The organism is Moraxella canis (assembly GCF_034424565.1).
Classification (GTDB): Bacteria; Pseudomonadota; Gammaproteobacteria; order Pseudomonadales; family Moraxellaceae; genus Moraxella; species Moraxella canis.
This window is the reverse complement of record NZ_CP139961.1, coordinates 1,889,154-1,946,824: the sequence shown is the minus strand read 5'-3', so window position 1 is coordinate 1,946,824 and position 57,671 is coordinate 1,889,154. Positions and strand designations below refer to the sequence as shown.

The window sequence follows — 57,671 nt, the reverse complement described above, 5'->3', positions numbered from 1 at the left end:
AAAAGTGGTCACACAACAATAAAGATAAGCAGCCACACAAACCCTTGATTTTAAACAACAAAAAAGCCCAAATCTTTCGATTTGAGCTTTCTAAAATTTGGAGCGGGAAACGAGATTCGAACTCGCGACCCCAACCTTGGCAAGGTTGTGCTCTACCAACTGAGCTATTCCCGCTTTGTGTGGCATATTATATCGCAATTTTATTGGGTGTCAAGCATTTTCAGCATTTTTTATGCATTTAATTTGAGCACTTTGACATTATTATACCCTTGAGATAGCAGCTGCCCTGCCTGCAACCGACTCATCACGCCTTGTTGGCAATACAAAAGATAAGTTTTGGTGTCATCAAGTTTGGCAAACTGCAAGCCCAGCTTATAAAATGGCAAACAAATCACTGGCGCATCGACAGTGAGCGGTGCATCGCAAGCCTCATCAGGCGCGCGGATATCTAGCACCACCTCGCCTGACCGAACATGATCAACCACTTTGGGCATGATTGGCGCATCACTCATATCCAAGCGGCGAATGTCAAGAACCTGCGCACTTTGGATGGCATGATTTAAAATTTCAAAATCAAACCGTGATTCTTGCTCCAAAATTTTAAATTCAGAAGCTTTAGCAGTCGGTGACTTTGAGATGACACCACAGTATTCAGGCATGGATTTGGCGATATCAAATGTGCCAATTTTTTCTGCGGTTTTTACAATAGCTTCTTTATCTTCGGTAATTAATGGACGCAAAATCAGCGCAGATGACGCTTGATCAATCAAGCGCAGATTGGTCAGTGTTTGGCTCGCCACCTGACCCAATGCCTCGCCTGTGACCAGTGCTTGGATTTTCATTTGCTTGGCAATTTGACTGGCGGCTCTGACCATCATACGCTTTAAAATGACGCCCATCTGACCATCATCAACTGTCTTTAAGATCTCAGCAACAACGGGCTCAAAATTCACCGTCACAAAATTCACCTTGTGCGACAGCGAATATCGAGACCACAGATGATACGCCATTTGTTTGACGCCCAGTTCATGCCCTTGCCCGCCCAAATTAAAAAAACAATAATGGACGCGGCTACCACGGCGCATGAACATATAGCTTGAGACACCCGAATCAAAGCCACCTGAAATCAGCGACAAGACATCTTCTTGGGTGCCCATCGGAAATCCGCCAAGACCTTCAAAACGCCCTTTGACCAAAAACACTTTGTCATTTTCAATCTCAATGGCGACGGTAACCTCAGGATTTTTAAGCTTGACATAAGCACTATCTATACGCTGATTTAAGCCGCCGCCGATATAGCTCGCCGCCTCCATCGAGTCAAATTCGGTCTTGCCGCGCCGCTTCACGCGCACACAAAAGGACTTATCAATCAGTTTATCTTTATAATCTAAATAGACATATTCAAAAATATCATGCAAATCTTGGTACTTTTTTTCATCAACTTCCAAAAAATGATGAATGCCTGAAATGCACTGAAGCGCCTCACGAATCTGCAGATGCTTATCTTGATTTGTCTTGACTTCAATAAAATCCCAATGGCGAATCACCACCACTTTTTCATCAAAGTGGCGCAGCGCTGATTTGATATTATAAAATAAAATTTTGACAAAACGCTTGCGAACTGAGTCGCTTTTCATGATGATTTCAGGAAAAAGCTTGATGATAAATTTCATAACGATGCTGACTGATAAAAATCGGCTATTTTACACCATTTTTATCATTTATGATATTTACAAAAACGCAAAAAAATCACACCCTATGCAGAGCGTGATTTTATCAATCAAGCAATTAATTATTCGCGTTCAATCGCCAAAGCAAGCCCCATACCGCCGCCCACGCATAAAGTAGCAACGCCCTTGGATTTGTTACTTGCGATCATCTCATGAATCAAAGTCACCAAAATGCGACAGCCTGAAGCGCCAATCGGATGACCGATGGCGATGGCGCCGCCATTGACGTTGACGCGCTCGCTTGGCAGCTCAAGCTGGCATGATACGCCAAGCGCCTGTGCAGCAAAGGCTTCATTGGCTTCGTATAAGTCAACATCATCAACCGTCCAGCCGGCTTTATCCAGCGTTTTTTGGACAGCTGACACCGGACCTAGACCCATGACTTCAGGCTCAATACCAGTGGCTGCATACGAGACGACCTTGGCAAGTATCGGCAAACCAAGCTCCTGGGCTCGGCTTTGTTTCATAAGCATGACCGCCGCTGCGCCATCATTAATGCCCGAAGCGCTGCCAGCCGTCACCGTACCGTCTTTTTTAAAGGCGGTGCGCAGCTTAGCAAGTCCCTCCAAAGTGGTATTAGGCTTGATGTACTCATCTTGATCTACGATAATCGGGTCGCCTTTACGCTGCGGGACACTCACGGCAGTGATTTGACTGTCAAATTTACCAGCGACTTGAGCGGCGGCAGCTTTTTGCTGAGATGCCAACGCAAATTCATCTTGGGCATCACGAGTGATCTGTAGCCGTTCAGCGATATTTTCAGCAGTAATGCCCATGTGATAGCCATGATACACATCGGTCAAGCCATCAGCAATCATGCTGTCAGTGAGCGAGCCATTACCCATCTTGATGCCATCTCTTAAATGCACAAAATGTGGGCTTTGGCTCATCGACTCTTGACCACCAGCGATCACAATATCAGCATCGCCGCACAAAATCGCCTGCACGCCCATCTGCACCGCCTTAAGTCCAGAGCCGCACACAACATTCACTGTGGTTGCTGGGATTTGTACTGGCAACTGGGCAAACATCGCTGCTTGGCGTGCTGGGTTTTGACCCACGCCTGTGGTGAGCACATTCCCCATGATCACTTCGCTCACCGCCTCAGGTGACACACCTGTTTCAGCTAATAAATCACTGATCACAGCCGCCCCAAGCTTAGGCGCAGGCAAGCTTGATAACGACCCCAAAAAAGACCCCACTGCCGTACGCTTGGCAGCCACAATCACGACCGAATCTGTCATAATTATCCCCTTATCATTTCATGTATTATGATATAAATTTTATCAATCATTGAGCGATCGTCACACCGGTTTTGCTTTGTAATTCATCAAAGCTGACACCATCTGCCAGCTCAACCAATTTAAGACCACTGTCAGTGACATCCAAGACCGCCAAATCTGTGATGATGCGATGCACTACCTTTTGACCAGTTAATGGCAAATCGCAAGCCGACTTGATCTTAAATGACCCATCTTTGGCGGTATGCTCCATCAGCACAATGACACGCTGCACGCCAGCGACCAAATCCATGGCGCCGCCCATGCCCTTGACCATCTTACCAGGGATCATCCAGTTTGCCAAATCGCCCTGCTCGCTGACTTCCATCGCCCCTAGGATTGCCAAGTTCACCTTACCACCACGAATCATCGCAAACGACTGCGAGCTGCCAAAAAAACTTGCGCCAGTCTGTGCGGTGACGGTCTGCTTACCTGCGTTAATCAAGTCGGCATCGATTTCGTCTTCGGTAGGAAAGGCGCCGATGCCAAGTAAGCCATTTTCAGATTGTAGCATCACATTGACGCCCTCTGGGATATAATTGGCAACCAAAGTCGGAAGCCCAATGCCAAGATTGACATAAAAACCATCTTGCAGCTCTTGGGCAGCTCGCTGCGCCATTTGTTCACGATTCCACGCCATGACTATTCTCCTTTATGATAATACTGTAATTATGCGCTGCGAGTGGTGCGCTGCTCAATGCGTTTTTCTGGATTGGCATTGACAATGATGCGATGTACATAAATCCCAGGTAAGTGTACGCTGTCTGGATCAATCTCACCGACTTCTACCAACTCTTCGACTTCTACCACAGTGATTTTGCCTGCAGTGGCGACATCAGGATTGAAGTTACGCGCGGTTTTTCGAAATACCAAATTGCCCGCTTTGTCCGCTTTCCATGCCTTGACCAGTGCCACATCAGCGACCAGTGAGCGCTCCATGACATAGTCTTCGCCATCAAACTGTCTGACTTCCTTGCCTTCAGCGACTTGTGTGCCTACACCCGTTTTGGTGAAAAACGCAGGAATGCCCGCCCCGCCTGCGCGCAGCTTTTCTGCCAAAGTACCTTGCGGCGTCAGCTCAACCTCCAGCTCGCCTGATAAAAATTGCCGCTCAAACTCTTTATTTTCACCCACATAAGAGGCGATCATTTTTTTGACTTGACGAGTTTGTAATAATAATCCCAATCCAAAATCATCGACACCAGCATTATTGCTAATGCAGGTCAAACCCTTGACGCCTGTGTCGCGCAGTGCCACAATCAGCCGCTCTGGAATGCCGCATAAGCCAAACCCGCCGACCGCGATTGTTTGATCGTCCTTAACAATATCCGCCAACGCTGAGGTGGCGTCTTGATATACTTTATTGCTCATCATTTACTCCCTAAAATAAAGCCAGAATTGACCCAATTAATTAACAGTTACATTATCCAAAAATAATAAATAATCCACAAATCAAAATGCCCGAATAACCCAGCGCCATCAAGCAATAGCCCATGATCGCACGCGCATCAAGACCGACAATGCCAAGCAATGGCAGTGCCCAAAACGGCTGGATCATGTTCGTCCAAGCATCTCCCCAAGCGATCGCCATCGCTGTCGTCACTGGCGACACCCCAAGCTCAGCGCCAGCTGGTAGCATGATCGGACCTTGAACCGCCCACTGACCGCCACCTGATGGCACAAAGACATTGACCAATCCAGCACTCAAAAATGCCAAAATCGGAAAAGTGGATTCGTTAGACATTGCCACAAAGGCATTACTGATCTGCCCTGCCAGCGAGCTGCCGCCGTCGCTTGCCCCCATCATCAAACCCATGATACCGCCATAAAATGGGAATAACAAGACAATCCCAGCGATGCCGCGGGCACTGTCTTCGATGGCACGGCTGTAGCGCTCAGGCGTCCCATGCGCAAATAGCCCTGCAAATAAAAACAGTCCAATGACAATATTTAGCGCCAAATTAAACCCATTGGCGGCAAAATGTCCAAATAAATATACCGCTGCAATGCCCACGATGATGAGCGCAATGAACCGATTATCATCAAGTTTTTGGGCGGGTGTATCACGCAAAGGCACCTCAGGCGCTGGCTCTTGGAGCTTGGCAGGATCTGCGATGATGGGCGTTTTTGGCAGCATCAGCATATTAATGATGGGCAAGCCAATAAATAGCCCCGCTACGATGGCAAGGTTTAATGGTGAAAACAGTGTTTGGCTGACTGGAATAGCAGCAGTGATGGTCTCACCAGACAGTCTGACCAAGTCAGCACCTTCCGTCGCTAACGCCAGCGGAATGGACCCTGATAAGCCACCATGCCAAATCAAAAATCCTGAATAAGCAGACGCCACCAGCAGCGGATAATCCACACCTTTGACTTGGCGCGCCAAAGATTTGGCAAACACTGCGCCAACAATCAGCCCAAAGCCCCAATTTATCCAGCAGCCCATCAGCGCCACCACCGTCACTGTGATAATCGCTTGCTTAGGACTTTTGACTTTGGCAGCGATGCCATCTAGTAGCCGACCAATCACAGGCGCCTTGGCAAGCACATGCCCTGTCACCAAAATCAGCGCCATTTGCATTGAAAATCCGAGCAATGACCAAAGCCCATCACCCCAAAACTTGGCAGCTTCAAATACGGTTTGGTTGGTAAAAATCAGCGCGGCGACATAGACCGCCAAGGTAAGTATGATACAAAAGACAAATGGCGATGGCAGATAGCTTTTCACCATTTTAACTGATAGGTCAGTGAGTATGCGAAACATGATCAGATCCTTTGATAATAGCCAATAAACCTTAAAAATCCTTGGATTTATTCGCCTAACAGCAATTAATGAACGCTGATGTCTAAAATTCAAACCTAACTGTATCGCAATTCACATCCTTTGACAAGTGTGCACCTAAAAAAAAATTTCGCACAAAATTTGTCAAGTCATCCATTGATACCATCTAAGATCAGTTTGTGTTAAGCTAAAGATCAGTATTTTTTAAACCAAACCGTGTTAACAAGGAAAGATGATGACAAGCGTCTATGACTTTAGCGCAACCGATCTGACAGGTCAGCAAGTGAATTTGGGTCGTTTTAAGGGCAAGGTTTTATTGATTGTCAATACGGCAAGCCAGTGCGGATTTACCCCTCAGTTTGCAGCTCTACAGGCGCTGCACGATCGCTATCACGCCCAAGGGCTTGTCATTATTGGCTTTGCTTGCAATCAGTTTGGCAATCAAGAACCCAACACTGGTGCGGCGATTGGCGAGTTTTGTCAGCGGCATTATGGCGCTCAGTTTTTGATGATGGATCAAATCAAAGTCAATGGTGACAATGCCCATCCGTTATTTCAGTGGCTAAAATCTCAGCAAGGCGGTGTGTTTGGTGATGCCATCAAATGGAATTTTACCAAATTTCTCATTGGGCGAGATGGTCAAGTCATCAAGCGCTATGCACCCATTACCAGACCTGAAAGCTTGACCGCCGACATCGAAAAAGCGCTAAAAATATGACCAAATGATGAAAAAAATAACTCATTAAATATCAATCACTTATAAACTTTATCCAAAATATCAGGTAATTTCACCCAAAAAGCATTTGACACTGCTGTGAAATTCTATATAATACGCACCACAACGAACGAACACAGTGAGACATCACTCACTAAGTCGTTTAAGAACTTAAAATGTTGATACCTTGACACCGTATCGAATCTTTTTCTTAAACACAGTAAACTGTTTAAAGAAAAAACACATTTTAGGGTGGTTAGCTCAGTTGGTAGAGCATCTGCCTTACAAGCAGAGGGTCAGCGGTTCGATCCCGTTACCACCCACCATATTGCAGCGGTAGTTCAGTTGGTTAGAATACCGGCCTGTCACGCCGGGGGTCGCGGGTTCGAGCCCCGTCCGCTGCGCCATTTTTAGTGTAGCTTTTATAAGCTTTTCACTTTCTCCCCAAGTCTCCCCTGGCTTGGGGATTTTTTCTTTGGTTATTGTACCCATTTTACATGACGATTGTATGACTGCCGTTCATGTTTACTATCACCCCACTGGGGCAAATATGCTAAAATATAATCTATTATCAGCCATTTAACTTTGCCAGTATCATCCGAGCCAACTATGTCAAGCCCAATTGTATTTGATCCAAAAACCAAAAGCCAAGATGCGCAAGCAAACCAGCCTGCCTATCATCATAAAGCCAACCATAACCAAAATCGCAGCATTGAGCAGGCGGCAGAAGCTGGCTTGAGCCATCGAGGTGAAGCACCCAAAATCGGCTTTGTGTCTTTGGGATGCCCAAAGGCACTGGTTGATAGCGAGCGCATCATCACCGAGCTGTCTCGTGAAGGCTATCAGGTCGCCAAGGATTATGCCGGCGCTGACTTGGTGGTGGTTAATACTTGCGGCTTTATTGAGTCAGCGGTGCAAGAATCACTAGATGCCATCGGTGAAGCAATCAATCAAAATGGCAAGGTGATCGTGACCGGCTGCTTGGGTAAAGATGCTGACAAAATCCGCACCATGCATCCTGCTGTTCTGGCGGTCACAGGCGCCCACGCATATGAAGAGGTGGTCTCGGCGGTTAATCATCATGTGCCAAAGCCAGCAAAACCCAAGCACTACGATCCAAAGATCGACCTGATTAATGAAGCCGGCATCAAGCTGACACCCAAGCACTACGCTTATTTAAAAATCTCTGAAGGCTGTAATCACCGCTGTACTTTTTGTATCATTCCGTCGCTGCGCGGCGATTTGGTCAGTCGCCCGATAGACAGTGTCATGAAAGAAGCTGCCGCGCTCAAAAAATCTGGCGTCAAAGAGCTTTTGGTCATCTCTCAAGACACCTCCGCTTATGGTGTGGATTTGAAATATAAAACCGCGTTTTGGGAAGGTCAGCCGCTTAAATCAAAATTCTACGATATGTGCGAGGCGATGGCAAAGCTTGGGATCTGGGTGCGGCTGCATTATGTGTATCCATACCCACATGTGGATGCCGTGGTCCAAATCATGGCAGACAGCATGGCGGCTTCTGGTGGCACGGGAGGCTTACTGCCCTATCTTGACATCCCCTTTCAGCACGCAAGCCCCAGCGTCCTAAAGGCTATGAAACGCCCTGCCATGAGCGAGAACACCCTTGAGCGCATCCAAGCATGGCGCGCCATTTGCCCAGATATCGTGATTCGCTCAACTTTCGTGGTCGGCTTTCCTGGCGAAACCGATGAAGATTTTGAATATCTGCTTGATTGGCTTACCAAGGCTCGCTTGGATCGTGTGGGCTGCTTTACTTATTCAGAAGTCGAAGGCGCGGTCGCCAATGATCTGCCCAATCCTGTGCCCGAAGAGATCAAGCACGCACGCTATGAGCGCCTGATGGCACTTCAGCAAAAGATCAGTGCAGAAAAACTTGCTGAAAAAGTGGGTAAAACGTTGGTCGTGTTGGTGGATGAGATCGACACCGAAGAAAATATCGCCATCTGCCGAAGCTATGCTGATGCGCCCGAAATTGACGGTCATGTCTATGTGGATAATATCGATGCCACAGTCAAAGCAGGAGATATGCTCAGCGTGGTGATTGATGAAGCAAGCGAATACGACTTGTTTGCAAGCTTTGGGTTGGCATAAGCGCACAAACACCCAAAATCTATTGGACATCAGCCCATTTATACTTATGAGACATCAAGTCTGGCAGTGTCGATAACTTGGCTTGCCAGACTTGATCAATGTCGCCAGACTTGATCGCTGGTCTTCCCTGCCCTCTTTATCGATACACTTGATCCACGCCCATATCGATCGCCGCAAACAATCGATCAATCTCATCAAAGGTCGTATAATGCAGGCAGCCCATTCTAAGCACTGATCCTGTTGGGCTTAGCGCTTCTGCTAAGGCTTGAGCATAAAAATTACCATAGCCAAGCGCGATGTTTTGCTTGCCCAAAAATCGACTGAGCGCCGCACCACTTTGGATATTGCCATCTTTGATGATATTGAACGCAAAAGTCGGCGTTCGCCCTTCTGCGCTTGGCTTACCATACAGCTTCAAAAATGGTCGTTGACCAAATTTATCCAAAATATATTGGCTTTGCTGCTGCTCATAGGTGCTCACCAAGTCATAACTGTTTGCTTTGCTGTCAGGGGTGAGTTCATCAGCTCCCGATAAGCTCGCCCAGTAGCGCATCATGGCGATAAAGCCCGCCTGCGACTCAAAAGACTGCGTGCCTTGTTCGTATGACATGGGCGGCTTATTGGTGGCAGGCGCCACTTTATAAGGGGTTAATGCTTGTAAAATCTCACGGCGCGCAAACATCATGCCCAAATGCGGACCCCCAATTTTATAAGCCGATGCAAATAATAAATCAGCCCCCAGTGCTTTGACATCAATGGGCATGTGCACCGCCGCATGGACAGCATCGATACTAAGCCAAGCACCTACCGACTGGACGGTTTTTGATAGCTGCTTGATATCAATGATCGTACCAATCAAATTAGACGCCAAGCCAACCGCCACCAGACGAGTGCGCTCATCAATCATGGACTCAGCCGCCTGATAATCGATATCATCGTGATTGGCGTTCAACGGGATCATCCGAACTTCAACACCACGCTCCATCGCTGCCAGCTGCCATGCAGAGACTTGAGAGTAGTGATCTAAGCTGCTGACAACGACATTATCACCCGCCTGCCAAGTGGCAGCAACCACACGAGATATCATGAACATCAAACTGGTTGCATTTTGCCCAAACACGATCTCATCAGCATCGGCACCCAGCCAAATCGCCGCCTGTGTTCTTGCTTGTTGATTCATCGACATCGTCTGCACGCCGGCATGATGATGGCTACCCATATTACTATTACCATGCCTAAGGTAATCCATCATCGCTTGAGTGACGCAGTCAGGCACCTGAGAGCCGCCAGGTCCATCAAAATAGATGGGCAAATCCCCATTGTCGTTGGCATAATTGAATGCCGCAAACTGACGGCGAATGTCAGACAATCGATCTTGAAGCATAACTTTTCCCTAAGACAACACATAAGATAAGACAACAGAACGCTGGATAAATCAGTGATCAATCAGATGAAAGATTTGGATTATTCGCTGTTAACACAAGCAAATCCCAATACCCAACCTGATCTTGATCGCCCACAGCCACAGCAGACGCGCTGTGCCACAGCGTACGATCATTGACGATGCAATATTCGCCAGCCTTAGGCGTTAAGGTGCTGACAGGCTTTGGCGACTGTTTATCACGCCAAATCATCAGCTCACCGCCTGATTGATTGTATCTTTGAATGGTGAAAACGCCCACATAGTCAAAGCCATCTTGATGAATCCCTTCAGGCGCCGACTCAGCAGGAGCGCTGTCTTGTTTGGCAATGATGCGCATTTGATGAATTTCAATTTGGCACACACTGGGCAACTCACACGCATCAACAAAACTTTGACAAATCTGTGCCATGCCTTCACTGTGCAGCGCTTGATCGCTCAAATTGTCGTAGACACGCACCACATCCCCTTGAAATTCATTAATATCACCTGATTGTACGAAGGCTTCGGTAGGCAGTACAGAAACCCTACCATGATCAAAGCAGATTTTGGAGTATCGACGCAGGCGATATTCGCCATCTTTATAGCGGCTGGGTGTTAATTCGTCAAAAGACGGGCGAAGGCTGATCACAGAGTCAGGCTGCAGTACGCCAAGATGCATCAGCAGGGTTTGAGTTGGCATGATAAACTTCCTTGATTTGCCTAGTGGGAATGCTCAAGCAAAGATTATCACAACTTTATTTTATCTTCAACCAAAAAATAAGTTATCAATTCAGTGACTGCCGCTCTTAAAATATTTGTGATTTTTTAGACTTATCAAAGCCTTAAAAATTTGCTAAAATTTATCTTTTTAACTTTCTTTGATCGTGTGATTGGATCCGTCAGGGATTTGGAAATGATCCAAATCTTTTGATAACATCATTTCACTTTATATTTTTGATTATTTTAGCAAAGGTGCATTATGGCAGGTCACAGTAAATGGGCAAATATCAAACATCGCAAGGCTAAGCAAGATGCGGCAAAAGGCAAAATCTTCACCAAGATCATCCGTGAGATTGTCTCTGCTGCCAAGTCAGGTGACCCAGATCCTGCCAACAACCCCCGCCTAAGAGCCGTACTTGAAAAAGCCAACGCCGCCAACATGACAAAAGATGTCATCAAACGCGCCATCGAACGCGGTGCAGGTGGCGGCGATAATGACAACATGGAAGAAATCACTTACGAAGGCTATGGCGTCGGCGGCGTGGCAGTCATCGTCGAGACCATGACCGATAATGTCAATCGTACTGTTGGCGAAGTGCGTCATGCGTTTAGTAAAAATGGCGGCAATCTTGGCACGAGTGGCTCAGTGGCATATTTATTTAGTCAGCGCGGCGAAATTGTGTTTCATGATTTAAGCCTAGAAGACAGCGTGATGGAAGCGGCGTTAGAAGCTGGCGCTGACGATATCGAAAATGATGGCGAAAGCTTATTGGTCATTACATCACCAGCAGAATTTGGTGCGGTGGTCGATGCGCTGACAGCTGCTGGACTCATCCCTGACAGCATGGAAGTGACCATGTCGCCTTCCACCACAGCCGATATTGATAACATTGACGATGCCCAAAAAGTACTTAAGATGATCGATATGCTAGAAGATTTGGACGATGTCCAAGAAGTCTATACTAATGTTAATTTTAGTGATGATGTCATGGCACAGCTTAATGCTTGATGATCGACAAGATTGGCTTAGCCAATCTTGTTTTTTATTATCAAATCCATGAGTGATTCACCATAAGTCTAAGCTTAACTGTATTAATTTTGTAGAATAACAAGGAAATTGTATGCTCACCCCTTATGTTCGCGCCATCTTGCAAGCCACCGTTTATGATGTTGCCATCCGCACACCACTTGAGCCTGCTGCCAAGCTTTCTACAAGATTTGATAATAACATTCGCCTAAAGCGCGAAGATCTTCAGCCTGTATTTAGCTTTAAATTGCGCGGCGCATATAATAAGATTAGCCAGTTATCCGACACCCAAAAACAAAAAGGCATCATCTGTGCATCGGCAGGCAACCATGCCCAAGGTGTGGCGTATTCTGCCAGTCGCTTAGGCATTGATAATTTGATCGTCATGCCAACCACCACGCCCGACATCAAGGTACAAGCGGTCAAGGCGCTTGGCGGTACGGTGCATCTGCATGGCGACAGTTTTGATGAAGCCAACCGCTTTGCCATCAATAAATCCCAGACCGATGGGCTAACCTACATCGCCCCTTATGATGATGAGCTGGTGATTGCAGGACAAGGGACAATTGGGCTTGAGCTGACACAGCAGTGGCGCGAGATAGATTATGTGTTTGTGGCGTGCGGTGGTGGCGGACTGGTCGCAGGCGTGGCGGCGTTTTTGGGGGAAGTGGCGCCGCACATTAAGGTGGTCGCGGTCGAACCCAAAGGCGCTGCTTGCCTAAAAGCTGCTTTGGCATCTGATGAGCGCGTACGCTTGCCACAAGTATCTTTATTTGCTGATGGTGTGGCAGTCGCCCAAATTGGTGAGCTGCCCTATCAAATTGCCAAACTGTCAAAATCCGATGGCTCAGGTGCGGTGATTGAGCCTGAAGTGGTGACTTGTACCAACGATGAAATTTGCGCTGCCATCAAAGACATCTTTGAAGAAAATCGCTCCATCGTTGAGACGGCGGGCGCATTGTCTGTGGCAGGCATGAAAAAATTCATCCAAACCAATGGTATCACCGACAAAAACTGCGTCGCCATCATCTCAGGCGCAAATATGAACTTCGATCGCTTGCGCTACATCGCTGAGCGCACCGAAATTGGTGAACAAAAAGAAGCGATTTTTGCGGTGCAGTTGCCCGAAAAAACAGGGGCGTTTTTGGACTTTTGTCGTGTGTTACAAGGTCGCAATATCACCGAATTTAACTACCGCATGGACGCAACCAACCCAAATAGCGCTCATGTCTTTGTCGGTATCGGACTCAAAGAAGGTCAAAAAGAGCGTGCCATCATCAGCGACATCCTAGCCAAAGGCGGCTATATCGCCCATGATCTCACCGATGACGAAGCATCAAAAACCCATATCCGCTATCTGATTGGCGGTCATGCACGCTTGGATGATGAGCAGTTATTCCGTGTGATTTTCCCAGAACGCCCAGGGGCACTGCTTAATTTCCTTGAAAAATTAGGTCAAGATTTTAACATCACCCTATTTCATTATCGCAATCATGGTGCTGCCGAAGGTCGTATCATGGTGGGCTTACAAGCCTCTAAGGGTAGCAGTCGTCAAATTTTGGATGCGCTCACCGACATCGGCTACGAGTGTCAAAGCCTGACGGACAATGTGGGCTATCGGCTGTTTTTGAAGTGATGGACATCACCACCCTGCCCCATTGGTCATTTGGCGACACTCCCCAGATGGCGGATGCGCTATTAAAGCTTGTGTTAGATGGCAAAAAAACCGCTACTTGCACGGCTTTAGATTGGCACTTAGCAGAGCCACTACCGCCTGTGGGCAGCCTACAAGTCATCACCGATGGGCAAAATATGCCTGCTTGCATTATCCAAAATACCGCGCAGTTTATCATTCGCTTTAACGAAGTGGATGAAGCTCTTGCCAAAAAAGAAGGTGAAGGTGATTTATCCTTGGCGTATTGGCGAGCAGAACATGAACGATTTTTTGAGCGATTTGGTATCTTTGATGATACAATGTGGCTAATTTTTGAAGAATTTACTGTGATTGAGATTTTATGACTTAGGTCACCAAGCTCATCATTGTAAGCTATCAGTAAAGCTTATATAGAGTGAACATGATAAGTTATCGGTATGACAGCTGCAGCATTAACGATCTCAATTCAGACGCTCACTGTCCATCAATCCCACCCATCAAGGCAAAAGCTGCACAAATAAGCTTTGCCCAAAAGTTGGGTGTATAAAACTTCAAAAGAATCCATGCAAACGACAGGCTTAAAACATCGCTATAAATTGGTAATATACCCATGACAGAACACGCTTTAACTCGAGTGCGCGCCGATAAATGGCTGTGGGCGGCACGATTTTTCCGTACTCGTAGCCTTGCCAAAGAAGCCATCGAATCTGGCAAAGTGCATATGAACGGTGCCAAAATCAAAGTCAGCAAAGAGCTACAAGTCGGCGATACGCTCACCATCCGCCAAGGACACGCCACCCGCCTTGAAGAAAAAACAATCATCGTCAAGGCATTGTCCGAAAATCGCAGTAATGCCACCCTTGCAGCGACCCTGTATGAAGAAACTGACGAAAGTAAAACTCAGCGTGCTTTTATGGCTGAACAACGAAAGCTAATGAATTTGGCGCGTCCAGACAGCCGACCTGACAAAAAGCAGCGCCGAGAATTAAATAAATTCAAACACCATTGGTAATGACTATGACCACACCACAATCGATTCTTTTTGTTTGTTTGGGTAATATCTGCCGAAGCCCATCCGCTGAAGCTGTGATGCGCACCAAACTGACTCAGCTTGTCCCTGATATCCATTTGGATTCAGCAGGGACGGCGGGCTATCACATCGGCAATCCCCCCGATCCACGCGCCATTGCCATTGGTGAGTCGCTTGGTTTTGATTTGGACAAACTGCGCGCGCGCCAAGTTTCTTGGGAAGATTTTTATGAGTTTGAGCTGATCTTTGCGATGGATGAGACCAATTTATCAGACTTACAAACCCTTCAGAAAACCGCCATCATGCATGCTGACGGTCGAGCGGTGGCACAGCTTGATTTATTTGATCTTAACGGTCAGTCGGTTGCTGACCCTTATTATGGCGATGAGCAAGACTTTAAGCAAATGTACGCCCATCTTCAGCACATTGCCGATCAGCATATCGCTAAATGGCAGCTTGATTGATCACGCTTCGACTGCGACTGATTGACTTGCCAAGCCTGCTACCGCTATAATGCAATCCATTTCCCACCATTTGACACATGACATGCTTGATACTTACCAAAATTATGACCTGTCTTCGATGAATACCATGGCGCTGTCTTCGGTCGCAGACACAGCGGTGGTGATTCACGATAAAGCCGCGTTACCAACACTTAAGCTGGATCAGACTTGGTTTGTGCTATCAGGTGGCAGTAATGTTTTGTTGCCAAGCAGGCTTCATGCTACCGTACTTTTGCCTCGCATGATGGGCAGGCGTGTACTGTTTGAAGATGACAAAGAAATCATCTTAGAGGTGCAAGCAGGTGAAAATTTTCATGATTTGGTGACCGACTGTGTTCATAAAGGCTGGTATGGGCTTGAAAATCTAGCCCTAATTCCAGGGCTTGTCGGCGCCGCCCCTGTCCAAAATATCGGCGCTTATGGTGTGCAGCTTGAAGATGTCTTGGTGGGTGTGCAGGCATATGAATGGACAACTAAGCAATTTAAACAGCTGCCCAAGCAAGACTGCGCTTTTTGCTATCGCCACAGCATTTTTAAAGATGAACCAAATCGCTACTTAATTTGTGCGGTGACACTGCGATTACACAAAGACCCGACACGCATTCTAAGTAGCTACGGCGATCTGCATACATATGCAAAACAGCTGGCAAATAATGAGAGCCGGACTGCCATCACCACCACAGATGTGTATCATGCGGTCATCGCCATCCGTCAAAGCAAACTGCCTAACCCAAAAGTTTTGGCCAACTGCGGCTCATTTTTTCAAAATCCGATCATCTCAACAGAGCATTATCAAAAACTGTGTGTCGATTATCCAACTTTACCCTGTTATCCTGTCACGAATGTTTCAGTTAAAGTGCCTGCAGGATGGCTGATTGACCAAGCCGGGCTCAAAGGTCAAGGTGTGCCGCCAATATTAACCCACGCCAAACAAGCGCTTGTTTTGACCAATCATGCACCGCTTAGTGCCACCCAAGAGGATATCAAAGCTGCAGCCGATGTCATTATCGCCGCGGTTTATCAAAAATTTGGCATCACCTTAGTGCGTGAACCTGTCTGGATCAATGCTGATGGCAGCTACAACTAACAGACCAAAAAAGCCGGCTTCCGCCCTACGGCGCATGGCATCAAAAGTCTTAAAAGTCATTGCACTGGGCGGCACTGTGATGATCATCGGTGCAGCGAGCGCTTTGACGCCTATGTTTGCTAATGTTGGCGGCGGTCTGCTCAATCTGTATTCTGCCCTCACCTTGCCTGCCGTTCAAGATGATGCCAAGAGCATCGTCGTGCTCGGTGGAGGATTGACCAAAAACCCAACTGGCGCAATCAGCTTAAACCACTTCACCCAAAGCCGTGCAGATGCCACCATTCGCCTACATGAGACGCATCCTTTGAGCATTATTACCAGTGGGGCTGAATCACCATGGCTGCGCGACTATTTGATTGAGCATATCACTAAGGCTAAGGCAGTGATCATCAACGAAAACGCCAGTATGAATACTTGCGAAAATGCCGTTTTTACTGCCAAATTACTCAGCTATCATGAGCTACCAACGACGGTGTATTTGGTGACAGATCGCTACCATATGGCTCGAGCGCGTCGCCAATTTGCCAAAGCGGGTATCGCTACCATACCTGCGCCTGCACCTCTTGCCATCAGTACCAGTTGGCAAAATCCTAAAGACAATTTGATCCATACGCGCCGCACCATCTATGAACTGGCAGCGCTGGCGCGAGACATTGCCATTCCCCAAACCAATTGTCGCACCACCGATGAGATCAGCATCGAAGAGATCAGCACCCCTCGCCGTCAGCCCAAATTATTTTTATAACCGCTTTTTTATAACCGCTTGGATTAATTTGTCATAAAAATCTTAGCATGATGACAGCCTACAATTCGCGATCAGTGCTCAAATATGACAAAATTGTGCCAATTTTTATAAAAAATCCTTGCATTTGTAAAAAATTCGTCTATAATACGACGCATTGGAAGCTTGGCAGAGCGGTTGAATGCACCGGTCTTGAAAACCGGCGTGGGTTCATAGCCCACCGAGAGTTCGAATCTCTCAGCTTCCGCCATATTTTTTTATTGACACACCGCTTACGGAAGCTTGGCAGAGCGGTTGAATGCACCGGTCTTGAAAACCGGCGTGGGTTCATAGCCCACCGAGAGTTCGAATCTCTCAGCTTCCGCCATTATTCAAATCGCCTTATCTTATAGATAAGGCGATTTTTATTGTTGAGAGTATTTGAGCTCACTTAAATGAATTAAAACACAAAAGATGTCTTGGCATTATTTGCCAATTAATCAAGATTTTTTATAGAAAATTTGCTAAAATTATCGGTTTATTTGATCAGAATTTTCCACTTTTATAATTTATCCATAGGCAATCGATGAACATTCAAGCAATTTTAAACACTAAAATTAAAGAGGCGATGATCGCAGCCGGCGCAGGCAGCGAGGTTGAGGCATTGGTGCGTCAATCCAATAAAGCACAATTTGGGGATTATCAAGCCAATGGCATCATGGGTGCTGCCAAAAAACTGGGTATGAATCCGCGAGAATTTGCCCAAAAGGTGCTTGATTATTTAAGCATTGACGATATCGCCGATAAGCTTGAGATTGCAGGTCCTGGATTTATTAATATTTTCTTAAAAAATGAGTGGATATCTGACCATGCCAATCAAGCCAACATCAGCAGCACTTTGGGTGTAACTGCTACCCAAACTGACACTGTGGTGGTTGATTATTCTTCTCCAAATGTCGCCAAAGAGATGCATGTCGGTCATCTGCGCTCAACCATCATCGGTGACAGCGTCGTGCGTACGCTTGAGTTTTTGGGTAATACCGTCATCCGCGCCAACCATGTGGGCGACTGGGGCACTCAGTTTGGTATGCTGATTGCTTATCTTGAAAAGGTAGAAAATGATGATGCCAAGGATTTGGACTTATCTGATTTAGAGGCGTTTTATCGCGCAGCAAAACAAGCCTATGACAGCGATGAAGCCTTTGCTGAAAAGTCACGTCATTATGTGGTCAAACTCCAAAGCGGTGATGAGTATTGCTTGGCGATGTGGCGAAAGCTTGTGGACATCACCATGGCGCAATGTCAGCGCACCTATGACCGCCTGAATGTCACCTTAACGCGTGACGATACCATGGGTGAAAGCCTATATAATCCAATGCTTCCCAAGATCGTTCAAACACTCAAAGACAAAGGCTTGGCGGTCGAAGATGACGGCGCCGTGGTGGTATTTTTGGATGAATTTAAAAATAAAGAAGGCGATCCGATGGGCGTCATCATCCAAAAAAAGGATGGCGGCTATCTTTACACGACCACCGACATCGCCGCGGCAACTTACCGCTATCAGACGCTTCACGCCGACCGCGTGATCTTGTTTACCGATGCACGCCAAACCCTGCACGCTCAGCAAGCATGGCTGATCACTCGTAAAGCGGGATTTGTGCCTGATGAATTTATCATGGAGCATTTTACCTTTGGTATGATGCTTGGTAAAGATGGCAAACCTTTCAAAACACGCACAGGCGGCACGGTGAAGCTTGCCGATCTGCTTGATGAGGCGATCGAGCGCGCGACCGCTTTAATTGACCAAAAAAATCCCGATCTTAGCGCCGAGGAAAAGCAGGCTGTGATCGAGGCAGTTGCCATTGGTGCGGTCAAATATTCTGACCTTTCCAAAAATCGTAACACTGACTATGTGTTTGATTGGGATAATATGTTGTCATTTGAGGGCAATACCGCACCCTATATGCAATATGCCTATACGCGCGTTCGCTCGATTTTTGCGCGTGCAGGGCTTGATATGGCAGCCATCAGCGGTGAGATCGTGATCAGCGAAGATAAAGAGCGAGCCTTGGCGATCAAGCTGCTTCAATTTGAAGAAGTGCTGTTATTGGTTGCCAAAGACGGTCTGCCACATCTATTGTGCCAATACCTGTTTGAATTAGCGGGCATTTTCTCAAGTTTTTATGAAGCCTGCCCAATCCTAAGTGCTGATGATGAGATCAAGGCTTCTCGCCTGCTGCTTGCTGCGCTTACCGCCAAAACCTTAAAACAAGGTCTTGATTTGCTTGGCATTAAGACCGTAGAAAAAATGTAAAGCGCGTTTTCATCCCCTGATATCTTCAGGGGGTGATTTTTAGCACAAGCCATCTTAGCATTCATGATTGCCTGCTGCCTTTACTGTTTTGGCGATATTTTGTGCTACAATATTGATCAATCGGTTAACATCCAAGGTGTGATATGTATAGCGTTCATCATGAGCCGCATTTTAGTAATCGCAACAATTGGCTGCGCGCAACTGTGCTTGGCGCCAATGATGGCTTGATCAGCACCGCAAGCTTATTGATGGGCGTGGCAGCAGCAGGAACACAAAGCCAAACTTTGATTCTGACTGGCATGGCATCGCTCATCGCTGGCGCCATCAGTATGGCGGCGGGTGAATATGTATCGGTTTCCTCACAGTCGGATACCGAGCAAGCAGACCTACTCAAAGAGCAGCATGAGCTCACCCATAATCCCGAAAGAGAGCTTATGGAGCTCACCGAGATTTATAAGCGGCGCGGTCTTGATGCCAAGCTTGCTAAGGAAGTTGCGATCGCCTTGACGGAGCATAACGCACTTGAGGCGCATGCTCGTGATGAAATTGGGCTCAATGACGATACCGCAGCCAATCCGCTCCAAGCAGCCATCGCATCTGGCTTATCTTTTATCGCTGGGGCGATATTACCTGTCTTGTGCGTGTATCTTGCCTCGCATGAGGTGCTGATCGGTGCCTTATGGGCGACGACGCTGATTGGACTGGCAGCACTGGGATATTTATCAGCACGCCTCGGCGGTGCCAAACCCTTGCCTGCTGTCATTCGCATTATCATCTGGGGCGTGATAGCTTTGGCAGCCACTCAGCTTATCGGTCAGCTTTTTGATGTGACTATGGCTTGATAAGCCTATAAATTTGGCATGAGCTAACATTGATCAGCATCAGTCATGATGTTTACGCTTAATGTATCTGCGTTAGCAAAATCGTGATTGATTTAAAATTTACTGCGCTTAGTATCCTTAAACCAATCAAAGCCTAGCATCGCCATCATCATAGGAATCATAAAATACAGCACCTGAAATTTACCCAAGCCTATTAGTGATAAAACAGGCGCAGGACAAATCCCCGCCAAGCCCCAACCGACGCCAAATATGGCAGCGCCAACAATAAGCGCTTTATCAATGTGCACAGCGGTGGGTAAATCAAACTTAGCATCATGATATGTCCGTGAATGATGCACGGCAAGCTGAAAAGGAATGATGGCAACACCAATCGCCCCTAGCATGACTAACGCCAAGCTTGGATCCCACTCACCAAAAATATCCAAAAAACCAATCACTTTGGCAGGATTTGCCATACCTGACAACAACAGCCCTGACCCAAATACCATCCCAAAAATCAGCGCACAGATATTTTTTATTTTAGTCGTCATATCAGCCTCGTAAATAACGCATCACAGCAACCGTTATAATTCCCGTCAGCAAAAAAGTTGCGGTCGCAGCCATAGAGCGGCGCGACAGCCGAGCCATGCCACAGATACCATGCCCGCTCGTACAGCCCGAGCCTAATCGTGTGCCAATTCCAACGAATATACCGGCAACGCCCAGCAGCCAAGCAGGCGTGGTCAGCCTAATCTCACCCAAATCCACCAAACCAAACGCTCGAGCCATCACAGCAGCCAAAGCAATACCGATCAAGAAGAACAAAGCAGCAGAGACTTTGGTTTTAGGTAAAGTCGCCATCATGCCACTGATGCCCACGATTCTACCTGTGCTATAAAGATAACCTACGGTGGCAATGCCGATCAACACGCCGCCCATCAGCGCCGATACGTAATCATTCATTTGATTCTCACTGTTTTATAATTTATATTATTATAATATATATTTTTATATATTAATAGAAATTTTTTGCTGATTATGCTAGGATGGGCAAGATTTTTTATGGAAAAAATATGAAAGAGAGGCTGCTTTGAGCGACATAAATTTTACACAGCTGCCCAAGGCTGTTTCTGTACTAAAGCTGCTTGCCAACCCCGATAGATTAAAGATCGTTTGTGTGCTTGAAAGGCAGGCTTTGAATGTCGGTGAAATCGCGGCACTGACCAATATCTTGCAGCCCACCTTATCGCAGCAACTGGGCATTTTGCGTCAAAGCGGGCTACTTAGCACCAAAAAACAAGGCAAATTTGTCTATTATCAGCTTGCAGATGATAAAGTCATGCGCCTTATCGGTTCTTTGCATGAGCTGTATTGTCAGCCTTAATACCATCAAATAAAAATCAACAATAGCATTATGAATTGACCATCTCATCTGATTGATTTGGTTGATTGTTTAAATATTTTAAATTGTCTTAGTTATGAATAACTCCCAAGCTTTTATCAAGGGCTGCCAATCGGGACTGCCTGTTGCTTTAGGCTACATTCCGGTGGCGATTGCTTTTGGTATGGCTACAACGGCTGCCGGCTTCCCGACTTGGATCATCATTACGATGAGTGTCTTCATTTATGCCGGTGCCAGTCAGTTTTTATTATTCGCCTCGATCATGAGCGGCGCAAGCGTGCTTGCCGTGGTAGGCTTATGTGCTTTACTTGACAGTCGTCACCTGCTGTACGCACCCTTGATGAAGCGTCACCTAAAATCAAGTGATGGCATGATTTGGATTGCTCCGCTAATCACAGACGAAGTCTTTGCCACCGCCATGGCAAAATTAAAAGGTATTGACAATCAAAAGCCTTGGCTGATTGGACTGGCTGTCGTATCGTGGGTGTCTTGGTGGGGCGGTACCATCATCGGTGTTTTTGGCGGCAAATTATTGGCAGACTATCCGGTGATGAGTGCCACGATGAATTTTGCTTTTGTGGCGTTATTTGTTTCATTATCCACACACGCCTATGTCAGCGAACCTAGATTTCGCCCTGCTTTGATCATTGCAGCAGTCATTGCAGCGCTGTGTGTGTCTGCTGATCATAGCGAAATTGCACTGCTTGTGGCAGGATTTGGTGGCGTTCTAGCGCATTTTTTATTAGTTAAATTATTGAATTATTAAGTCAAACTATGCTCAATGAATCTGGGTTTTATACGCTGCTGATAGCGGTTGTCTGTATGGCGATCTTGACCGCCCTTTCACGATCTTTACCATTTTTACTGCCTGATGATTCCGCCATCATTCGCTTTTTTACGGCTGAGAACTCGCCTTTTGCCCCCTTGGGCGGCGCGATTATTATTGGCATGACAGTGGTACTTGCCATGCCATTTTTTACAGAGTCTGCGGATAATAGCCCGCTCATCGCCAGTATTTTGGGTATCGTGATGACCATAATCGCTACCATCAAAGGCATCAATACTGGTATGAGCGTCATCATCGGTATGGCAGGATTTTTGGTGGGTGCGGGTATCGAAAAGTGGCTATTTTAATGATAAAAGCTTTAAAGATAAAAGCCACTTGTTGCCAAACATCAATACATCCCAATCAAGCCAAGAGCGCAAGTATTTACCAATAGTTTTCTACCGCAATATTGCCGACACCACGGCGATTCATGCTAAGCCCTTGTGCTTTGAGCGCTTCTTTGGTATCTTCAACCATTTGTGGATTACCGCACAGCATGACATGCGCTTGGTTGTCGAGCGAAACACTGGCTGCCTTGGCAAGCTCACCATTATGAATTAAGCTAGGAATACGCTCAGACAAGCAGCCAGCGACTTTTTCACGCGTCACGATGGGTATATAGTGAAAACGAGCAGGATCATCGACCAACCCCCCAAAGCTTGCTTCTAATGAGCGGATTTTGTCTTGATACGCCAATTCGCTTTGGGTACGCGCACTATACACCAGCACAATGTCATCATAATGCTCCCAAGCATACAAATCTTGTAAAATGGATAAAAATGGCGCAAGCCCCGTTCCAGTTGCTAACAGCCACAATGTTTTTGGCGTCGGTTCTTGGTACCGTGATAGCGTCAAAAATCCAAATGGCGTGGTGTTCAGATATAGTTGATCACCTGCTTGCAAATATTGAAGCTGCGAAGTAAACTCTCCATCCGGCACCACCACCGAAAAAAATTCAAGCGCCTCATCATAAGGAGATGATACCACGGAATACGCACGAAAAATCGGAGTCAGCTCCTCAGATTTGAGCTGATCTTGATAATAAATCAGCTCATCTGCACGCAGCCCCAACCGTACAAATTGCCCCGCCTCAAACCGAAAACCCTCAGGTCTGGTTGTCGTAAAACTAAACAAATTGGGCGACCAAACTGTCTTTGATAGCACCGTCAATGCCACTGCTTTGTCATCACTCATAAGTGTCTCTTTATAATTTTAATCTTAATGACCAATGTCCTCTTCATCACAGACATCAGACGTTTCATCGTGTATTTTGACTGATAATTCAGCTTTAGTCAAATCATCGCACACCCATCAGATGCCAAAAACCACCTCAAAAATCACCGCTTGAAAAATTGATCAACATCCCCATATAGATAAGCAGTATAGATTTTTATCACAACTGTTAAAGGAAATTGTATGGCTTTTAAAGACATGACAGGACAAAAAGTTCCAAATGCTGTATTTCGTACGCGCCAAGGTGATCAGTGGGTGAATGTTAGCACTGATGAGCTTTTTGGTGGCAAGAAGGTAGTGGTTTTTTCATTGCCGGGTGCGTTTACGCCGACATGTTCATCGACGCATCTACCGCGCTATAATGAATTGGCGGGTGAATTCAAAAAATTGGGCGTTGATGATATTTTATGCGTCTCGGTGAATGACACCTTTGTGATGAATGCTTGGGCAGCTGACCAAGAAAGCGATAAGATTACTTTGATCCCAGATGGGAATGGTGAATTTACCGAAGGTATGGGTCGTTTGGTAGGCAAAGAAGATTTGGGCTTTGGTAAGCGCTCATGGCGTTATTCGATGCTGGTTGATGATGGCGTGATTGTCAAAATCTTTGATGAGCCTGAAAAAGACGGCGACCCATTTGAAGTTTCTGATGCCGATACCATGATTAAATTCTTAAATCCTGACTGGGAAGACAAGCCTTCAGTGACCATCATCACCAAGCCAGGCTGTGCTTTTTGTGCCAAAGCTAAAGAAGCTCTGAAGTCTCGTGGCGTCGCTTATGAAGAAGTGGTACTTGGCCGAGATGCTAGTATGACAAGTGTTCGCGCCATTACTGGTCGTGAGACCGTTCCGCAAGTCTTTATCGGCGGCAAACACATCGGCGGTTCTGAAGAGCTTGAAACTTATTTGGCAAGTGATGACTGCGCCGTTTAATTTTCTGACGATACGATAAAAAAGAGCTTACAACTAAGCTCTTTTTTATTTGATTTTTAACTGTCAGTAATATGATTAAGACTGATACACCCCTATAAATAAGCACCCATTTGGGCGCTTATTTATCTTTATGATACTCAGATCACTTATAGCATCACAGCTCTAGATCACTTATAGCATCACAGCTCTAGCAGCCATTTGCATCATCGCTTCGGGTAGCACACCAAAGACAACGATCAGTGCAGTGATAATCATCACCATCACTCCACCTGCCTTTATACCCCAATGCTGATGCGCATCGAACTCAAGGTTGGCTTTAGGTTTTTGGTACAAATTGACCAAAACGCGCAAATAATAATATAGGCCAATGGCGCTACCCAAAATAATCATTCCAGCCGCCCAAAAGCGCACGCCTTGTACAGCTGCAAAGAACATGGTGAATTTGGTAATAAATCCTGCCGTCAGCGGAATACCTGCTAAAGACAGCAGCATCACAGTCAATACCGCCGTTAGCACAGGACGGCGCCAAAATAATCCTTGATAAAAACGCAGATCGTCAGCTTCGCCACTGATAGAAGTGCGTCCGCGCTCACGGTATGGGCTTGACATAAGAGTGATCACTCCAAACGCCCCAATCGATGTCAGCGCATAAACCGCCATGTACATACTCACCAAAGGCAAGCTGCCCGCACCGATCGATAAAAGTGCAATCAAAGCATAGCCAATGTGCGCAATCGAAGAATACGCAAGCATACGCTTGATGTTATTTTGACGAATTGCCAGCAAGTTACCCAACAAAATGGACAAAACAATGACAACAACCAAAATCATATCAAAAGCTGGCATGGCGGTGAACATACTACCCACAAAGAATCTGAGTGCAAGTGCCATCATAGCTACTTTACTTACACTTGCCAAAAAAGCAGCGATCGGTGCTGGCGCGCCTTCATAGACATCTGATACCCATGAGTGAAATGGCGCTGCTGATAATTTAAATGCCACAGCTGCCAACATCATCACCGCCCCAACCACACTCAAGCTAGACAGATTGCCAACCAAAAGATTTCTTGCCAAATCTTTGAAGAATAAAGCACCTGTATCAGCAAAGATCAGCGCCATTCCCATGAGTAACGTCGCGGAAGCTGTGGCGGACATGATCAGATATTTTAAACCTGACTCAAGCGATCTAGAGCGCAAGAAAGTGTATGCTAACATGCCATACATCGGCACAGACAGTAGCTCAAGCGACATAAAAAACGCCGCCAAATGCTCTGCGCCTGTCATCAGCATCGCCCCTAAGGTAGAGATTAGCATGAGCAAATACAGCTCATCTTTATGATCTTTTAATGTCTCAAAATAGCCATAAGCCAATGTACAACAAGCCAGCGCTGCGATCAAAATCACGCCCATATTAAAAATCGCAAAGCCATCAAAGACAAACAGCCCACCAAAAGATGCACCTGCAGGCACCAAGCCTAACGCTTGGGAGACAACTGCCAGCAAGGCAATGTTCAGACCTGAGACGCTGAGCGTTGCTGTCCAAAAATGAGAGCGCTTGACAGCAATGGCAATCATCACAATGAGTGCAGTGAGCGCCACCACCACAGCAGGCAGTATCGATAAAATAGATTCAAAAATCATAGGATTCATGATTATTCTCCCTGCTTGGTTTGGTGATCGTGGTGATGCTCATGACCTGAGTGATCATGATCGTGATGATGGTCAGACCCTTCATGATGATGCATACCAGCATCATACCCTTGACCATGCAGCTCATGGTGATGGGCGTGCATGTAATCGCCCATATTCCCTTCAATTAGGCGAATGCCATGCTTAGGCTCAGTCGCCATGGTCACATCATGGGCATAAGCACTAGCGATCCACTGCATCGATCCTTCAGATTTATCCATGACAGGCTGAGGATACAAGCCAAGCCACACCAATCCAATCGCCAAGGAAAGCAGCAGCGCCAATTCACGCTTGCCCAAATCTTTTAGCGTGCCATGATTTTGTTTCACCAAATCAAGCGTGGTATTTTGACCGAATAATGCACGATAAATCATAATCAAAGAATACAAACCTGCCATCACAAGGCTTGCTGTGGCAAGCGTAACAAAGATCGGATGATTGGCAAAAGAACCAATCAAAATCAAAATCTCACCGATAAAGTTACCCGTACCAGGTATGCCTAACAATGCCGCACTAAAGAACATGAGCAGCGGTGCAATATAGCGAAATTGACCCCACATACCGCCCATCAAAGTCATATCACGCGTATGCAGGCGCTCGTATAATTGACCCGCCATGATGAATAGCGCCGCACTTGAAAGACCATGCGCAATCATCTGCACCATGAGTCCTTGTAACGAAATCAGACTGCCGTCATAGATTGCCAAAACGACAAAGCCCATGTGCGATACGCTGGTATAAGCCAATAGGCGCTTAATATCCGTCTGCGCAAATGCCAAAAATGCGCCATAAAATACACCAATCATACCCAAAGTGATCACCACCGGCGCAAATTCTGCCGAAGCATTTGGGAACAGTGGAATCACAAAGCGCAACAAGCCAAATGCCGCAGTCTTAATCAAAATCCCAGCCAAGTCTACCGAGCCTGCCGTAGGCGCCTGGGCGTGCGCATCTGGCAGCCAGCCATGCAAAGGGAAGACTGGCAGCTTAACAGCGAAACCAATAAAGAAGCAAAGCATGATGATGTATTCCCAACCACCCAGATCTATACCCAAGAGGTCATGATAATCAAAACTTAGCACCCCAGTATGGCTAAAATGAATGATGACCAGCAATAAAATGCCAATCAGCATCATCAAGCCTGAGGCTTGTGTATAAATGAAGAATTTGGTGGCTGCATATTCTTTGGTCTTACCACCTGTGGCATTATGCCCCCACAGCGCGATCAAAAAGTAGATCGGCAGCAGCATCAATTCCCAAAAGAAGAAAAATAAAAACAAATCAATGGCTAAAAATACGCCAATCACGCCGCCTAGTGACCACAGCAAATTAAGATGAAAAAATCCGACGCGGCGCTGAATTTCGCCCCACGAACAGCCCACCGCCATGATACCTAAAAATGCCGTCAGAGCAATCATCAGCAAAGACAAGCCGTCCATAGCCAAATGAAATTTAATGCCAAAACTTGGAATCCATGGCAGGATAAACTGCGCCGCCCAAGGTAAGGTCTCGCCACTGACAGGCGCATCTGTCACCAGTAGCGTATTAAAATTCCCTTGCTGCCACAGCACCAAAGTCAATGCAAAAGTAATGATCATGCCGATCAGTGCAATCCAGCGCGGCAATCGATCACTGACTTTTTCAATTAACCAGCATAATAAGCCTGCAATAAATGGAATTGCGATCAATGCTGGCAGTATCCAGTTTTGTTCTAATGCCATGTTACACCACCACCATCAATGCTAAGATTAAAATAACCGCCAGACCTGCGCCAAAGCCAATGGCATGAGTGCGCAAAAGCCCAGTTTGAGTTTTTGTTGTTAATTTATTACCCAATGATGCACCCATAGGTAAGATATTAATCAGGCGATCAATCGGATCGGATTTCAAGATCTTGGCGATGCCTAAAAATGGCTTAACAAAAACAATGTCATACAAAGCATCAAAACCCAAACCATGATAACACCAATGATACAGCGCACCACCTAGACGAGTTTGTTTGAAACTGTTAAGTAGCTTACCTTGATTAAGCGCATATAACACCACGCCTAGCGCCAAACCTGCTGCCATAAATGCCATTGCGATATATTCAGCCGTATGTTTGGCATCTGCATTTCCTGCTTGCTCAAGCAGCTGACCTGCGCCCAGCGGCAGCACATCATTCAATGGCGGAATGATCATCGCGCCGATACCTGTTGAGAGCACCAATAACACAGACAAAGGTAGCCAATAGGAGATGCCTGAGAGTTTTTCGGCATGGGTTTTTTCTTCACCAAAAAAGGTGATCCAAATCAAGCGGAAAGTATAAACAGAAGTCAAAAACGCGCCAAAGACACCTGCCCAAAATAAGGTCTGATAGCCACCAGCATAAGCTTCCCAAAGAATCGCTTCTTTAGAATAAAAGCCGACAGTCACCCAAGGCAGTGCTACCAGCGCGCCACCACCGACGACAAAGCAGGCAAACACCAAAGGAATTTTCTTTGCCAGTCCGCCCATCTTAAAGATGTTTTGCTCGTGATGTACTGATAAAATCACCGCGCCAGAGGCTAAGAACAGCAGCGCCTTAAAAAACGCATGCGTCATCAGATGGAAAATGGCAGCTTGCCATGCACCAACGCCCAAAGCAATAAACATATATCCCAGCTGACTCATGGTTGAATAAGCCAAAATACGCTTGATGTCTGTTTGTGCCAACGCACAAAATCCAGCCACCAGCATTGAGATAGCGCCAACGCCGCCCACCCAGTATAATAAAATTTCAGGTGTCAGGATAAACACAGGATGCATGCGAGCGATCAAATACACCCCTGCTGTTACCATAGTCGCAGCGTGAATGAGTGCAGATACAGGCGTAGGACCTGCCATCGCATCAGCAAGCCAAGTGTGTAATGGGATTTGAGCTGATTTACCCCAAGCACCACCAACAAGCATCATCGCAGCCAGCACCAAGTTTGGGTTATTGACACCAAACATCTCTGGGGCACGCGTGATGATTTCGCTGATCGTTAGCGTGCCAAACTCACGGAATAATATAAACAGACCAATCGCCAAGAAAACATCACCAACGCGCGTCACTGTAAAAGCTTTAATGGCGGCGCGTCCATTGGCACGCTCATGAAAATAAAATCCAATCAACAGATACGAACAAATACCAACGCCTTCCCAGCCAAGATAAAGTAGCAATAAATTATCCGCCTGTACCAGCAATAACATACTTGCAACGAATAAATTCAGATAACTAAAAAATCTGGCAAATCCAGCCTCGCCGTTCATGTACCAAGAAGCGAAAAGATGAATCAAAAAGCCAACGCCAGTGATGATGCCTGTCATCGTTAGAGTCAATCCATCAAACGACAAACCAAATGCCGGCGCAAATTCACCCACTTTTAGCCATGTCCACAAAGGAATATTAACTACCTGTCCTGGATAATTTTGTAAATAATCCACAGATGCCATAGCGGCTGCCATGGCTGACAACAGCATCGAGCCGACACCAACGATGGTCGCCGCCATCTGAGAAAGGCGATCGCGCAAGCTAGCTAAAATTAAAAATCCAATGAGTGGGCAAATAAAAGTCCACATCAGCATACTCATATCTTACCCCTTTAACTTATTGGCTTGATTGACATCGAGATTTCTAAAGCGGTGATAGAATTGGAGCAAAATCGCCAGTCCAATCGCTGCCTCAGCTGCCGCCAGTGTCAGCACAAAAATAAACATGATTTGACCATCAGCACTGCCCCACATATTGCCGCCGACTACAAATGCTAAGGCGGCAGAGTTCATCATAATCTCAAGGCTCATCAACATAAATAAAATGTTGCGACGAGCCATCACACCCGCCAAACCGATGGCAAAAAGTAATGCCGATAAAATCAGCGCATGTGAAGCAGGGATGCCCAAGCCTGCCAATGCCACGCCCGCTTGAGCGCTTGCTTCATTAACTGCTGCTATGGTCATCAAAAACCCCCTTTGCGCTTTGTATGGTCTGTAAATACGGGACCATCTGGCTGATGATTGGCTGCATGAGCACCATCTTCTGACTCTTGGTAGTGGCTAAAATTCTCATCATCAAGCGCTTTTTTACCCAAATGGTATGCCGCAACCAACGCTCCAAGCAATAAAAATGCCGCCACTTCCACCAATAACACATATTGGGTAAACAAGCTGATACCAACCTGCTTGGGGTCAATGGTATTGCCGGACAACGACACTGCTGCAGTTGGTGAGCTTAAAATAAATGCCGTCAGCACCCCACCAATAATCAGTGTCAAGCACACAGGCGTCGCCCAAGCGCTTGAGCTAAGCCAAGTTTTTTCTTCGCTCATGTCCGTGCCCAGATTGAGCATCATGATCACAAAGACAAACAGCACCAAAATCGCGCCAGCATAAACAATGACTTCAAGAACGCCTGCAAAAGGCGCACCCAAAATAAAGAAAATTCCTGCCACCGCTAAAAGCGATACAATCATCGATAAAATGGCATGGACAGGATTGGCGTGTGTCACCACCCTAAAACTGGCAAATACAGCCACTGCTGCCAGCGCATAAAAGCCAACCACATTGGCATCGCTGAGCCATTGTAATAATACATTCATCATGGTAATAAACTCCGCACATCAACCGGTGCCGCTTCATTTTGATGCGACCCTTTGGGTTGATTTTCGGTCGCCATCCCTGTTACTCGATAATAGTTATAATCAGGATATTTGCCGGGACCTGAGATCAGTAAATGCTCTTTTTCATACACCAGATTTTGGCGGTTATACTCACCAAGCTCAAAATCAGGTGTCAGCTGAATGGCGGTTGTCGGGCAAGCTTCTTCACACATGCCACAAAACACGCAGCGGCTAAAATTAATTCGGAAAAATTCAGGATACCAGCGTCCATCTTCGCGCTCTGCTTTTTGTAAGCTGATACAGCCTACCGGGCAGGCAACTGCGCATAAGTTACAAGCAACACAGCGCTCATCGCCATCAGGATCACGCGTCAAGATAATCCGTCCACGAAAACGCGGTGGTACTGGTACCGGCTGTTCAGGGTATAAAATCGTGTCGCGTGGTCTGAGCGCATGGGTATTGACCATCCACATTGAACGGACGATACTAGCGATGCCAACTGCCGTATTTTTTAGAGTTGAAAGCATGATATCACATCCTTATTGTACGGAAAGTATGACGGCAGCCGTCACAAGCAAATTCACCAATGTCACCGGCAGACAGACTTTCCAGCCAAAATTCATCACCTGATCATAGCGTGGACGCATCAAAGAACCACGAGCCAAAACAAACAAGGTCATAAAAAATAATGTCTTGACCATAAACCAAATCACCGGTGGAATAAAAGGTATCTCAAGCCCAAAAGGCGCAAGCCAACCCCCAAAGAACAAGCAAGTCATGAGTGCTGAAATGACGACCACATTAACATACTCGCCAATAAAGAACATGCCAAACTTCATGCCAGAATATTCCACATGATAACCTTCGGCAAGTTCTTGCTCTGCTTCTGGCTGGTCAAAAGGATGGCGATGTGTCACTGCAACCCCTGCAACCACAAAAGTCAAAAAACCAAAAAACTGAGGAATCACATTCCAAACCACGGTTTGGGCTTCGACAATCTCACGCAGGTTAAATGACCCTGCCATTGCCACCACGCCCATTAAGGATAGTCCAAGAAAAACTTCATAACTGATGGTTTGGGCAGACGATCGAAGACCACCAAGCAACGAAAATTTATTGGCAGAAGCCCATCCGCCAAACATCACTGCATACACCGCCAAGCCTGCCATGGCAAAGAAAAATAAAATACCAATATTCCAATCTGCCGCCCCTAAGGTTGGTGACAATGGAATAATGGCAAAACTTGCCAAAGCAGTAAACATGGCAATGGCAGGTGCCAATGTAAAGATCTTTTTATCGGCAAACTCAGGCGTCCAATCTTCTTTAAAGAAAATTTTTAACATATCCGCCACCAGCTGCAGCGACCCTTGCCAGCCGACGCGGTTTGGACCATAGCGATCTTGCCAAAGCGCAAGCATACGGCGCTCATAGACGATCATTAAAGCAGCAACCATCACCAAGCCAAGAAAAATGACCAGTGCCTGCACCACCAAAAATACCAATGACCAAACATCAAAGCTCATCGTATTGGTTAAAAATGAAGGCATCTCTGGGATAATACGAATCGTCATCACACGCTCTCCATGACTGGGGTGACGCGCACCGGTGTTTCACTCGCCTTAAATAAAGGACTACGATATGTCTTTGAAAGATTTTTTAGGCTTGACACATAGCTTGGCTCAAAAATCTCTGCCACTGAGTCTGCTCGCTTAATTTTTGTTGGCACTCTAGGGCTCAGCGGCACGACGCCTGCGCCATAGCCAATGCATCCATCAGGAATGTACTCACTGATAATAACAGGTAGGACAATTTCCCCATAGACCGAATCGATCGCCAACAAATCCCCTGTGCGGACTTGCCAAAGATCAGCGTCTTCTTTATTAACATACCAACCAGTCGGTTTTATTTGATTGGCGACAATTGGGCTACGGCTTGCCATCGCACTGGCACTAAATAGATTATGAATTGGGACAAGTCGCACCACGCCGTTAAAGACACTGGTGTTTGGGACATCTTGGATCATTGAGCGCGACGAAGTATAGCTTTGGGTGGTTTTGGGCAAATGATCAAACAAGCGCACGCCCACATCGCCACCTTTGAGCTTACCGCCCACTTTATCTTGATATTTATTCCATGCTTGCGGCGAGTTCCAGCCCGCTGCCCAAGCAAATGGAATGCTGGCAGGATTGGTTTGAGTACCAACATAACCTTCCATAGAAAATGTCAAAGCGGTATCAAGATCTTTTGGCTGCATCGGCTCATGAACTGATAAAGGTGCGCGCAGTGCTGTACGACCAGAGTAGCGACGCGGCTCACGCGCGATCTTAAGACCCGTAATCCGATAGTCCGCTGCTGGTGCAGCCTCTTGAATCAGCGCCAAATCATCGTGATGTGCCACGATATCAGCAATCACCTCATCCAGATGTGCCGCACTGGCAGTCTTACCAGACTCATAAGCCAGCGCATACAGCCATCTCCAGCCTTCTTTGATGTCACTGGTCGGCTCATAATATTTTTTATCATAAACTTGGAAGAAGCGCTGTGCTCGACCTTCTGCGGAGACCAAAGTACCATCTGCTTCTGCAAAGCTGGCAGAAGATAGCACCATGGCAGCTTGGTCATGCCATGGATAGCTTTGATGATCTATAACGATCACCGTTTTATCTGCGATTTTCTCCAGTACATTAATGCCAACGCTTTGGCTTAGATCGTTTTCAAGCACGATCAGCACATCAAAATCTTCTGCCAAAACCTCTTCGATTGATCTGCCGCCAAGCAGCGACAAGCCGACACTATTAGCGGCAGGCAGTGCCAAATAAATCGCTGCAATCGGTACAAAATGCTCATCAAGCGCCTTAGGCTGCGGCTGGCTGATTTGCGCTTGCTCGACCTTATCGGTTTGAGTGTCGGGATGTTCAGGTTTAGCTGCCAGCTGCGGGTCGTGACTTGGCATATCTGCTGCATGAGCTTGCTCATATGCCGCCAATTCATCAGCGTTAGTTTTTTTGATGGCGCGGCGTTTATTGCTTAAAGCTTGAGAAACAAAGCCAGCGGCATCAATGACTTGCGGTGATTGTAATGAAGTACCAGAGATGATCAGCGGCTGATTGGCAGAGACCAAATCCACAGCGATTTGATAAGCAAGCTCAAGCATCTGAGCGTCAGCGGTGATTTGGGGCTTTTGAAGATTATCCAAATGCACATCAAAGCTTTCGATGATTTCACCCACCAAATAGCCCAATCTTGCCACATCTTCGATGGTTGCCACGACAGAGACTTTGGCGATATCGTCCAGTTTGGTATCGACCACATCCACCACATAAATGGGGCTATACTCAGTTTGTCCGATACGCTTAACTGGTTCGGCAAGCCAATGATCTGTGCGCAAGGCAGTTGCCATGGCTTTGGCTTGATTTTTTGCTGCTTGGCGTACGGACAATGCCACACGGGCTGACGTTTGAGTGATGTCTTCACCCAAAATAAATACCGCATCCGCCTGCTCAATTTGAGCCACAGAAGGATTATAAATATCTTGGTTACGCAAAAGCTGAACCGCCTGATCCGTCAAAGACTGCATCGCCATCGTCTGACCGGTGCTATATCGCGCATCACCCACCAGTTTTTTGAGTGCGAAATTATTTTCAAGACTGGTGTGGACACTACCGATGCCGATGACTTTTTTGTCTTGAATGATTTCAAGGACATGATCAAGTGCAGCATCGGCGCTCAGCTCAACTCTGCCTGACGGAGTGTTTTGATAAGGGCGGATGGGTCGATCCGCTCGGTTGACATAGCCATAGCCAAAGCGTCCGCGATCGCATAAAAAGTAACCATTCACGTCATGATTATAGCGGTTCTCGATACGACGAAGCTCGCCGTAGCGCTCGCCTGCTGAGATGTTACAGCCGGTGGAGCAGCCATGACAGACACTGGGCGCGTACTGCATATCCCACTTGCGATTATAGCGATCAGAATGGGTCTTATCGGTGAATACACCTGTTGGGCAAACTTCAGTTAAGTTACCGCTAAACTCACTTTCAAATTGACCGTCTGCTTCACGACCAAAATAGACGCGATTATTTGACGCATACACGCCCATATCTTCACCGCCGGCATAGTCTTTATAAAAACGTACGCAGCGATAGCACGCGATACAGCGGTTCATTTCATGATTGATAAATGGACCTAAATCTTGGTTATGATGCGTTCGCTTGGTGAAGCGATAGCGGCGCTCACGATGCCCTGACATATAGGTCATGTCTTGCAAGTGGCAATGACCCCCTTCTTCACAAGTTGGGCAATCGTGGGGGTGGTTGGTCATCAAATATTCAACAATGCGCTTACGAAACCCTTTGGCTTCTTCATCATTGACAGAGATGTACATATCATTGGTGGGCGCAACCATGCAGCTCATCACCAATCGTCCACGCCCTGCTTCATAGTCTTCAGCACTGTTGTATTGCTTGACTGCACACTGACGGCACGATCCCACAGAACCCAAAGCAGGATGATAACAAAAATAAGGAATATCAATGCCAAGCGACAAACAAGCTTGTAATAGGTTATCGGCGCTATCAACCTCGACCGTCTTACCATCAATATGAATGACTGCCATCACTCGCTCCCCACTGCATCCACCGAGATTTCGGCTGAATTAATCTTATTGTCAAATTCATGACGGAAATATTTTAATGCACTCATCAAAGGCTCCATCGCCCCTGGCGCGTGCGCACAAAATGTCTTACCAATCCACAAATCACGCGTCAGCTCAGACAGTTTATCGATATCTTCAGGTCTGCCTTCGCCTTTATCGATAGCATCTAGCATCTTCACGCCCCATGGCAGTCCATCACGGCATGGCGTACACCAGCCGCAGCTTTCACGCTGAAAGAACTGTTGCAGATTTTTTGATAAACTCACCATATCCTGGGTTTCGTCCACCACCATCATCAAGCAAGTACCAAGGCGCGAGCCTGCTTTCATGATCGGTTCAAAATCCATCACCAAATCCAAATGCTCATCGCTTGCGGTCAAAAAGTCCGTACTGGCGCCACCTGGTAGCCATGCTTTGAGCTTCAGCCCCTCTTGCATACCACCTGCCAATTCAATCAGCTCTCTTGCGGTGTAGCCAAAAGGCACTTCCCAAAGCCCTGCATCTTTGACTCGTCCTGATACACCCATGATTTTGGTGCCCGGGGTATCAGATTTGCCTTTGGCTTTTGGTAGATTTAAATACCAATCCACGCCATTGATCATAATCGCTGACATATTATTGAGCGTCTCAACATTATTGACGACTGTGGGTCTGCCCCACGCTCCCGAGACTTGGGGAAATGGCGGCTTGGTGCGCGGGTTGGCACGGCGACCTTCTAGGCAGTTGATGAGCGCTGTCTCTTCACCGCAAATATATCGCCCCGCCCCTGTATGCACATGCAGCTCAAAATTAAACTGGCTGCCTAAAATGCCCTCACCCATCAAGCCATGCTCATGCAGCTCTTTGATTGCTGCTTCAAGTCGCTTGGCTGCCAAGATGTATTCACCACGAATAAAGATATAACCCACCGACGCACCGATGGCATAGGCACTGATCAGCATCCCCTCGATCAGCTGAAATGGCAAGCGCTCCATTAATAAGCGGTCTTTGAATGTGCCAGGTTCCATCTCGTCAGCATTACAAATCAAATACCGCACGCCCCCATCTGGTGGCGTCATAAACGTCCATTTCAAGCCTGCGTTAAATCCTGCCCCACCACGGCCGCGCACATTGGCGTTTTTGATCATCTCGCCCACTTCTTTGGGGGTTTTGCTTAGGGCAATTTTTAGACCATCAAAACCTTTTAATGCCAAATAATCAGCCAACTTTAAGACAGCATCTTGATGAAATAAACGCCAAGTCAAGGGATGAGTCTCACAAGTCGGCTCTTGACCTTCTGCCAAGCCCACGCCATAGATCGGTATGCGCTGACGATTAAGCTGACTTGGGGCAAGCCCCTCTTTACGCGCCTGTATCTGCTCTGCCACGCTCATCATGTTGGTTGTCATAGATATTGCTCCAATAACAATGGCACATCCTGTGGTGTGACCGACCCATAAGTATCTTCATCAATCAAAATACTGGTGCCTTTATCGCAATTACCCAAGCAGCAAATCGGCAGCAAGGTAAATCTGCCATCAGGGGTTGTCTGCCCAAAGTCAATGCCCAAGGTGCGTTTAAATTCGTCCGACAAAGCCTCATAACCCGTCAAATAACACGCAATCGAATCACAAATCAAAATCACATGGCGACCCACGGGGCTACGATAGATGCGGTTAAAAAATGTCGCCACACCCTCGACATCCGTCACAGCGATAGACAGCATATTGGCGATGGCGGCGACTTGGGTGTCATCGACCCAGCCGTTACGCTTTTGGACTAGCTTTAGCGCATCGAGCACCGCTGCACGTGGCTGTGGATAATGATGAATGTACTCATCAATTCCTGCAATTTCTTCCGCCGTTAAGATGGCATTGACATCTACTTTAGGGGTTTTATCGGTTACGATTTTCATCTACAGCACCATTGTTTACTTATCGCCTAAATTTTTAATTCTATACATCAAAACTTGATTTTGATAACCAAAGTCAAACTGACCAACTAATTTGTCAACAAAACAACTGTCTTATATACACCAAACACCGCCACGCATAGTAATATCAGCCCTGATACTCTGCCCACCCAAGCAATAAAGGCTTGATTTTTTATCTTGGCAAATATCACACCGTATAATGACAAAATACCATAATCTAATATTACCTATGTTAAAGTTAATATCATCATGGCAAGGCTGATATTTTCACTGATGCCAAAAAATAATGGGAAAAACGCCATAAAAAATAGTACGTCTTTGGGATTGCTTATTCCTACCAAAAACCCTTGTTTAAAATAAACCGCTAACGGCTTTTTATTGGTCTGTGCTTTATCCAATGATAAGGATGTGGCATAAAAACTGTCTTTAATCACTTGTAAGGCAAAATACAGCAAATACAAAGCACCAAACAAGCCAAACCATGTCAACATCGTTTCACTAACAGCCAACACTCCATACAAGACCAAAAACGATATGGCAATAAGCACCAAAGATGCCGCATTTGTCCCTGCAATCGTCAAAACGCCCGCCAAAAACCCTTGTTTTGAACTATTATTTACCACCATTACCGTAACAGGACCTGGCGTGGATAAAAATAGCACCACTGAACTTATAAAGCCAAGCAGTACAACAACATCAATCATCACGTCTATCTATCACAATCTGCCATGACAATATCAATACTTGCCAAATAAATAATCGCGTCGGACACCAATGAGCCGTTAATCACGCTAGGCATCTGCTGCAAATGAGCAAAAGTCGGTGTGCGGATACGTGTACGATAGCTCATGGTTGAGTTATCGCTTGTTACATAGTAGCTGTTTAGCCCTTTGACGCCTTCCACCATACACGCCGACTCACCAGCAGGCATCACAGGACCCCATGATACGGACACAAAGTGGTTGATGAGCGTTTCGATGTCTTGTAGTGTGCGGTCTTTTGGTGGTGGTACTGCCAGTGGATGCTCTGCTTTGTACGCTCCGCTTGGCATATTATTTAGACACTGCTCAATGATACGCAAGCTTTGGCGAATCTCTTCTATCTTCACCAAACATCTATCATAAGCATCACCGTTATAGAACACCGGAATCTCAAAGTCAAAGTTTTCATAGCCCAAATACGGACGAGCCTTACGTAAATCAAAGTCAATGCCCGTAGCTCGCAGACCCGCGCCAGTAACTCCCCACGCCAAAGCCTGTTTGGCATCATATTGGGCGACCGCTTGCGTGCGTCCTTTTAAGACTGTGTTGGTCATCGTGGCTTTATAGTACTCATCAATGCGTTTTGGCATCCAATCCAAAAACTCACGCACCAAACGCTCCCAGCCATTGGGCAAATCATGTGCCGTCCCACCAATTCTAAACCACGCTGGGTGCATACGATAGCCCGTAACTGCTTCAATGACATCATACGCCTTTTGACGGTCGGCAAACATATAAAACACTGGCGTCATACCGCCTGCATCTTGGATGAACGTTCCCCAATAAAGCAAATTATTGGTAATCCTAAAAAACTCACTCATCATGATACGAATGACATTGGCGCGCTCAGGGGTGGTAATGCCTGCCAATTTTTCCACCGCCATGATGTACGGCAGCTCATTCATCACGCCGCCCAGATAGTCAATGCGGTCGGTATAAGGAATGAACGAATGCCACGTCTGACGCTCCGCCATCTTTTCCGCCCCACGGTGGTGGTAGCCGATGTCAGGAATGCAGTCAATGATTTCTTCGCCGTCTAGCTGCAACACCAAACGAAACGCCCCGTGTGCGGACGGGTGGTTAGGTCCGATGTTTAGGAACATAAAGTCTTCATCACGCCCAGAGCGTTTCATGCCCCACTCTTCGGGCACAAAGCGTAAGTTTTCTTGTTCAAATTGCTGTTTGGCGGTGTTCAAAAAATACGGCGTAAATTCAGTGGCGCGTGCGTGGTATTCTTTACGCAAAGGATGCCCTTCCCAGTATTTAGGCAATAAAATGCGTGTCAGATGCGGGTGTCCGTCAAACACCACCCCAAACATGTCCCACACTTCTCGCTCATACCAGTTGGCATTGGGATAAATTTTGGTCGCACTTGGAATATGCTCACCTTCTTTTAAGGCGACTTTGACACGAATGTCTGAATTTCGCTCCAAGCTCATCAGATGATAAAAGACAGTAAAATCACTGTCAGGCAAACCATGGCGGTGCTGACGCAAACGCTCATCCATAGCGGATAAATCCACCAACATCACAAAAGGCTTGGGCAGCGTGCGCAGCGTTAATAGCACATCCAAAACCACACTCGGTTCAACCCAAATGGTGGGAATGCCGTCCGCCGTAGACTGTGTGATATAAGCGTGGTTTTTTGCGGTCAATTCTTCCAACACGCCAAAATCGTGAGTGTGATTTATGCTCATTCGTATTTACCAATTTTTTAAAAGTATAAAAATTTACGCGTTTTTGAAATTTTTATTTACTCAGCCATAGATAAGTGATGACGTTAATTAAAGCCGCTTAAAACGCATCATCTTGGCTACGCAGATTCACTGTAGCGATGCGGTCAGCCATTTTACGGTCTCGTTCAGGCGTCATCACAGGCTGAATGATGCCTTGTTCATCCAGATGAATGCCAAGCGGACGGCGTTCATGCGTGATCGAATCTTGGAGCAGCATCAATGCCTGAATGACCGCTTCAGGGCGCGGCGGGCAGCCGGGGATATACACATCTACCGGTAAGATTTTATCCACGCCTTGTACGACCGAATAAATGTCATACATACCGCCTGAGTTGGCACACGCCCCCATGGAGATGACCCATTTGGGTTCTAGCATTTGCTCATAAAGTCTGAGAATAACAGGCGCCATCTTAACAAAACACGTTCCCGCCACAATCATCACATCCGCTTGACGCGGTGATGCACGAATCACTTCGGCACCAAAACGCGATAAATCATGCACACCCGTCAAGGTTGTGGCATATTCTACATAGCAGCAGCTGGTACCAAAGTTAAACGGCCATAAGGAGTTTTTGCGCCCCCAGTTAGCCGCGGCATGCGTCAAATCAGACAGCTTCGCCATAAAGACATTTTTATCCACTTCAGCTTGGGTGATGTCATCGATGATCTCACGGCTTTGTTGTGGATATTGCTCAGTATTTTGATTTGGCTTGGTGAGAGTGTATTTCATAGTCTTAATCTTGCTGGTTAACAAACTGGCATTATTTTAGCATTTGGTTTTTGGATTTGGCCAAATGACCATTTATCATAAAGGTGATGGCAAGCATGGCAGATAGCCAATCAATTTTGTACCCTGTTATTGTCATCAGCGCTTCCTTATCAGTCAAAAATCATCCATGCCAATAACACTGTCAATAAATTGGCAGTGTTATTATGAGTTAAAATCTTGGGTGGTGACGCGACCTGTGGTGTTGATATGGTCGATATTTGCCATATGCGCTTTGTTTTTTTCAATGTCATTAGAAACATTGATGCGTCCTGAAGATTGGGCAGGGACTTTGCCAGTAGGATCGGTATGCAGCTCATCGATACCATTAAAAGCTGTAATGGCAGCCAAATCAAAGTTATCAGGACGGCTTAGGATGCGTGGTTTTTTCTGACGCTTGTCGGCAGGTGCCCAATTCATCGCGCCCAAACGCAGCTCATAGATCAGACCGACAAACAAAATGGCAATGAAAATCGCCGCCGCGGTAAATCCATACCAATTCACTTCGCGCACACTGACTGCATAAGCATATAAAAACAATGCTTCTAAATCAAAAATGACAAAGAAAATGGCGACCAAATAGAATTTAGCAGATAAGCGAATGCGCGCCGAACCAGCAGACACCACCCCTGCTTCAAAGGTTTCTTGCTTTTGAGACCCTGATGAACGCCCGCCAAGGAGACGTGGCACTACCAACATAAAAACAACCAGCCCTACGGCGGCTAGCAAAAATGCAATCGCTGACCAATTGGCTAACATAATCACCTCTATGTGATCTCAATTTTGTAAAATGGCGGTATTATAACACACTTTACAAAATTACATCATTTTAGCAATGAATTTATCCCAAGAAATTATTTCAAATTATTATGGTATGATTTTTTTAGCAAATACTATGTAAAAAATTCATCCAAACATTCTAAAGCAGCATGATTGGACTAAACCGCTTGCGCGTCAAAACCCGCCTCTTCGATCGCCTCAATGATCGCTTCGGCATCACAGGCTGACTCATCATATGCCACCACTGCCAAGCCATCTTCAAGGCTAACAGAGATCGCCTCCACGCCAGCCACCGCTTGCAAAGCTTTTTGGACGCTGCTGACACAGCCGCTGCAAGTCATACCCTCGATCTTAATCTCAATTTTTTTCATAGCGCATCCTTATCCTGTACTAAAAAGTCATCAAAGTATAACACAGTTGTCATATAAGCCTTAAGTAAAATAAAAACCCAAGCGTCTATTTTTTCGCTTGAGTTTAAAAATTTAAGTCTTATAAGATTCAATCAGCATCATGCAGCCAATTTTGTAGGGCTTTTAATTCGGTCGTTTGAGTGATGATAATATCTTCTGCCAAGGCGGCGACTTCTGCATCCAGCCCCATCTCGAGCGCTTGCTCAGCCACATGAATGGCTTGCAGCTGATGCATCTGCATCAGATAAATAAAGGCTTTATCCGCCGTTTGGGAGTTGGCGGCTGTTATCAGTGTTTGGGTATCATAAGATTCATAGCCATTAAAAGCCAAATGTGGTGACTGCTCAGTCCGCTCATGCGTCAGGGCATCATTGGCAAGCCACTGTCTCATCCACGCCATTTGTGCTTGTTGTATGTCTATGCTGCGCTGAGCGATATTTAGCGCTTGCTTATCTGACCCAAATTTAAGCTGAACATACGCCATCATGACGGCAGCTTGCTGATGATTGAGCATGGTGCTGACAAATTGATGGTTAATGTCCGTACTAAGGCTTTGGTTTTGGATGGTCTGCTCTAACTCTTGGATGATTTGAGCATAGCTTTGGTGGTAGTCATCGCTAAATTTGGTGGGGCGTGACTGCTTGATGGTACCAGATGTCTCATCAGTTTGGCTACAGCCAGCAAGACCGCCTGCCATCACAGAGCCAATGAATAGATACCGTACAGCTTTGATCACAGTCTGCTTACATTTTGATCGCTGATTGATCATAGTGATACACCCCACCGCCGATCTAAGATCGTTATGAGCATCAGGCGCATCACAAGCGCCTGATGCTCATGGTCACACAGATTACTGGCTGATGACATCGACACCGTTTGGCGGTGTAAAATTAAACTGCGCTGCCGCCAATTTTTTATTCAAAGAAATGTTGCTAAAGCGAATGGTGGTGGTCTGACCGATAGCATCATGAAGCACCATCATCACAGGACGACCGCCATTAAAGCTCAAAGACAAGCTGTTAAAATTGGCGCTGCTTGATTTGGGCGTCAATACGAAGTAATTTTTATTGGCATTAGGCTGGCTGACATTAAAGTTTTGGCTGATTTGGCTAGGGTTGCCTGACAATAGCAGCGCTGGAGTTTCGCCCACTTGGTTGCTGACCGACTGGCGGGTGGCTTGCTGCAAATCTTTATCATAAATCCACATGGTGCTGCCATTAGCCACAATCAGCTGCTCAGCTGGTGATTTGGTTTCCCAGCGGAACTGATTTTGGCGCTGAACACTCATAGAGCCTGTAAAATTGGTGGTCTTGCTGCCTGCTTTTGTGGTTTGGCTAAAATTCGCTGTCATTGAGCGAATGCCCACAAGCTGATTGTTTAAATTTTTGGCAGCGGTTTGCTGAGAAGCTGCCGCAGCGTGAGCGGTGGTTGCCATTGCCATAGGCGCTGTAGCAGCCGTCACCGTTGCCGCTGCTATAAGTGCTTTGATCGCCATGGCTTTGATGGTTGAAGTCGTCATAGTTTTCCCTCATAAATTAAATGACAAAAAACGCGTCATTGATCTAAAATTTTAGTTGCTCATGAATGTTTGATGCATTTTGCCAAATTACCGTGTTGCAATCTACATAAAAAATGCAAAGGAACGCACCTGATTGTTACTGCCTACTAGAAAATTGGCAGATTTGAGCGCAAAAGTTGCCCAAAACCATGAAAAATGCTGTATTTGTAACAAAGCATGACATTCTGATGGCATCATTTTTGGCAAAATTGGTTTAAATTACTCAAAATTCGTGCAAAAATTTTGTCATTTTAAGTAAAAGCCTGCCAAAATTTGTGATTTTGACAGGCTAAAATATCAAACTGGCTTATGGTAAAAGACGCTGAATTTCCCAAGACTCACCGTGTTTGGTGTATGTCATGCGGTCATGCATACGCCCAAGACGCCCCTGCCAAAATTCAGCGCGCTCAACGATCAGCTCATATCCACCCCAAAAGCTTGGGTGCGGTACAGATTCGCCAAAACGCTGATCAAGTTCTAAAAACTTATCTTCCATAGTTTGGCGGCTATCCACCACACCACTTTGGGGCTGACTCACCCAAGCACCCAACTGGCTTTCGCGTGGGCGCTTGGCAAAATAAGCCGCTGATTTTTCGCTAGAAATCTTTTTCATTTGACCGCTTAAACGGACTTGGCGCTCAAGCCCTTGCCAAAAAAACAACACTTCAGCATTGGGATTATCGGCAAGGTCTTGACCCTTAGCACTGTCATAATTGGTATAAAACACCACGCCTTGATCGGTCAGCTCACGCATCAGCACTATACGAACACTTGGGCGACCATCCGCGCCGCATGTTGCCAAACTCATCGCATAAGGTTCGGGCAGCTTGGCATCGACCGCTTCATCAAACCACGCTCGAAACAAATTAAATGGATCATTTGGCAGCCCTGCATCAGCCAAACTATGTTTTTCGTAGGATTGTCTATGATCTGTCAAATCCACAATCAATCTCCTAAGATATAATAAAGTGACACATCGTCACGATTTAATCAGTTATTAAGCAAGTACGCGCTTGACTTCTGCGGCTAATTTTTCTGCTAAGGCTTGGCAGCTACTTTCGTCTTGGTGCTCAACCATCACACGGATGACAGGCTCGGTGCCTGACTTGCGGATCAGCAAGCGCCCTTGACCCAAAAGTGATTTTTCTGCTTCATCGAAGATGGCTTTGAGTTCTTCATTGGCATACGGGTCGCTCATTTGAGATAGGCGCACATTGATCAGCTTTTGGGGAAATGGCGTATACCCTTGGATCAATTCGCTGAGCGCCTTGCCTGTTTCTGCCATGCAGCTGAGTACCTGTAAGCCTGCCACAATCGCATCCCCTGTACGGCTTTTATCCAAACATAAAATATGCCCCGATGGCTCACCGCCGATAGACCAGCCGCGCTCTTCTAAGTCTTGCATGACATAGCGATCGCCCACTTTGGCACGATGAAAATCTATGCCCTGATCAGCCAAAGCCAGCTCAAGCGCCACATTACTCATCAAAGTGCCGACCACGCCTGCAGGCTTAAGATGCTTGGCAAGTATATATAAGATCCCATCCCCATCCACGATATTACCCTGCTCATCGGTCATGATAATGCGATCGCCATCGCCATCCAATGCGATGCCCACATCTGCACCATGCTCACGCACCGCTGCCTGAATGACTTCAGGATGCGTTGAGCCACAATGATCATTGATATTGACGCCATCAGGGGTATTATGAATGGCGATGACTTGTGCGCCAAGCTCTTTGAGTACTCGAGGTGCTGCGCTGTAGCCTGCACCGTTGGCACAATCGACGACGATTTTTAGATGGGATAAATTAAAATGATAAGGGAAACTGCCTTTACAGTATTCGATATATCTGCCTTTGGCATCAGCGACACGGTGATTTTTGCCGATGGCGTCTGATTTAATGCCTGCTAAGCGCGCCATGCGAGCATCCGTATCACCGACCAAGTTATCTAGCTCGGCATTGATGGCATTTTGCATATCGTCAGAGATTTTTTTGCCTTCATGACTGAAGAATTTCACACCATTATCTTGGTACGGATTATGCGACGCTGAGATCACCACGCCCATGTCGGCATGGAAGCTTTTGACCAAATGCGCAATCGCAGGCGTAGGCAATGGTCCAAGCATATAAACATCAACGCCCGCCGCGTTAAAGCCCGCCTGCAGCGCCGCTTCGATGACATAGCCCGACAGACGCGTATCCTTGCCGATCAATACGCTTGGACGCTTATTTGGTGATTTTTCAACCAAAACTCGCCCCGCACCAAAACCCAAGCGCAGCAAAAAATCCGGGGTAATTGGAAAAACTCCAAACTCCCCTCGAATACCATCTGTACCAAAATAGCTCATCATCAATCCTTATCACAATGTATTATAGCGCCGATGCTTACCTAACGCAGTCTTGACGCCGCTTATCTTTATGATGACTTCTACAGCCATCATCCATAAAATTATAGCACATTCAAAAAGAAAATGAATGATGACAACTGGGTGAATTTATCGTCTATTTGACAAATAAGATCACAAAACAAGCGCTAGCAAATTGACCCAAAGTCATGTATGCTTTATAAATTGAATATTGAGTCATTTTTTGATAACTGTTTTAGGATAATGATATGACAATCGCCAATATTAATCAGCTAGATCAATTGCCCAAATCTATAAAAACTGGCAAACCTGTCCTACATTTTGTGCACGCCAACGGTGTCCCTACGCCGACTTATCAGCCGATGCTTGATAAACTTGCCGAACACTTTACCATCGTGTCAATCGATAAATTAGGCACACATCCTAGCTATCCAGTCGATAATCACTGGCAAAGCCTGACGCACCAAGTGGGTGATAGCATCGATGATGCCTGCCGCGAGCATGGCGTGCCGACATTGGTGGCAGTTGGGCACTCGGTGGGTGCGATGACGACCATGCAGACATTACTTGCCAATCCCAAGCCGATCAGTCAAGCGATTTTATTAGATCCATCTTTGATCACCACGCGTAATGCGCTGTCTTATCACCTTGCCAAATTGATTGATCGGCAAATTGGGCGCATCCCCAAATTTCGCCATCGGCTGATTGACAGATTATCGCCTGCCCATAAATCCAAACGCCGTAAAGATACCTACGACAGCCGAGAAGATGCGTATCAATCTTTACGACAAAAAGCACTGTTTGCCCCTTTTGATGAGCGCAGTTTTAATAATTACATTCAATACGGCTTTGAGCCGACCGCTGATGGTAAATACACGCTAAGCATTCCAAAGTCTGTGGAAGTGTCGATTTTTCGTACCATTCCTTCATTGTATTGGCTAAAATCGATCTCGGCGACTAAGCCGATGACTTTGATTGCAGGTCAAGACAGCCATTTCACCAAAATCGGCTCATACCAAGATGCTTATAAAAAGTTTGACATTCCTGTGTGCTATGTGGCAGGCTCGCACATGTTTCCACTTGAGCACCCCGAGCAGACCGCCGAAGATATCCTAAACACCATCATCGAACAGCTGTAAATCATGCCCATCTCTCAGCCGCTGCCAAGATACACGCCAATCACGGCCATCTTTTTGATCGTTGCTGTGGTTGGCAGTATTTTTGTTTTTCAAAATGGGTGGTATTTTTTACTCAAAATGATTGCCGATTCGTCGGTGGCGTCTTTTACCGCTGACAATACCTTGACCATCATGTCACTGGTGCTGACGGCGGTGTCGTTGGCATGGCTGATTTTGATTTGGCAATACTTGCGCATCAGGCAATTGACCAATGACCAAACTCAAGCTGTCAAACTTTGGCGGCATTATTTTGGCTTTGAGCCGATGCGTCTCAGATCGTTTTTGGGAGCGCTTGCAGTACTCTTGGTAAGCATCGCGTTATCAAGCTGGGTGGTTGTACAGCTGAGCGATTGGCTCAAGCCTGCTCCATCAATGGACGCAGCACAGCTGGTGGATCAAAGCACGCCGATGTGGCTATTTGCGCTGCTTGTGCTCATCTGCGCACCCGTCTATGAAGAGCTCATTTGCCGCGGTCTATTTTGGCGCTTGGGCGAAGATATGTTTAGCCCCTTTTTCACGCATCCGCAATCCATTCAAATCGCCATCAGTCTGTTATCCAGTGGCATTTTTGCGATATTGCATTTTCAATATAACTATATCGATCTGATCATAATGGTGGCAATTTCGCTGGCGTTATGCTACGCACGCATCCGCACTCAGTCAGTTTTTGCCCCCATGTTACTGCACAGCGTCAATAACAGCTTGGTGCTGCTGTTGATGATTTTTACTTAGCGGATTTTTGATAGTGTCAGTTATAAACACATTATTGATCATTTTGGGACAAAACTCGCTCACCTGCCTGATAAATCTCATCAAGCGTGAGCGAAGATTTACCGCTTAAATCCTGACGCCAGCGCCGCGCGCCGCTCAATCCTTGAAATAATCCCAAATAATGACGCGTCACTGTCGCAAGATTTGCACCTTCATCAGCACGTTGCTTGAGATATGCCATAAGATTTTCAAAAACCTGACAGCGACTTGGCGGCTCACTGCCCCATAGGTGATGACATTCTGCCATCAGATACGGATTATGATAAAACGCGCGCCCCACCATCACACCATCAACCTGCGTCAAATGCTCGCGAATGGCAGCCAAATGATCAATACCGCCATTAATCTCAATGGTCAGCTCAGGAAATTCTTGCTTGAGCCGATACACGTCCTCGTATCTCAGCGGTGGGATTTCACGGTTTTGTTTGGGAGAAAGTCCTTGTAGCCAAGCGATGCGCGCATGAGCAATAAAATGAGTGCAGCCTGCTTCAGCTACGGTCTCTACAAAATCGCGCATAAACTCATAACTGTCAAAATGATCGATGCCGATACGATGTTTGACAGTGACAGGCTTATCCGTGTGATCTTTCATGGCGCGCACCATGTCAGCCACCGTTTGCGGCTCTGCCATCAGGCAGGCGCCAATTTTATTATGCTGAACCCTATCCGAAGGGCAGCCGACATTGATATTATATTCATCATAAGCGCCGATTTGCTCAGCGACAGCCACCGCTTTTGCCATCTCGTCAGGGTTTGAGCCGCCCAGCTGCAAGACAACAGGGTTTTCACTGCCGTGGCATCTGAGCACATGAGCGGCATCACCTTTTAAGATTGCGCTTGTGCTGATCATTTCGGTGTACAGATATATATAAGGATTAAAAAGCCTGGCAAATGCTCTAAAATCCATCGTGGTGTAATCAATCATCGGCGCAAGGCTGATGCGTTTATTGGTCATCATAAGCTAAATTATTGGATAATGGTTTTGTATTGATTGACCAAATTCACGAAATTAGCGCTTGTGATTTGACCAATCTCTTCGGCAGGTTTTTGATAAACTTTGGATAAGGCTTCAGCCACATAAGGCACAAAAGTTGGCTCATTATCTCGTCCGCGCTTCGGTACAGGTGCCAAATATGGGCTGTCCGTCTCAATCAGCACCCTATCTAAAGGCAGCTTAGCGGCGACATCTCTGAGCGCTTGTGATTTATTAAAACTGACAATCCCAGACAGCGAAATATACAGCCCCATGTCCAAGGCGCGCTTAGCAAAGGCATAATCTTCGGTAAAGCAGTGGATAATCCCATGCTCGCAGCGCTCAGCTGCCAGTACATCGAGTGTATCATCATAGGCACTGCGCGTGTGCACGATGATGGGTTTTTTGGCGATTTTACCGGCGTGGATATGCGCAGCGAAACTGTGTTTTTGGGCAGATTGTTTATCGCTATCCCAATAATAATCAAGCCCCGTCTCGCCAAATGCCCAAACTTTTTCATCATCAAGCGACAGCAGCACATCAGGAGTGATACCAGCCAGCATACCTTCATCTTGACAAGGATGAATCCCCACACTCATGCCAATATCAGGCGCCATCTGAGCCGATGAGCGATCCACCCAAGCACGGATGTCATCGTATTCAGACAGCTGACACATGATCGCCATCGTACGACTGACCCCCGCATCATACATGGCTTTGAGCAGATTGTCGGGCTCATGAGCATGTTTATCAAGCTTAAGATAAGTTAAGTGCGCGTGGCTGTCTGTGTACATGGATGTCTCTTAGGTGTATTAAAAGTGAAACGGGGTATTTTATCATGTCTTAGGCGGATTGGGGTCATCATTTTTGGTGATGGTGATGGCTTGCGATGGCATGGCATGCTCAATGTGATAATCCTCCAAAAATTTTAAAACTTCCAAAATCAGCAAGGTTTGCTTGGCATAAAAATCCTGCGCACCATCAGCATCGATATAAGCACGCATCTCAATCACATAGCAGTCTTGGCGCAGCTCTTTGATCCAAACTTGATTCCATTCATAATTCGTCAATCGATGCGCTGCCAAGAACGCTTGCAAATCAGCCACCGCGCGCTCAATTTCCGCCAGGCTCGCTGTGCGCTTGATAAATAAATTATGCAAAAAATAAAACATATCCCTTGCGGTAAAGTTCTCAATTTGTAATGATGAAAACTCGCCATTTGGTACGGTAACCACGGTACGATTAAGCGTGCGAATACGCGTTGAGCGGATGCCAATGTCAATTACTGTGCCTTCATAGGTACCAAATTTACAATAATCGCCCACATGGACAGGTCGGTCAGCGACCACGACGACCGAACCAATGAGATTTTCGATGGTTTTTTGGGCGCCAAATGCAAGTGCCAAACCACCGACACCTAAGGCTGCGATCCCTGTGGTCAAATCAAATCCAAGATTTCCAAAAATCAAAATGATCGCCAAGATCACCATAAAGGCTTTGGCAACTTTTCTGAGTAGATTTAAAATCGAAACCTGTTCGGGACGCCCGCGCTTGACTGAATTGGCTTCGGCACGGCGAAATACGCTGTCAAGCAAGCGTAGCATCAGCCAAGCCGTTGCACCCCAAGCCACAATATCCTTGATGCGGCCAAAGGAGCTGCGCAGTGTCAGAGGCACGCCCACGCGCACCATCACCTCAGGCAAGATCATCGCCAAAAACACCAAAGACAGCGGCATGATCACGCTAGGCGTAATCCGAAATCGCTTTTTACGGATGGTGATGTACAGCCACTTACTCACCCAATACAGCACCCACACCACCAAATTGATCGCCAAATATAGCCCAATCACCAAGATGCCAAGAGACACCAATTCAAGCCAATGCTTGGTTTGGCTATGCGTGCCTGGCTGCGATAATTTGAGTCGCTCTGACAGTGTTTGGGCGTGGATGGTCTTCTCGGGTAATGCCGCCAAAGTCTGCGATGACACTTGCCAAAACACCGTCCCATCTTCGCTTACACGCCGATTGAGCAGAATATCGATGTTGTCGTTCATCAGCCGAAGCTCGCCGACTTTATCAATATCGCTTGGCAGATTATCAGACAGATCACCCTCGCTGACGCCACTAATTTGCAGGTCTTGATACAGCTTACCCCCTGCATCCAGTGCGATCACCAAATGTTCAACAACTTCACGGTTGGGCGTTTTGGTACTTGCCAAATATCGTCCGTCCAAATAGTTGGCGGCAAGCTCGTAGTCTTCTGACGCGATCGCGCGCAAAAGCCCTTGCACCGTGCCCCGTGGCGTCTCACGCCCGAAGCTATCCACGGGAATCTCGGCGGGTTTTTCTTGAGTGTTTGATAATAGCTTGGCAGTTGTGGCATGACTTGGCATGACCGTCATGACCAATGACAGCATCACACCAATGATCATCAAGGATAATTTATCAACCATTTTATCAGCCATTGTCGCACCGTCATTCACCATGATTATGGGGTTTTATAAAATGTAATTCAAAGGGTATTATAATCTGAAGGATGCTTAGAAAAAAGTATGGTTTGGGTAACTACCTTACCCAAACCATGGTTAAATGAATGTTATAATTTAATTAAAATTTAAAATTTTAATTTGATGCTTATTTCGCATCTTTAACAGCATTATAACTATCGATAAGCGGTGAATACTCGGTGCTGATTTCATAGAATAGCTGTGTGTAGCCTTCCATGTCTTCGCGCCAGTCTCGGCGTAGTTCATTTGCCATCGCAAACCAAGTCAGTAGCTGCGCGCCTTCTTGCTGCATGCGTAGCCAAGCGGCATTACGGCTGATGTCATTGAATGTACCTGAAGCATCAGTGATTACAAACACTTCATAACCTTGCTTAAGCGCAGATAATACTGGGAATGCAACGCACACTTCAGTCACGATACCTGCAATGACTAGCTGCTTACGACCAGTTTTTTTAATGGCTTTAACAAAGTCTTCGTTATCCCAAGCGTTAATTTGACCAGGGCGTGCGATATAATCAGCATCTTTGAACATTTCTTTAAGCTCTGGGAATAGCGGACCGTTTGGACCTTCTTCAAAGCTTGTGGTCATAATGGCTGGTAAATTGAAATATTTGGTGATTTTAGCCAAAGCAAGTACGTTATTTTTAAATTCGTTGGCTGGCATATCACGGCATAGAGTCTGCAGACCAGTTTGATGGTCAACAAATAAAACGACTGCGTCATCTACCGAAAGGCGATTATATAGATTGTCGTCCGTTTTTAGGTCTGGTTTTTTAGATTTAAACATAACATTATCCTTTGATGAGTTATCGTAATGAGCTCAATTTCCCCAGTATCAATGTGCTCATTGAATGAATTTGTTGTTAAGCATTTTTAGACTGATCCAAGTCCATGAATAGCGATCTAAAAGTGATTAACAGTTGATACTGGGTTTAGGATAACACCGTTCTTGGGATTCACTTTATTAGTTTGGTGAACTTTTAGTAAGCGCTTTGTAATTTTTGTATGCGCCATCTTTATGAGCGTTGGGCTTTGTATGCCCTTTAAGAATTTGGTAATAATTGAGGGTTTATTGATTAGTTAATATTAATAATTTATGAATAAAAGGACACCAAATGGCGTCCTTAAACCCAAAACTGGCTGACCATCAAGTCATCAAGATAGATAGTCTTTGTCGCGCGCTTTGAATGCCAAATACAGTACTGGCAAAATGAACGGTCCAATAGACCAAAAATCAATCGCCAAATATAAAAGTGTACCGATCAGCGCACCAAACGCAAAGGTAAACACCACCGCCGCGCTGTATTTTAGGCTTTCCATATTACACTGCGTGCGGTTAAAAATATAATCCGACAAATCAATCCCAAGCTGCGTGGTGTTACCTGTCATCAATAACGTTGGGCGCACTTTGCCCATGATGGTTTTGCCCGCGGTATTACGAATCGCAAACGCCATCAAACCTAAAAATCCTGTAATACCTACTTCCCACGCACCGCGCACTTCAAACGGACCTAAGATCAGCGCTGCCGCCATAAATGCGCTCAAAAACAGCACTTCGGCAAATAAAAGCTCGCTTAAGATGGGCTTATCCGCTGGTCTGACGGCGATATAGCGTTTGGTGAGCACCACAGTCAAGATAAATACTGGCAAAGCCCCAAGCTTAATCCACAAGTCATCGCCGCTTTTGACAATGCCTGCGCCTGCCATCACCAAGTTTCCTGTGACGTGGTTGGTAAAAAAGCCAAGCAGCGCAATAAAACCAATGGTATCAATCGCACCACCAACCAAGGTCAATAAAATCGACGCTTCATAGCGCTTCCAAAACCCCCCACTTGGCTTTACAATTTTTTTACTTTCGTCTTTACTGTCTTCGACGTTTTGACTCATGTTATCCCCCTATAAATTCAACCAATGCTTCAGCAAATGCATCCAAAAACTCTTTGGTTCTGTCGCTTGTCACCTGCCCTTCTTCGATGCTTTCGGTGGCACGGCTAAGATACACTTCAGGCGTGATCATGACTTTGGCGGACAGTGACTGCATCACTTTTCGCACATCGATGCCACACTCTCTGCCACCATAAGTGCCTGGTACTGCTGTCACCACAGCGACTTTTTTGGCAGGCCAGACACTTTGACCGTGTGGGCGTGAAGCGATATCGATGACATTTTTAAGTGCCGCAGGCAACGTGCGATTATGCTCTGGCGTGACAATCAAAATAGCATCAGATGCTTGGATCTGCTGACGCACTCGATCATAGCTTTCGATGGATTGTTGATCATAATCTTGGTTATACAGCGGCAGATCATGAATGACGATCTCCTCAACAGTGACATGATCAGGCAGCTGCTGACTGATATAATTGGCAAAAATTCGATTGATTGAATTTTTGCGCAGACTACCAATAATTACCGAAAGCTTCACTGGTTTTGTCATAAGATCTCCAAAATTTTTATCAAATAAAATCAAAAACCTTATTCTAACATGCTTTTGAAGCGATATTTGCTACAAAATGCAACCAAGAGACCTTATCACAAAAAGCACAGTTTACAGATGCTTTGGCGTTACCAATAATCTAAACTATGCCATCAATACCCAAAAAAATAAAAAGGCTTGCTTATCAATCCTGTGACACGCACATTCAACCAATAAGCAAACCTTTGACACAGTTCATCCAGTTAGGCTGATCACGCCAATCCAACCATCAGATGGCGTGATGCATACCAAGATTAAACTCTGTTATGATGCTGTAGACGAGTACCATCTTTGCCTTCATCAAATGAAAACGCTCCAGGACCGTGCGCAAAGATCATCAAAAAGCCACCTGCCATCGCAATATTTTTCATGAAGTCATTTTGTTGCTCAGGATCGCCAAATGGGTGGAAGATTAGTGCCGATAGGATGCTAAAGCCTGCGAATAGTAACGCAACCCAGCGTGCCTTAAAGCCCACCAAAATCGCGATACCGCCCAATACTTCTAAAATGATCACCAGTGGTAACATGATGCCTGGTACGCCCATCATCTCCATGTAGCCTTGAGTGGCTTCATAGCCGCTGATTTTGCCGATACCTGAGTAGATAAAGATGGCAACCAACAATAGACGACCGATCGGTGCGCTGAAGTTTTGTACTTGATTCATAATGAATTCCTTAAAAAGTTTTATATAATGATTGAATGTTGTGGGGCGTATTTTAATTGTTGATTAAAGCTGTGTAAACCCCCATATTTGCAAATTATAGTTGCTAATTTTAGAACAATAAAATTTAGCGCAGTTTTTTTGGATCAATTAAGCATCAAAATCGGGTATCAACATGGGTCAATTAGAAGATATGGCGCTGTTTGTGCGCATCGTCGAAGCAGGCAGCATTACCAAGGCTTCAGAGCAGCTTAATATGGCAAAATCAGCACTCAGTCGGCGGCTCAAGGACTTAGAAAGCCGCCTGAATGTTCAGCTCATCAGCCGTAATACGCGCAGCTCGGCGCTGACGGATCAAGGTCGGCATTATTATGATCAAGCACGCAATATTTTGGGCGATGTAGAAATTTTAAATGAGCAAATCAGCGGCATCAAAGCCCGCATCGAAGGTACGCTCAGAATCACCACGCCATTATCATTTGGCTTGATGCATCTGAGCGATATCATTGATAATTATGCCAAACGCCACCCCTATTTGGATTTTGAGCTGGATTTTTCGGATCGTCATGTGGATTTGGTCGAAGAAGGCTATGAGCTGGCGATTCGTATTGGTGAGCTTAAAAACTCAAGCTATCAAGCCAGGCGCTTGACTCAGATCCGCTATGTCCTGTGTGCAAGCCCCGCCTATATCCAAGAGCATGGCATGCCCAAAACCATTGATGAGCTTGGTCAGCATGAATTTTTGCAATACGGCTTGGGCAAACAAAGCAGCCTACAGCTGATGGATCGGCATGGGCAAACTCATCACCTTGACTTTAGCTCAAAAATTAAGGCAAATAATGGCGATTTTTTGGTCAAGATGGCGTGCAAAGGTTATGGCATTGCTTTTTTGCCGACCTTTTTGACCTATCAAACCATCGCATCAGGCGCACTAATCCCTGTGATGACTGACTATGAACTACCTTCCTTGAACGCCTATGCGGTCTATCCCCAAAATCGACACTTATCGCAGCGCTGCCGCTCGTTTATTGATTTTATCATTGATGAGCTTGGTGATGATCCGTATTGGGATGAGATTAAATAGCGATTGCGCTTTAACCCATTATATTAAAATTAACAATCAATCAGATGCTCATATATATACATTTTGGCGATTTTCGATAGGAAAGCCAAAGTCTAACAGTGCGGTTGATGCGAAAATCACCATCATCAATCGGCTGATCTTTTAGAGTATCTCCAAGCCAACTTTGGCGCGACAATTTGCTTGCAAGAGAACAAATTAGCAAACGGTGCTTAAAAGATCTGTTGCTACGCATCACTCAAGCTTAAATCAAGATACTTTTTAGTTACTATTGGTTATATTACTTGTTTCGCTAGACAGCTAAAAGCAAATAATGATCATATTGATCAAAACAAGGCGAATAATATCATGAAACTTTTAATATTAATGGCTTTTATTATTTACATTCTTTCTTTTATTACTTATAAAATAAAGAAAGAACTAGACAGAATGAAAGTAGAGCTTAAAAGCACTCAAGCAAAACATAAACGTTGCTAACCAACTGTGATTGCCAGTTGGTTAATGCTTGACATGATATTTGCTGCAAATTAAAAACTTAATAAAAAACCGCCCATTATCCATAATGAGCGATTTTTTATTTCATCTTATTAAACTATCCCAAAAAATAACTCAATAATATTGTTTATATTACTGTAATACCTTGTTGGATATATAAGATTTCATCTCGATTGTTATCATGCGTATAAGTATCGAACTTAACACCAAACTCATCTGTAATCACTACACCTTTACGCCAAGAACCTGATTTTTCAGAATCTTTAAATAATTCTCCACTGCTAGGATTACCCAGTGTGCCATTACGACCCAAGTCAACTGTGTCGCTTTTACCACCTGTAATATATAGCTTATTTAAACTGGTATTGTCTATCAAGTCCTGCAACGTGATTTGTATCTCATTGCCACGATTCCCCAAATCAATGACTGGGTTATAAATCTTGACATCAAAAGCGTCGCGCATCTCTTTGGTGTCGATGACATCTTTAGAACCGATCACGGAATGCGTTTGAGCATTCCAATCATAAAGCTCGGCACTGTCTTGCCAGGTAGTTTTAAGGATCGCTTGATAAGCACCAGCATTAACTCCTGCACCCAAAGTTAGATTGTCCAAATTCCAACCCATAACATCAATCTCTTCGCCCACATTACCTTTGAAAGTATAGGATAGGAGTCCATCGGATAATACAACGCCTTTATTGATTATTTTATCAAAGGACAATTTCATATTAGCCAGTTGCTCGCTACCGTCTCGATCATTTGATTGCACACTAAATGACAACTGAATGGCATTGGATTTTTGAGTCTTATTGTCAATATAACCAATGTTGGTATATTGATGCGCAGTATAGTATCCGTCATTTGTTGCTCCCTCAGCTTGTTTGAATTTAGGATTAATAAAGTGGTTGTCACTGAATAAGTCGACAGCATTCTTATATAAATCAAAATTCTCAGTACTGATTTTCTTAAAAGTCCTGCCATTATCTAATGACATCTCAACAACTTGAGCACCAACTTGACCTGTTCCGTTTCCGTTAGTTCGATTATATACAAACATCTCTACAGTATAATAACCAGATTCTTGAACTAAGTAGCCATTCGACTGAGTACCATTCCACGCCTCTTTGTCTTGCACTACAACCTTACCCCCCAAATTAATTTGGAAATGATCATCAGCAAAATATCTAAACACTACTGTTTGACCTTCTTTAAGGTAAACTAAACCAGAGGTCTTTTGACCCTGACCTGATTCAACACCCGCTGAATTAATAGAATGTTTTTTGGCAAGATCGCTTAGGCTGGCATTACCTCCAGTTTTTGTTACTGTAAAATTATTAGCATTAAAATTATAGCCCGATAACTGCGGCTCTACACTCATCACTTGTTCATTTCTGACAGGCGTATCAGATCCTCGCAAGAAAGATTCAATAATGTCTTCAATCTTAGCATGATCTTTGATACCCTGACTTTCTATACGTGTGCCTTTAGGAGTGATTTGATACGCAGTCTGCCACCAACCTGTGCCTTTAGGATTAGCCTGACCTGAGCCATCATTGATTAGCTTTGAGCCTATTGTAAAGCTAGTATTCGCTTCGACTTTTGGGCTGATGTTGATATACATAGTGTTAGCTTTGTCTGCAATATTAGAACCACCATTTGAGGTGATGCCATCATCCATTACTTTAAAGGTAAATGAATCTTTACCCGAAAAGTTTTGACCACTGATATATGTCAATTGTGCTAAATCACTAGAGGCAATGACATCTCCAATACGCACAAGGGTATCAGTATGATTGAATACACCATCGCCATTTTTATCCAAGAATAACTCGCCACTAGTCACCAAAGAATCGATAGTGATACCTGTAAAGTTATTTGGATAAAAATCCATGGGATCAGTCATACCAAGAGTAAAGCTATTACGGCTAAATTGATATGCACTATCCTCTATAGTTTCCACTAATTGATCTTTTCCAACAGGTG

General features: G+C 45.8%; 55 protein-coding genes and 5 tRNA genes (1 of these 60 only partly in view). 22 read left to right on the top strand and 38 right to left on the bottom strand.

Annotated features, from left to right (window positions below):
- Positions 1-98: 98 nt before the first annotated feature.
- From U0021_RS08825 to U0021_RS08800, 6 genes are all read right to left on the bottom strand, one after another.
- A tRNA-Gly gene (locus tag U0021_RS08825) sits at positions 99-174 on the bottom strand.
- A gap of 56 nt (positions 175-230) precedes the next feature.
- Positions 231-1,673 carry a tRNA uracil 4-sulfurtransferase ThiI gene (gene thiI / locus U0021_RS08820; RefSeq protein ID WP_114800466.1) on the bottom strand — a complete coding sequence of 481 codons (1,443 nt, stop codon included), beginning with the start codon at positions 1,671-1,673 and terminating at the stop codon, positions 231-233.
- A gap of 119 nt (positions 1,674-1,792) precedes the next feature.
- Positions 1,793-2,974 (bottom strand): acetyl-CoA C-acetyltransferase, encoded by a 1,182-nt coding sequence (locus tag U0021_RS08815; protein WP_114800465.1) that lies wholly within the window; start codon positions 2,972-2,974, stop codon positions 1,793-1,795.
- A gap of 46 nt (positions 2,975-3,020) precedes the next feature.
- Positions 3,021-3,650 carry a CoA transferase subunit B gene (locus U0021_RS08810; RefSeq protein ID WP_114800464.1) on the bottom strand — a complete coding sequence of 210 codons (630 nt, stop codon included), beginning with the start codon at positions 3,648-3,650 and terminating at the stop codon, positions 3,021-3,023.
- 29 nt (positions 3,651-3,679) lie between these two features.
- Entirely contained in the window at positions 3,680-4,381 is a 702-nt protein-coding gene (locus tag U0021_RS08805) for a CoA transferase subunit A (RefSeq protein WP_114800463.1), read from the bottom strand.
- Positions 4,382-4,433: 52 nt separating this feature from the next.
- On the bottom strand, positions 4,434-5,774 hold the full coding sequence (locus U0021_RS08800) for a short-chain fatty acid transporter (protein WP_114800462.1): 1,341 nt from the start codon (positions 5,772-5,774) through the stop codon (positions 4,434-4,436).
- Positions 5,775-6,027: 253 nt separating this feature from the next.
- Here U0021_RS08800 and U0021_RS08795 point away from each other — a divergent pair, with 253 nt between their 5' ends.
- The 4 genes from U0021_RS08795 (at position 6,028) to rimO (ending at position 8,619) form a co-directional block, all read left to right on the top strand.
- A complete protein-coding gene (locus U0021_RS08795; RefSeq protein ID WP_114800461.1) occupies positions 6,028-6,510 on the top strand; it encodes a glutathione peroxidase in 483 nt (160 codons plus the stop codon).
- Between the two features lie 247 nt (positions 6,511-6,757).
- Positions 6,758-6,833: transfer RNA gene (locus U0021_RS08790), tRNA-Val, on the top strand.
- Positions 6,834-6,837: 4 nt separating this feature from the next.
- Positions 6,838-6,914, top strand: a tRNA-Asp gene (locus tag U0021_RS08785).
- A 202-nt stretch (positions 6,915-7,116) separates the two neighbouring features.
- Entirely contained in the window at positions 7,117-8,619 is a 1,503-nt protein-coding gene (gene rimO, locus U0021_RS08780) for a 30S ribosomal protein S12 methylthiotransferase RimO (RefSeq protein ID WP_227538695.1), read from the top strand.
- A 136-nt stretch (positions 8,620-8,755) separates the two neighbouring features.
- Here the strand turns inward: rimO and U0021_RS08775 are convergent, their stop codons facing one another.
- Complete coding sequence (locus U0021_RS08775; protein WP_114800460.1) at positions 8,756-10,003, bottom strand: aminotransferase class V-fold PLP-dependent enzyme; 1,248 nt, start codon at positions 10,001-10,003, stop codon at positions 8,756-8,758.
- A 58-nt stretch (positions 10,004-10,061) separates the two neighbouring features.
- Complete coding sequence (locus U0021_RS08770) at positions 10,062-10,721, bottom strand: 2OG-Fe dioxygenase family protein (protein ID WP_114800459.1); 660 nt, start codon at positions 10,719-10,721, stop codon at positions 10,062-10,064.
- A 279-nt stretch (positions 10,722-11,000) separates the two neighbouring features.
- Between U0021_RS08770 and U0021_RS08765 the strand changes: the two genes are divergently transcribed.
- From U0021_RS08765 to U0021_RS08715, 11 genes are all read left to right on the top strand, one after another.
- Positions 11,001-11,750, top strand: coding sequence for a YebC/PmpR family DNA-binding transcriptional regulator (locus tag U0021_RS08765; protein WP_114800458.1), 750 nt, complete (start codon positions 11,001-11,003; stop codon positions 11,748-11,750).
- A 112-nt stretch (positions 11,751-11,862) separates the two neighbouring features.
- Positions 11,863-13,404 carry a threonine ammonia-lyase, biosynthetic gene (gene ilvA / locus U0021_RS08760; RefSeq protein WP_114800457.1) on the top strand — a complete coding sequence of 514 codons (1,542 nt, stop codon included), beginning with the start codon at positions 11,863-11,865 and terminating at the stop codon, positions 13,402-13,404.
- Positions 13,356-13,787, top strand: coding sequence for an ASCH domain-containing protein (locus tag U0021_RS08755; protein WP_205276529.1), 432 nt, complete (start codon positions 13,356-13,358; stop codon positions 13,785-13,787). The genes ilvA and U0021_RS08755 overlap by 49 nt, the downstream gene beginning before the upstream one ends.
- A 245-nt stretch (positions 13,788-14,032) precedes the next feature.
- Complete coding sequence (locus U0021_RS08750) at positions 14,033-14,434, top strand: RNA-binding S4 domain-containing protein (RefSeq protein ID WP_114800455.1); 402 nt, start codon at positions 14,033-14,035, stop codon at positions 14,432-14,434.
- 5 nt (positions 14,435-14,439) lie between these two features.
- Positions 14,440-14,916: a low molecular weight protein-tyrosine-phosphatase gene (locus U0021_RS08745; RefSeq protein ID WP_114800454.1), complete on the top strand. Its 477-nt coding sequence runs from the start codon at positions 14,440-14,442 to the stop codon at positions 14,914-14,916.
- Positions 14,917-14,965: 49 nt separating this feature from the next.
- Positions 14,966-16,042 carry a UDP-N-acetylmuramate dehydrogenase gene (gene murB, locus U0021_RS08740; RefSeq protein ID WP_114800453.1) on the top strand — a complete coding sequence of 359 codons (1,077 nt, stop codon included), beginning with the start codon at positions 14,966-14,968 and terminating at the stop codon, positions 16,040-16,042.
- Positions 16,026-16,787, top strand: coding sequence for a YdcF family protein (locus U0021_RS08735; RefSeq protein ID WP_114800452.1), 762 nt, complete (start codon positions 16,026-16,028; stop codon positions 16,785-16,787). Before murB ends, U0021_RS08735 begins: the two co-directional genes overlap by 17 nt.
- A gap of 156 nt (positions 16,788-16,943) precedes the next feature.
- Positions 16,944-17,034, top strand: a tRNA-Ser gene (locus U0021_RS08730).
- A gap of 26 nt (positions 17,035-17,060) precedes the next feature.
- Positions 17,061-17,151 (top strand) — tRNA-Ser (locus tag U0021_RS08725).
- Between the two features lie 198 nt (positions 17,152-17,349).
- Positions 17,350-19,077, top strand: coding sequence for an arginine--tRNA ligase (gene argS, locus U0021_RS08720; protein WP_114800451.1), 1,728 nt, complete (start codon positions 17,350-17,352; stop codon positions 19,075-19,077).
- A gap of 143 nt (positions 19,078-19,220) precedes the next feature.
- On the top strand, positions 19,221-19,919 hold the full coding sequence (locus U0021_RS08715; RefSeq protein WP_114800450.1) for a VIT1/CCC1 transporter family protein: 699 nt from the start codon (positions 19,221-19,223) through the stop codon (positions 19,917-19,919).
- A 92-nt stretch (positions 19,920-20,011) separates the two neighbouring features.
- On the opposite strand, the gene U0021_RS08710 is transcribed toward U0021_RS08715, so the two are convergent.
- Positions 20,012-20,437, bottom strand: coding sequence for a YeeE/YedE family protein (locus U0021_RS08710; protein WP_114800472.1), 426 nt, complete (start codon positions 20,435-20,437; stop codon positions 20,012-20,014).
- A gap of 13 nt (positions 20,438-20,450) precedes the next feature.
- Positions 20,451-20,861, bottom strand: coding sequence for a YeeE/YedE family protein (locus U0021_RS08705; RefSeq protein ID WP_114800449.1), 411 nt, complete (start codon positions 20,859-20,861; stop codon positions 20,451-20,453).
- A gap of 127 nt (positions 20,862-20,988) precedes the next feature.
- Between U0021_RS08705 and U0021_RS08700 the strand changes: the two genes are divergently transcribed.
- From U0021_RS08700 to U0021_RS08690, 3 genes are all read left to right on the top strand, one after another.
- A complete protein-coding gene (locus U0021_RS08700) occupies positions 20,989-21,282 on the top strand; it encodes an ArsR/SmtB family transcription factor (protein WP_049236290.1) in 294 nt (97 codons plus the stop codon).
- Between the two features lie 94 nt (positions 21,283-21,376).
- The gene (locus U0021_RS08695) at positions 21,377-22,066 is read left to right on the top strand and encodes an AzlC family ABC transporter permease (RefSeq protein WP_114800448.1); all 690 of its coding nucleotides are present in this window, start codon (positions 21,377-21,379) and stop codon (positions 22,064-22,066) included.
- Positions 22,067-22,074: 8 nt separating this feature from the next.
- Positions 22,075-22,434: an AzlD domain-containing protein gene (locus U0021_RS08690; RefSeq protein WP_114800447.1), complete on the top strand. Its 360-nt coding sequence runs from the start codon at positions 22,075-22,077 to the stop codon at positions 22,432-22,434.
- A gap of 76 nt (positions 22,435-22,510) precedes the next feature.
- Here the strand turns inward: U0021_RS08690 and U0021_RS08685 are convergent, their stop codons facing one another.
- Positions 22,511-23,320: a ferredoxin--NADP reductase gene (locus U0021_RS08685; protein WP_114800446.1), complete on the bottom strand. Its 810-nt coding sequence runs from the start codon at positions 23,318-23,320 to the stop codon at positions 22,511-22,513.
- A gap of 222 nt (positions 23,321-23,542) precedes the next feature.
- Between U0021_RS08685 and U0021_RS08680 the strand changes: the two genes are divergently transcribed.
- Positions 23,543-24,292, top strand: coding sequence for a glutathione peroxidase (locus tag U0021_RS08680; RefSeq protein ID WP_078256434.1), 750 nt, complete (start codon positions 23,543-23,545; stop codon positions 24,290-24,292).
- Between the two features lie 171 nt (positions 24,293-24,463).
- On the opposite strand, the gene U0021_RS08675 is transcribed toward U0021_RS08680, so the two are convergent.
- From U0021_RS08675 to glmM, 19 genes are all read right to left on the bottom strand, one after another.
- Positions 24,464-25,942, bottom strand: coding sequence for an NADH-quinone oxidoreductase subunit N (locus U0021_RS08675; RefSeq protein ID WP_114800445.1), 1,479 nt, complete (start codon positions 25,940-25,942; stop codon positions 24,464-24,466).
- Positions 25,943-25,944: 2 nt separating this feature from the next.
- Positions 25,945-27,702 carry an NADH-quinone oxidoreductase subunit M gene (gene nuoM, locus U0021_RS08670; RefSeq protein WP_114800444.1) on the bottom strand — a complete coding sequence of 586 codons (1,758 nt, stop codon included), beginning with the start codon at positions 27,700-27,702 and terminating at the stop codon, positions 25,945-25,947.
- A gap of 1 nt (position 27,703) precedes the next feature.
- On the bottom strand, positions 27,704-29,575 hold the full coding sequence (gene nuoL, locus U0021_RS08665; protein WP_114800443.1) for an NADH-quinone oxidoreductase subunit L: 1,872 nt from the start codon (positions 29,573-29,575) through the stop codon (positions 27,704-27,706).
- Positions 29,576-29,578: 3 nt separating this feature from the next.
- Entirely contained in the window at positions 29,579-29,941 is a 363-nt protein-coding gene (gene nuoK / locus U0021_RS08660) for an NADH-quinone oxidoreductase subunit NuoK (protein ID WP_114800442.1), read from the bottom strand.
- A complete protein-coding gene (nuoJ, locus tag U0021_RS08655) occupies positions 29,941-30,582 on the bottom strand; it encodes an NADH-quinone oxidoreductase subunit J (RefSeq protein WP_078256438.1) in 642 nt (213 codons plus the stop codon). Before nuoJ ends, nuoK begins: the two co-directional genes overlap by 1 nt.
- Positions 30,579-31,127: an NADH-quinone oxidoreductase subunit NuoI gene (nuoI, locus tag U0021_RS08650; protein WP_049236127.1), complete on the bottom strand. Its 549-nt coding sequence runs from the start codon at positions 31,125-31,127 to the stop codon at positions 30,579-30,581. The genes nuoJ and nuoI overlap by 4 nt, the downstream gene beginning before the upstream one ends.
- 12 nt (positions 31,128-31,139) lie before the next feature.
- Complete coding sequence (nuoH, locus tag U0021_RS08645; RefSeq protein WP_078256439.1) at positions 31,140-32,171, bottom strand: NADH-quinone oxidoreductase subunit NuoH; 1,032 nt, start codon at positions 32,169-32,171, stop codon at positions 31,140-31,142.
- On the bottom strand, positions 32,171-35,215 hold the full coding sequence (nuoG, locus tag U0021_RS08640; RefSeq protein ID WP_114800441.1) for an NADH-quinone oxidoreductase subunit NuoG: 3,045 nt from the start codon (positions 35,213-35,215) through the stop codon (positions 32,171-32,173). The genes nuoH and nuoG overlap by 1 nt, the downstream gene beginning before the upstream one ends.
- Positions 35,215-36,627, bottom strand: coding sequence for an NADH-quinone oxidoreductase subunit NuoF (nuoF, locus tag U0021_RS08635; protein WP_081261636.1), 1,413 nt, complete (start codon positions 36,625-36,627; stop codon positions 35,215-35,217). The genes nuoG and nuoF overlap by 1 nt, the downstream gene beginning before the upstream one ends.
- Before the next feature lie 11 nt (positions 36,628-36,638).
- The gene (gene nuoE, locus U0021_RS08630) at positions 36,639-37,148 is read right to left on the bottom strand and encodes an NADH-quinone oxidoreductase subunit NuoE (RefSeq protein WP_114800440.1); all 510 of its coding nucleotides are present in this window, start codon (positions 37,146-37,148) and stop codon (positions 36,639-36,641) included.
- A gap of 245 nt (positions 37,149-37,393) precedes the next feature.
- A complete protein-coding gene (locus U0021_RS08625; RefSeq protein WP_114800439.1) occupies positions 37,394-37,870 on the bottom strand; it encodes a LysE family translocator in 477 nt (158 codons plus the stop codon).
- 5 nt (positions 37,871-37,875) lie between these two features.
- The gene (nuoC, locus tag U0021_RS08620; protein WP_049236133.1) at positions 37,876-39,624 is read right to left on the bottom strand and encodes an NADH-quinone oxidoreductase subunit C/D; all 1,749 of its coding nucleotides are present in this window, start codon (positions 39,622-39,624) and stop codon (positions 37,876-37,878) included.
- Positions 39,625-39,721: 97 nt separating this feature from the next.
- Entirely contained in the window at positions 39,722-40,393 is a 672-nt protein-coding gene (locus U0021_RS08615) for a NuoB/complex I 20 kDa subunit family protein (RefSeq protein WP_049236134.1), read from the bottom strand.
- Between the two features lie 201 nt (positions 40,394-40,594).
- A complete protein-coding gene (ndhC, locus tag U0021_RS08610) occupies positions 40,595-41,188 on the bottom strand; it encodes an NADH-quinone oxidoreductase subunit A (RefSeq protein ID WP_049236135.1) in 594 nt (197 codons plus the stop codon).
- A gap of 179 nt (positions 41,189-41,367) precedes the next feature.
- Positions 41,368-41,580 carry a heavy-metal-associated domain-containing protein gene (locus tag U0021_RS08605; RefSeq protein WP_114800438.1) on the bottom strand — a complete coding sequence of 71 codons (213 nt, stop codon included), beginning with the start codon at positions 41,578-41,580 and terminating at the stop codon, positions 41,368-41,370.
- Between the two features lie 127 nt (positions 41,581-41,707).
- A complete protein-coding gene (locus tag U0021_RS08600) occupies positions 41,708-42,388 on the bottom strand; it encodes a DUF305 domain-containing protein (protein ID WP_114800437.1) in 681 nt (226 codons plus the stop codon).
- Between the two features lie 81 nt (positions 42,389-42,469).
- Positions 42,470-43,138, bottom strand: coding sequence for an outer membrane lipoprotein chaperone LolA (gene lolA / locus U0021_RS08595; RefSeq protein ID WP_205276527.1), 669 nt, complete (start codon positions 43,136-43,138; stop codon positions 42,470-42,472).
- Between the two features lie 346 nt (positions 43,139-43,484).
- Positions 43,485-44,120, bottom strand: a complete 636-nt coding sequence (gene pdxH, locus U0021_RS08590) for a pyridoxamine 5'-phosphate oxidase (RefSeq protein WP_114800436.1) — start codon at positions 44,118-44,120, stop codon at positions 43,485-43,487.
- 54 nt (positions 44,121-44,174) lie between these two features.
- Positions 44,175-45,530 (bottom strand): phosphoglucosamine mutase, encoded by a 1,356-nt coding sequence (gene glmM, locus U0021_RS08585; protein WP_114800435.1) that lies wholly within the window; start codon positions 45,528-45,530, stop codon positions 44,175-44,177.
- Between the two features lie 266 nt (positions 45,531-45,796).
- Here glmM and U0021_RS08580 point away from each other — a divergent pair, with 266 nt between their 5' ends.
- Positions 45,797-46,687, top strand: coding sequence for an alpha/beta fold hydrolase (locus U0021_RS08580; protein WP_114800434.1), 891 nt, complete (start codon positions 45,797-45,799; stop codon positions 46,685-46,687).
- 3 nt (positions 46,688-46,690) lie between these two features.
- The gene (locus tag U0021_RS08575) at positions 46,691-47,458 is read left to right on the top strand and encodes a CPBP family intramembrane glutamic endopeptidase (protein ID WP_114800433.1); all 768 of its coding nucleotides are present in this window, start codon (positions 46,691-46,693) and stop codon (positions 47,456-47,458) included.
- A gap of 31 nt (positions 47,459-47,489) precedes the next feature.
- Here U0021_RS08575 and dusA read toward each other — a convergent pair whose 3' ends face one another.
- The 7 genes from dusA to U0021_RS08540 all read right to left on the bottom strand — a co-directional run bounded on the left by dusA (position 47,490) and on the right by U0021_RS08540 (position 54,115).
- Entirely contained in the window at positions 47,490-48,455 is a 966-nt protein-coding gene (gene dusA / locus U0021_RS08570; RefSeq protein WP_114800432.1) for a tRNA dihydrouridine(20/20a) synthase DusA, read from the bottom strand.
- A gap of 8 nt (positions 48,456-48,463) precedes the next feature.
- The gene (locus tag U0021_RS08565) at positions 48,464-49,264 is read right to left on the bottom strand and encodes a TatD family hydrolase (protein ID WP_114800431.1); all 801 of its coding nucleotides are present in this window, start codon (positions 49,262-49,264) and stop codon (positions 48,464-48,466) included.
- Between the two features lie 42 nt (positions 49,265-49,306).
- A complete protein-coding gene (locus tag U0021_RS08560; RefSeq protein ID WP_114800470.1) occupies positions 49,307-50,935 on the bottom strand; it encodes a mechanosensitive ion channel family protein in 1,629 nt (542 codons plus the stop codon).
- Between the two features lie 169 nt (positions 50,936-51,104).
- Complete coding sequence (gene ycaC / locus U0021_RS08555; protein ID WP_078256453.1) at positions 51,105-51,764, bottom strand: isochorismate family cysteine hydrolase YcaC; 660 nt, start codon at positions 51,762-51,764, stop codon at positions 51,105-51,107.
- Positions 51,765-52,132: 368 nt separating this feature from the next.
- A complete protein-coding gene (locus tag U0021_RS08550) occupies positions 52,133-52,864 on the bottom strand; it encodes a YoaK family protein (protein WP_078256454.1) in 732 nt (243 codons plus the stop codon).
- Between the two features lies 1 nt (position 52,865).
- Positions 52,866-53,411, bottom strand: coding sequence for an NADPH-dependent FMN reductase (locus U0021_RS08545; RefSeq protein ID WP_114800430.1), 546 nt, complete (start codon positions 53,409-53,411; stop codon positions 52,866-52,868).
- 293 nt (positions 53,412-53,704) lie between these two features.
- Positions 53,705-54,115, bottom strand: a complete 411-nt coding sequence (locus U0021_RS08540; RefSeq protein WP_078256456.1) for a DoxX family protein — start codon at positions 54,113-54,115, stop codon at positions 53,705-53,707.
- A 172-nt stretch (positions 54,116-54,287) separates the two neighbouring features.
- Here U0021_RS08540 and U0021_RS08535 point away from each other — a divergent pair, with 172 nt between their 5' ends.
- Positions 54,288-55,196, top strand: a complete 909-nt coding sequence (locus tag U0021_RS08535; RefSeq protein ID WP_114800429.1) for a LysR family transcriptional regulator — start codon at positions 54,288-54,290, stop codon at positions 55,194-55,196.
- 619 nt (positions 55,197-55,815) lie between these two features.
- Here U0021_RS08535 and U0021_RS08530 read toward each other — a convergent pair.
- On the bottom strand, positions 55,816-57,671 hold the 3' end of the coding sequence (locus U0021_RS08530; RefSeq protein WP_327037463.1) for a GA-like domain-containing protein. The gene runs 16,993 nt beyond the window's last position; the window shows 1,856 of its 18,849 coding nt (coding positions 16,994-18,849); the start codon falls outside the window, past its right edge; it ends in the stop codon at positions 55,816-55,818.

Coding starts and splice junctions, on each gene's coding strand:
- thiI (WP_114800466.1), bottom strand. CDS start 1,673: ATGAAATTTATCATCAAGCTTTTTCCTGAAATCATCATGAAAAGCGAC.
- U0021_RS08815 (WP_114800465.1), bottom strand. CDS start 2,974: ATGACAGATTCGGTCGTGATTGTGGCTGCCAAGCGTACGGCAGTGGGG.
- U0021_RS08810 (WP_114800464.1), bottom strand. CDS start 3,650: ATGGCGTGGAATCGTGAACAAATGGCGCAGCGAGCTGCCCAAGAGCTG.
- U0021_RS08805 (WP_114800463.1), bottom strand. CDS start 4,381: ATGAGCAATAAAGTATATCAAGACGCCACCTCAGCGTTGGCGGATATT.
- U0021_RS08800 (WP_114800462.1), bottom strand. CDS start 5,774: ATGTTTCGCATACTCACTGACCTATCAGTTAAAATGGTGAAAAGCTAT.
- U0021_RS08795 (WP_114800461.1), top strand. CDS start 6,028: ATGACAAGCGTCTATGACTTTAGCGCAACCGATCTGACAGGTCAGCAA.
- rimO (WP_227538695.1), top strand. CDS start 7,117: ATGTCAAGCCCAATTGTATTTGATCCAAAAACCAAAAGCCAAGATGCG.
- U0021_RS08775 (WP_114800460.1), bottom strand. CDS start 10,003: ATGCTTCAAGATCGATTGTCTGACATTCGCCGTCAGTTTGCGGCATTC.
- U0021_RS08770 (WP_114800459.1), bottom strand. CDS start 10,721: ATGCCAACTCAAACCCTGCTGATGCATCTTGGCGTACTGCAGCCTGAC.
- U0021_RS08765 (WP_114800458.1), top strand. CDS start 11,001: ATGGCAGGTCACAGTAAATGGGCAAATATCAAACATCGCAAGGCTAAG.
- ilvA (WP_114800457.1), top strand. CDS start 11,863: ATGCTCACCCCTTATGTTCGCGCCATCTTGCAAGCCACCGTTTATGAT.
- U0021_RS08750 (WP_114800455.1), top strand. CDS start 14,033: ATGACAGAACACGCTTTAACTCGAGTGCGCGCCGATAAATGGCTGTGG.
- U0021_RS08745 (WP_114800454.1), top strand. CDS start 14,440: ATGACCACACCACAATCGATTCTTTTTGTTTGTTTGGGTAATATCTGC.
- murB (WP_114800453.1), top strand. CDS start 14,966: ATGCAATCCATTTCCCACCATTTGACACATGACATGCTTGATACTTAC.
- U0021_RS08735 (WP_114800452.1), top strand. CDS start 16,026: ATGGCAGCTACAACTAACAGACCAAAAAAGCCGGCTTCCGCCCTACGG.
- argS (WP_114800451.1), top strand. CDS start 17,350: ATGAACATTCAAGCAATTTTAAACACTAAAATTAAAGAGGCGATGATC.
- U0021_RS08715 (WP_114800450.1), top strand. CDS start 19,221: ATGTATAGCGTTCATCATGAGCCGCATTTTAGTAATCGCAACAATTGG.
- U0021_RS08705 (WP_114800449.1), bottom strand. CDS start 20,861: ATGAATGATTACGTATCGGCGCTGATGGGCGGCGTGTTGATCGGCATT.
- U0021_RS08695 (WP_114800448.1), top strand. CDS start 21,377: ATGAATAACTCCCAAGCTTTTATCAAGGGCTGCCAATCGGGACTGCCT.
- U0021_RS08690 (WP_114800447.1), top strand. CDS start 22,075: ATGCTCAATGAATCTGGGTTTTATACGCTGCTGATAGCGGTTGTCTGT.
- U0021_RS08685 (WP_114800446.1), bottom strand. CDS start 23,320: ATGAGTGATGACAAAGCAGTGGCATTGACGGTGCTATCAAAGACAGTT.
- U0021_RS08680 (WP_078256434.1), top strand. CDS start 23,543: ATGGCTTTTAAAGACATGACAGGACAAAAAGTTCCAAATGCTGTATTT.
- U0021_RS08675 (WP_114800445.1), bottom strand. CDS start 25,942: ATGAATCCTATGATTTTTGAATCTATTTTATCGATACTGCCTGCTGTG.
- nuoM (WP_114800444.1), bottom strand. CDS start 27,702: ATGGCATTAGAACAAAACTGGATACTGCCAGCATTGATCGCAATTCCA.
- nuoL (WP_114800443.1), bottom strand. CDS start 29,575: ATGAGTATGCTGATGTGGACTTTTATTTGCCCACTCATTGGATTTTTA.
- nuoK (WP_114800442.1), bottom strand. CDS start 29,941: ATGACCATAGCAGCAGTTAATGAAGCAAGCGCTCAAGCGGGCGTGGCA.
- nuoJ (WP_078256438.1), bottom strand. CDS start 30,582: ATGATGAATGTATTATTACAATGGCTCAGCGATGCCAATGTGGTTGGC.
- nuoI (WP_049236127.1), bottom strand. CDS start 31,127: ATGCTTTCAACTCTAAAAAATACGGCAGTTGGCATCGCTAGTATCGTC.
- nuoH (WP_078256439.1), bottom strand. CDS start 32,171: ATGACGATTCGTATTATCCCAGAGATGCCTTCATTTTTAACCAATACG.
- nuoG (WP_114800441.1), bottom strand. CDS start 35,215: ATGGCAGTCATTCATATTGATGGTAAGACGGTCGAGGTTGATAGCGCC.
- nuoF (WP_081261636.1), bottom strand. CDS start 36,627: ATGAGCGTGGCAGAGCAGATACAGGCGCGTAAAGAGGGGCTTGCCCCA.
- nuoE (WP_114800440.1), bottom strand. CDS start 37,148: ATGAAAATCGTAACCGATAAAACCCCTAAAGTAGATGTCAATGCCATC.
- U0021_RS08625 (WP_114800439.1), bottom strand. CDS start 37,870: ATGATTGATGTTGTTGTACTGCTTGGCTTTATAAGTTCAGTGGTGCTA.
- nuoC (WP_049236133.1), bottom strand. CDS start 39,624: ATGAGCATAAATCACACTCACGATTTTGGCGTGTTGGAAGAATTGACC.
- U0021_RS08615 (WP_049236134.1), bottom strand. CDS start 40,393: ATGAAATACACTCTCACCAAGCCAAATCAAAATACTGAGCAATATCCA.
- ndhC (WP_049236135.1), bottom strand. CDS start 41,188: ATGTTAGCCAATTGGTCAGCGATTGCATTTTTGCTAGCCGCCGTAGGG.
- U0021_RS08605 (WP_114800438.1), bottom strand. CDS start 41,580: ATGAAAAAAATTGAGATTAAGATCGAGGGTATGACTTGCAGCGGCTGT.
- U0021_RS08600 (WP_114800437.1), bottom strand. CDS start 42,388: ATGATCAATCAGCGATCAAAATGTAAGCAGACTGTGATCAAAGCTGTA.
- lolA (WP_205276527.1), bottom strand. CDS start 43,138: ATGACGACTTCAACCATCAAAGCCATGGCGATCAAAGCACTTATAGCA.
- glmM (WP_114800435.1), bottom strand. CDS start 45,530: ATGAGCTATTTTGGTACAGATGGTATTCGAGGGGAGTTTGGAGTTTTT.
- U0021_RS08580 (WP_114800434.1), top strand. CDS start 45,797: ATGACAATCGCCAATATTAATCAGCTAGATCAATTGCCCAAATCTATA.
- U0021_RS08575 (WP_114800433.1), top strand. CDS start 46,691: ATGCCCATCTCTCAGCCGCTGCCAAGATACACGCCAATCACGGCCATC.
- dusA (WP_114800432.1), bottom strand. CDS start 48,455: ATGATGACCAATAAACGCATCAGCCTTGCGCCGATGATTGATTACACC.
- U0021_RS08565 (WP_114800431.1), bottom strand. CDS start 49,264: ATGTACACAGACAGCCACGCGCACTTAACTTATCTTAAGCTTGATAAA.
- U0021_RS08560 (WP_114800470.1), bottom strand. CDS start 50,935: ATGGCTGATAAAATGGTTGATAAATTATCCTTGATGATCATTGGTGTG.
- ycaC (WP_078256453.1), bottom strand. CDS start 51,764: ATGTTTAAATCTAAAAAACCAGACCTAAAAACGGACGACAATCTATAT.
- U0021_RS08550 (WP_078256454.1), bottom strand. CDS start 52,864: ATGAGTCAAAACGTCGAAGACAGTAAAGACGAAAGTAAAAAAATTGTA.
- U0021_RS08545 (WP_114800430.1), bottom strand. CDS start 53,411: ATGACAAAACCAGTGAAGCTTTCGGTAATTATTGGTAGTCTGCGCAAA.
- U0021_RS08540 (WP_078256456.1), bottom strand. CDS start 54,115: ATGAATCAAGTACAAAACTTCAGCGCACCGATCGGTCGTCTATTGTTG.
- U0021_RS08535 (WP_114800429.1), top strand. CDS start 54,288: ATGGGTCAATTAGAAGATATGGCGCTGTTTGTGCGCATCGTCGAAGCA.